The organism is Flavobacterium sp. (assembly GCF_024305175.1).
Lineage (GTDB): Bacteria > Bacteroidota > Bacteroidia > Flavobacteriales > Flavobacteriaceae > Flavobacterium.
Genome location: NZ_JAMWYY010000021.1, coordinates 1 through 49,973 on the forward strand (window position 1 = coordinate 1; position 49,973 = coordinate 49,973).

Annotated in this window: 52 protein-coding genes; 28 read left to right on the forward strand and 24 right to left on the reverse strand. The window is 42.0% G+C overall.

The annotated features are described in order from the left end of the window. Nucleotides 1-89 precede the first annotated feature (89 nt). The 6 genes from Q0K96_RS06980 (at nt 90) to Q0K96_RS07005 (ending at nt 4,714) form a co-directional block, all read left to right on the forward strand. Entirely contained in the window at nt 90-1,232 is a 1,143-nt protein-coding gene (locus tag Q0K96_RS06980) for a lycopene cyclase family protein (RefSeq protein ID WP_297333287.1), read from the forward strand. A 66-nt stretch (nt 1,233-1,298) separates the two neighbouring features. After that, nucleotides 1,299-1,709, forward strand: coding sequence for a BrxA/BrxB family bacilliredoxin (locus Q0K96_RS06985; RefSeq protein WP_223054650.1), 411 nt, complete (start codon nt 1,299-1,301; stop codon nt 1,707-1,709). A gap of 128 nt (nt 1,710-1,837) precedes the next feature. Beyond that, on the forward strand, nt 1,838-2,575 hold the full coding sequence (locus tag Q0K96_RS06990; protein ID WP_297333288.1) for a lysophospholipid acyltransferase family protein: 738 nt from the start codon (nt 1,838-1,840) through the stop codon (nt 2,573-2,575). Nucleotides 2,576-2,577: 2 nt separating this feature from the next. After that, nucleotides 2,578-3,573 carry an acyl-ACP desaturase gene (locus tag Q0K96_RS06995; protein WP_297333289.1) on the forward strand — a complete coding sequence of 332 codons (996 nt, stop codon included), beginning with the start codon at nt 2,578-2,580 and terminating at the stop codon, nt 3,571-3,573. A gap of 75 nt (nt 3,574-3,648) precedes the next feature. Continuing rightward, on the forward strand, nt 3,649-4,086 hold the full coding sequence (locus Q0K96_RS07000; RefSeq protein WP_297333290.1) for a hypothetical protein: 438 nt from the start codon (nt 3,649-3,651) through the stop codon (nt 4,084-4,086). Further along, the gene (locus Q0K96_RS07005; protein ID WP_297333291.1) at nt 4,061-4,714 is read left to right on the forward strand and encodes an HD domain-containing protein; all 654 of its coding nucleotides are present in this window, start codon (nt 4,061-4,063) and stop codon (nt 4,712-4,714) included. Before Q0K96_RS07000 ends, Q0K96_RS07005 begins: the two co-directional genes overlap by 26 nt. Here Q0K96_RS07005 and Q0K96_RS07010 read toward each other — a convergent pair. Further along, nucleotides 4,711-6,198 carry a hypothetical protein gene (locus Q0K96_RS07010; protein ID WP_297333292.1) on the reverse strand — a complete coding sequence of 496 codons (1,488 nt, stop codon included), beginning with the start codon at nt 6,196-6,198 and terminating at the stop codon, nt 4,711-4,713. The two genes, Q0K96_RS07005 and Q0K96_RS07010, sit on opposite strands and share 4 nt — an antisense overlap. A gap of 128 nt (nt 6,199-6,326) precedes the next feature. Between Q0K96_RS07010 and yiaA the strand changes: the two genes are divergently transcribed. Beyond that, on the forward strand, nt 6,327-6,794 hold the full coding sequence (gene yiaA, locus Q0K96_RS07015; protein WP_297333293.1) for an inner membrane protein YiaA: 468 nt from the start codon (nt 6,327-6,329) through the stop codon (nt 6,792-6,794). A gap of 73 nt (nt 6,795-6,867) precedes the next feature. Then, nucleotides 6,868-7,587 carry a sterol desaturase family protein gene (locus Q0K96_RS07020; protein WP_297333294.1) on the forward strand — a complete coding sequence of 240 codons (720 nt, stop codon included), beginning with the start codon at nt 6,868-6,870 and terminating at the stop codon, nt 7,585-7,587. A 59-nt stretch (nt 7,588-7,646) separates the two neighbouring features. Here the strand turns inward: Q0K96_RS07020 and Q0K96_RS07025 are convergent, their stop codons facing one another. The 4 genes from Q0K96_RS07025 to Q0K96_RS07040 all read right to left on the reverse strand — a co-directional run bounded on the left by Q0K96_RS07025 (nt 7,647) and on the right by Q0K96_RS07040 (nt 10,689). After that, nucleotides 7,647-8,360 (reverse strand): 3'-5' exonuclease, encoded by a 714-nt coding sequence (locus tag Q0K96_RS07025; RefSeq protein ID WP_297333295.1) that lies wholly within the window; start codon nt 8,358-8,360, stop codon nt 7,647-7,649. Nucleotides 8,361-8,362: 2 nt separating this feature from the next. Beyond that, nucleotides 8,363-9,577 (reverse strand): serine hydrolase, encoded by a 1,215-nt coding sequence (locus tag Q0K96_RS07030; protein ID WP_297333296.1) that lies wholly within the window; start codon nt 9,575-9,577, stop codon nt 8,363-8,365. A gap of 56 nt (nt 9,578-9,633) precedes the next feature. Beyond that, nucleotides 9,634-10,113, reverse strand: coding sequence for a methylated-DNA--[protein]-cysteine S-methyltransferase (locus Q0K96_RS07035; protein WP_297333297.1), 480 nt, complete (start codon nt 10,111-10,113; stop codon nt 9,634-9,636). An 81-nt stretch (nt 10,114-10,194) separates the two neighbouring features. Further along, nucleotides 10,195-10,689, reverse strand: a complete 495-nt coding sequence (locus Q0K96_RS07040; protein ID WP_223053711.1) for a DUF1573 domain-containing protein — start codon at nt 10,687-10,689, stop codon at nt 10,195-10,197. Nucleotides 10,690-10,876: 187 nt separating this feature from the next. Between Q0K96_RS07040 and Q0K96_RS07045 the strand changes: the two genes are divergently transcribed. Together Q0K96_RS07045 and Q0K96_RS07050 are read left to right on the forward strand one after the other, a co-directional pair. Further along, the gene (locus Q0K96_RS07045) at nt 10,877-12,154 is read left to right on the forward strand and encodes a HAMP domain-containing sensor histidine kinase (protein ID WP_297333298.1); all 1,278 of its coding nucleotides are present in this window, start codon (nt 10,877-10,879) and stop codon (nt 12,152-12,154) included. Then, complete coding sequence (locus Q0K96_RS07050) at nt 12,151-12,831, forward strand: response regulator transcription factor (RefSeq protein ID WP_297333299.1); 681 nt, start codon at nt 12,151-12,153, stop codon at nt 12,829-12,831. Before Q0K96_RS07045 ends, Q0K96_RS07050 begins: the two co-directional genes overlap by 4 nt. A gap of 64 nt (nt 12,832-12,895) precedes the next feature. Here Q0K96_RS07050 and Q0K96_RS07055 read toward each other — a convergent pair whose 3' ends face one another. Genes Q0K96_RS07055 through hemA form a run of 11 tightly spaced genes read right to left on the reverse strand, consistent with a single transcriptional unit; the run spans nt 12,896 to nt 22,732 of the window. After that, nucleotides 12,896-13,294 (reverse strand): c-type cytochrome, encoded by a 399-nt coding sequence (locus Q0K96_RS07055; protein ID WP_297333300.1) that lies wholly within the window; start codon nt 13,292-13,294, stop codon nt 12,896-12,898. 10 nt (nt 13,295-13,304) lie between these two features. Then, entirely contained in the window at nt 13,305-14,300 is a 996-nt protein-coding gene (gene hemB / locus Q0K96_RS07060) for a porphobilinogen synthase (protein WP_297333301.1), read from the reverse strand. Nucleotides 14,301-14,324: 24 nt separating this feature from the next. After that, the gene (locus tag Q0K96_RS07065; protein WP_297333302.1) at nt 14,325-14,690 is read right to left on the reverse strand and encodes a four helix bundle protein; all 366 of its coding nucleotides are present in this window, start codon (nt 14,688-14,690) and stop codon (nt 14,325-14,327) included. Between the two features lie 21 nt (nt 14,691-14,711). After that, nucleotides 14,712-15,629: an oxygen-dependent coproporphyrinogen oxidase gene (gene hemF, locus Q0K96_RS07070; protein ID WP_297333303.1), complete on the reverse strand. Its 918-nt coding sequence runs from the start codon at nt 15,627-15,629 to the stop codon at nt 14,712-14,714. Between the two features lie 40 nt (nt 15,630-15,669). Next, complete coding sequence (gene hemE / locus Q0K96_RS07075) at nt 15,670-16,695, reverse strand: uroporphyrinogen decarboxylase (RefSeq protein ID WP_297333304.1); 1,026 nt, start codon at nt 16,693-16,695, stop codon at nt 15,670-15,672. A 14-nt stretch (nt 16,696-16,709) separates the two neighbouring features. Beyond that, nucleotides 16,710-17,411, reverse strand: a complete 702-nt coding sequence (locus tag Q0K96_RS07080) for a hypothetical protein (protein ID WP_297333305.1) — start codon at nt 17,409-17,411, stop codon at nt 16,710-16,712. Nucleotides 17,412-17,414: 3 nt separating this feature from the next. Then, nucleotides 17,415-18,077: a uroporphyrinogen-III synthase gene (locus Q0K96_RS07085; protein ID WP_297333306.1), complete on the reverse strand. Its 663-nt coding sequence runs from the start codon at nt 18,075-18,077 to the stop codon at nt 17,415-17,417. Beyond that, nucleotides 18,077-18,769 carry a TrkA family potassium uptake protein gene (locus Q0K96_RS07090; protein WP_297333307.1) on the reverse strand — a complete coding sequence of 231 codons (693 nt, stop codon included), beginning with the start codon at nt 18,767-18,769 and terminating at the stop codon, nt 18,077-18,079. The genes Q0K96_RS07085 and Q0K96_RS07090 overlap by 1 nt, the downstream gene beginning before the upstream one ends. A 12-nt stretch (nt 18,770-18,781) precedes the next feature. Continuing rightward, nucleotides 18,782-20,518 carry a potassium transporter TrkG gene (locus Q0K96_RS07095; RefSeq protein ID WP_297333308.1) on the reverse strand — a complete coding sequence of 579 codons (1,737 nt, stop codon included), beginning with the start codon at nt 20,516-20,518 and terminating at the stop codon, nt 18,782-18,784. Continuing rightward, nucleotides 20,511-21,479: a hydroxymethylbilane synthase gene (hemC, locus tag Q0K96_RS07100; RefSeq protein WP_297333309.1), complete on the reverse strand. Its 969-nt coding sequence runs from the start codon at nt 21,477-21,479 to the stop codon at nt 20,511-20,513. The genes Q0K96_RS07095 and hemC overlap by 8 nt, the downstream gene beginning before the upstream one ends. Continuing rightward, the gene (hemA, locus tag Q0K96_RS07105; protein ID WP_297333310.1) at nt 21,476-22,732 is read right to left on the reverse strand and encodes a glutamyl-tRNA reductase; all 1,257 of its coding nucleotides are present in this window, start codon (nt 22,730-22,732) and stop codon (nt 21,476-21,478) included. Before hemA ends, hemC begins: the two co-directional genes overlap by 4 nt. A 228-nt stretch (nt 22,733-22,960) precedes the next feature. Between hemA and Q0K96_RS07110 the strand changes: the two genes are divergently transcribed. The 9 genes from Q0K96_RS07110 to Q0K96_RS07150 all read left to right on the forward strand — a co-directional run bounded on the left by Q0K96_RS07110 (nt 22,961) and on the right by Q0K96_RS07150 (nt 32,009). Continuing rightward, nucleotides 22,961-23,833, forward strand: coding sequence for an AraC family transcriptional regulator (locus tag Q0K96_RS07110; RefSeq protein WP_297333311.1), 873 nt, complete (start codon nt 22,961-22,963; stop codon nt 23,831-23,833). A gap of 115 nt (nt 23,834-23,948) precedes the next feature. Then, on the forward strand, nt 23,949-24,980 hold the full coding sequence (gene hemH, locus Q0K96_RS07115; protein ID WP_297333312.1) for a ferrochelatase: 1,032 nt from the start codon (nt 23,949-23,951) through the stop codon (nt 24,978-24,980). After that, complete coding sequence (locus Q0K96_RS07120; RefSeq protein ID WP_297333313.1) at nt 24,980-26,326, forward strand: MATE family efflux transporter; 1,347 nt, start codon at nt 24,980-24,982, stop codon at nt 26,324-26,326. Before hemH ends, Q0K96_RS07120 begins: the two co-directional genes overlap by 1 nt. A 16-nt stretch (nt 26,327-26,342) precedes the next feature. Then, a complete protein-coding gene (locus Q0K96_RS07125) occupies nt 26,343-26,705 on the forward strand; it encodes a hypothetical protein (RefSeq protein ID WP_297333314.1) in 363 nt (120 codons plus the stop codon). Between the two features lie 52 nt (nt 26,706-26,757). Continuing rightward, nucleotides 26,758-27,450, forward strand: coding sequence for a hypothetical protein (locus Q0K96_RS07130; RefSeq protein WP_297333315.1), 693 nt, complete (start codon nt 26,758-26,760; stop codon nt 27,448-27,450). A 4-nt stretch (nt 27,451-27,454) separates the two neighbouring features. Beyond that, a complete protein-coding gene (locus Q0K96_RS07135) occupies nt 27,455-28,012 on the forward strand; it encodes a CopD family protein (RefSeq protein WP_297333316.1) in 558 nt (185 codons plus the stop codon). Between the two features lie 61 nt (nt 28,013-28,073). Then, nucleotides 28,074-29,519 (forward strand): ATP-binding protein, encoded by a 1,446-nt coding sequence (locus Q0K96_RS07140; RefSeq protein ID WP_297333335.1) that lies wholly within the window; start codon nt 28,074-28,076, stop codon nt 29,517-29,519. A gap of 16 nt (nt 29,520-29,535) precedes the next feature. After that, entirely contained in the window at nt 29,536-30,318 is a 783-nt protein-coding gene (locus Q0K96_RS07145; protein ID WP_297333317.1) for an enoyl-CoA hydratase-related protein, read from the forward strand. A 5-nt stretch (nt 30,319-30,323) separates the two neighbouring features. Beyond that, nucleotides 30,324-32,009: an ABC transporter ATP-binding protein gene (locus Q0K96_RS07150; RefSeq protein ID WP_297333318.1), complete on the forward strand. Its 1,686-nt coding sequence runs from the start codon at nt 30,324-30,326 to the stop codon at nt 32,007-32,009. 255 nt (nt 32,010-32,264) lie between these two features. Here Q0K96_RS07150 and Q0K96_RS07155 read toward each other — a convergent pair whose 3' ends face one another. The 3 genes from Q0K96_RS07155 to Q0K96_RS07165 form a co-directional block, all read right to left on the reverse strand. After that, entirely contained in the window at nt 32,265-32,807 is a 543-nt protein-coding gene (locus Q0K96_RS07155; RefSeq protein ID WP_297333319.1) for a hypothetical protein, read from the reverse strand. A gap of 79 nt (nt 32,808-32,886) precedes the next feature. Beyond that, complete coding sequence (locus tag Q0K96_RS07160; protein ID WP_297333320.1) at nt 32,887-34,299, reverse strand: PcfJ domain-containing protein; 1,413 nt, start codon at nt 34,297-34,299, stop codon at nt 32,887-32,889. 533 nt (nt 34,300-34,832) lie between these two features. Continuing rightward, nucleotides 34,833-35,207, reverse strand: a complete 375-nt coding sequence (locus Q0K96_RS07165; protein ID WP_297333321.1) for a carboxypeptidase-like regulatory domain-containing protein — start codon at nt 35,205-35,207, stop codon at nt 34,833-34,835. 143 nt (nt 35,208-35,350) lie between these two features. Here Q0K96_RS07165 and egtB point away from each other — a divergent pair, with 143 nt between their 5' ends. From egtB to Q0K96_RS07185, 4 genes are all read left to right on the forward strand, one after another. Then, on the forward strand, nt 35,351-36,496 hold the full coding sequence (gene egtB / locus Q0K96_RS07170; RefSeq protein ID WP_297333322.1) for an ergothioneine biosynthesis protein EgtB: 1,146 nt from the start codon (nt 35,351-35,353) through the stop codon (nt 36,494-36,496). A gap of 6 nt (nt 36,497-36,502) precedes the next feature. After that, nucleotides 36,503-37,465 (forward strand): L-histidine N(alpha)-methyltransferase, encoded by a 963-nt coding sequence (locus Q0K96_RS07175; RefSeq protein WP_297333323.1) that lies wholly within the window; start codon nt 36,503-36,505, stop codon nt 37,463-37,465. Between the two features lie 81 nt (nt 37,466-37,546). Next, nucleotides 37,547-38,188, forward strand: a complete 642-nt coding sequence (locus Q0K96_RS07180) for a KilA-N domain-containing protein (protein ID WP_297333324.1) — start codon at nt 37,547-37,549, stop codon at nt 38,186-38,188. A 30-nt stretch (nt 38,189-38,218) separates the two neighbouring features. Next, complete coding sequence (locus Q0K96_RS07185) at nt 38,219-38,488, forward strand: hypothetical protein (RefSeq protein WP_297333325.1); 270 nt, start codon at nt 38,219-38,221, stop codon at nt 38,486-38,488. Nucleotides 38,489-38,570: 82 nt separating this feature from the next. Here the strand turns inward: Q0K96_RS07185 and Q0K96_RS07190 are convergent, their stop codons facing one another. The 3 genes from Q0K96_RS07190 to Q0K96_RS07200 form a co-directional block, all read right to left on the reverse strand. Continuing rightward, a complete protein-coding gene (locus Q0K96_RS07190; RefSeq protein WP_297333326.1) occupies nt 38,571-40,118 on the reverse strand; it encodes an aldehyde dehydrogenase family protein in 1,548 nt (515 codons plus the stop codon). A gap of 127 nt (nt 40,119-40,245) precedes the next feature. Beyond that, the gene (locus tag Q0K96_RS07195; RefSeq protein ID WP_297333336.1) at nt 40,246-40,779 is read right to left on the reverse strand and encodes a 3-hydroxyanthranilate 3,4-dioxygenase; all 534 of its coding nucleotides are present in this window, start codon (nt 40,777-40,779) and stop codon (nt 40,246-40,248) included. 84 nt (nt 40,780-40,863) lie between these two features. Continuing rightward, nucleotides 40,864-41,958 (reverse strand): endonuclease/exonuclease/phosphatase family protein, encoded by a 1,095-nt coding sequence (locus Q0K96_RS07200; protein WP_297333327.1) that lies wholly within the window; start codon nt 41,956-41,958, stop codon nt 40,864-40,866. Between the two features lie 139 nt (nt 41,959-42,097). Between Q0K96_RS07200 and Q0K96_RS07205 the strand changes: the two genes are divergently transcribed. Together Q0K96_RS07205 and Q0K96_RS07210 are read left to right on the forward strand one after the other, a co-directional pair. After that, a complete protein-coding gene (locus tag Q0K96_RS07205; RefSeq protein WP_297333328.1) occupies nt 42,098-44,926 on the forward strand; it encodes a TonB-dependent receptor in 2,829 nt (942 codons plus the stop codon). Nucleotides 44,927-44,943: 17 nt separating this feature from the next. Next, a complete protein-coding gene (locus tag Q0K96_RS07210) occupies nt 44,944-46,359 on the forward strand; it encodes a DUF5689 domain-containing protein (RefSeq protein WP_297333329.1) in 1,416 nt (471 codons plus the stop codon). 62 nt (nt 46,360-46,421) lie between these two features. On the opposite strand, the gene Q0K96_RS07215 is transcribed toward Q0K96_RS07210, so the two are convergent. Beyond that, nucleotides 46,422-46,796 carry a helix-turn-helix domain-containing protein gene (locus Q0K96_RS07215; protein ID WP_297333330.1) on the reverse strand — a complete coding sequence of 125 codons (375 nt, stop codon included), beginning with the start codon at nt 46,794-46,796 and terminating at the stop codon, nt 46,422-46,424. Nucleotides 46,797-46,887: 91 nt separating this feature from the next. Here Q0K96_RS07215 and Q0K96_RS07220 point away from each other — a divergent pair, with 91 nt between their 5' ends. From Q0K96_RS07220 to Q0K96_RS07230, 3 genes are read left to right on the forward strand one after another with little or no spacing between them, the layout of a single operon-like run. Beyond that, nucleotides 46,888-47,604 (forward strand): SDR family oxidoreductase, encoded by a 717-nt coding sequence (locus Q0K96_RS07220; RefSeq protein ID WP_297333331.1) that lies wholly within the window; start codon nt 46,888-46,890, stop codon nt 47,602-47,604. A gap of 17 nt (nt 47,605-47,621) precedes the next feature. Then, on the forward strand, nt 47,622-48,215 hold the full coding sequence (locus Q0K96_RS07225; protein WP_297333332.1) for a peroxiredoxin family protein: 594 nt from the start codon (nt 47,622-47,624) through the stop codon (nt 48,213-48,215). 17 nt (nt 48,216-48,232) lie between these two features. Beyond that, nucleotides 48,233-48,583 (forward strand): SnoaL-like domain-containing protein, encoded by a 351-nt coding sequence (locus tag Q0K96_RS07230; protein ID WP_297333333.1) that lies wholly within the window; start codon nt 48,233-48,235, stop codon nt 48,581-48,583. A gap of 64 nt (nt 48,584-48,647) precedes the next feature. On the opposite strand, the gene hflX is transcribed toward Q0K96_RS07230, so the two are convergent. Continuing rightward, nucleotides 48,648-49,877 carry a GTPase HflX gene (hflX, locus tag Q0K96_RS07235; protein ID WP_297333334.1) on the reverse strand — a complete coding sequence of 410 codons (1,230 nt, stop codon included), beginning with the start codon at nt 49,875-49,877 and terminating at the stop codon, nt 48,648-48,650. Nucleotides 49,878-49,973: the final 96 nt, after the last annotated feature.

Sequence of the window (49,973 nt, forward strand, 5' to 3'; positions counted from 1 at the left end):
ACAAATATAACTATAATTTGATTTATTTAAAAACATTTTTAGATAAGCCTAAATATTCTGCTTTGGTTTTTTGACTAAATTTGGTGCTTATGGCACAAAATCACTTCGATTTTATTTTTGCAGGTGGCGGCTTAGCTTCTTTAATGACGCTGCAGCGCATGGTGCAGTCGGGCAGCTTTACAGGCAAAAGTATTTTAGTTATAGAGCCTGACAGCAACAAAGGTAACGACCGCACTTGGTGCTTTTGGGAGCAAGGCAGCGGCGAATGGGATGGCTTACTCAAGAGGCAGTGGGATCATGCCCTGTTTGCAGATGCAGGCTTCAGCAGCAGGATGCAACTTGAGCCTTACCGTTACAAAATGCTGCGAAGCTCTGGTTTTTACAGCAGCATATACAAGCTTGCCAGACAAAATGCAGGCATAACATTTACTCGTAATACCGTTACAGCATTTACGGATAACGGCAGTACCGTAACGGTTACAACAGCCACAAATACTTATACCTGCGCTAAATTCTTCAACAGTATCTATAATCCAGAAGCGGCTAAAAAAAGCAAATACCCGCTGCTGCAACAGCATTTTATCGGCTGGTTCGTTAAAACGGATAAGCCTGTTTTTGACAGCGGCTGCGTTACCTTTATGGATTTTAGTATACCGCAACGCGGCAATACCCGCTTTATGTATGTGCTGCCATTATCTGAAACTGAAGCGCTCGTTGAATATACGCTATTCTCTAAAGACCTGCTGCCGTTAGCAGAATATGAAGATGCCATTAAAGATTATCTTGCTGAGAGGGGCGTGAGCCATTATACCATAACGGAAACAGAAAGAGGCAACATACCTATGACCTGCTATCCATTTTGGGAAGAGAACACAAAAAATATAGTAAATATAGGTTCTGCAGGGGGGTGGACAAAGGCAAGCACCGGATATACTTTTAAAAATACCACAAAAAAAAGCAGGGAGCTTGTCAGCTTTATGCAAAAGCATGATGATTTCAGGAAGCTGGGAAGCAAAAACCGTTTTTGGTTTTACGATTTGCTCCTGTTGGATGTGCTGTATAAAACAAACGAAAAAGGCAGTACTATTTTTAGTGCCATGTTCCGCAAGGTGCACCCGCAGCTCATATTTAAATTCCTTGATGAAGAAACAACATTTGCCGAAGAGCTAAAGGTAATATGGGCCTGCCCTAAAATGCCTTTTATAAAAGCGCTTTTGCGCAACCTGTTTTAACTGTAGTATTTTTTAGAACAGTATTTCTTTGTAACTTTACAGCCTAAAACTTTAATTATAAAAGATATGTATCCTGAAGAACTGGTAAAACCAATGCGCGCTGAACTTTCAGAAGCAGGTTTTGAAGAATTATATACAGCCGACGCGGTAAAAAATGCAATTTCTAAGCAAGGCACTACGCTGGTAGTGGTAAACTCTGTGTGCGGATGTGCGGCGCGTAACGCCCGCCCCGGGGCAAGGATGAGCCTTGACAATGGCAAAACGCCAAGCAGCCTGATAACGGTATTTGCCGGGGTAGATAAAGATGCTGTAGATGCAGCCCGCGAACTGATGTTCCCGTTCCCGCCGTCATCGCCTGCTATGGCACTGTTTAAGGATGGCGAGCTGGTGCACATGCTGGAGCGCCATCACATTGAAGGCCGCCCTGCCGAAATGATTGCAGAGAATTTAAAAGACGCTTATAACGAATTCTGCTAATAATCAGACAATTATTATTTACAACCACGCTAATTGGCGTGGTTGTTGCTTTTATATATGCAGGCATATTAAAAATTTTTAGTATGTTAATAAAAGGTAGTACTTTTACGCGAATTTCTAAATGCTAAATGGAGAAGGTGCTTTCATACCCGCTTTCTGCGGTATTTTACATTGTATTCCTGCTGATATTGGTTATTTTTCATCCTGTACAGTGGTTTTGCCTTAACGTTTTTGGTTATAAGGCTCACAAAAAAAGTGTTGATATCCTTAACTGGTTCCTTATGCACTGCACCAATTTACTGGGCACTACGTATAAGTTTCGGGGTATTGAAAAAATACCACATGGTGTTCCGCTCATTATTGTATCCAACCACCAGAGCATGTATGATATCCCGCCAATAATCTGGTTTATGAGGAAGTTTCACCCAAAGTTCATCAGCAAAAAAGAATTGGGCAAAGGCATACCAAGTGTATCGTATAACCTGAGGCACGGCGGCTCGGCACTTATAGACAGGAAAGACCCTAAACAGGCGCTGCCTGCCATTAAAGAACTTGCAGAGTATATAGAAAAACACAACCGCTCGGCAGTAATATTCCCTGAAGGGACCCGCAGCAAAACAGGAGTGCCGAAACGGTTTTCAGAAAACGGCCTTAAAATACTTTGCAAATATGCACCGTCTGCCTACATTGTACCGGTAAGCATAAACAACTCTTGGAAACTGTTCAAATTCGGGCAGTACCCGTTGGGGCTTGGCAGCCACATTACCTTTAATGTGCACGAGCCTTTTGCCGTAAAGAGTATTCCTTTTGCTGAGTTGATGGAACGTACAGAGAGAGAAGTAACACAAGGAGTAAAAATTAAATAATTATGTCAATAAAAAACATCCGGATAGAAGTAATGCAGTTCCTTGAAAAGAACATCGATACTTTTGTCGACAATTATCTTGTACCGGTAGAAAAAATATGGCAGCCGAGCGATTTATTGCCGGACAGCCGGAATGAAAATTTTCCTGAAGACCTAAAAGAACTCAGGGAAATTGCCAAAGACCTGCCCTATGATTTTTGGGTAGTGCTGGTGGGCGATACCATTACTGAGGAAGCCCTGCCAACCTATGAATCTTGGCTAATGGATGTAGAAGGCATTAACCAGGTAGAAAACGGCGGTAACGGCTGGAGCAAGTGGGTGCGCCACTGGACCGGCGAAGAGAACCGCCACGGCGATACGCTTAACAAATACCTTTACCTTAGCGGGCGCGTTAACATGCGCGAAGTGGAAATGACAACACACCACCTTATAAACGACGGTTTTGATATTGGTACCGACCGCGACCCGTATAAAAACTTTGTTTATACCAGTTTTCAGGAGCTTGCTACCTATGTATCGCATAACCGTGTATCGCAGATAGCCAAGAAATTCGGTGACAATAAGCTGTCTAAAATGTGCAGGCTTATTGCGGGCGATGAGATGCGCCACCACCTGGCTTACAGCGAATTTGTTGACCGCATTTTTAAAGTTGACCCAAGCGAAATGATGCTGGCCTTTCAGCACATGATGAAGCTGAAGATAACCATGCCCGCCCACTTTTTAAGGGAATCAGGAGAAAAGATAAGCAGCGCATTTGAGCAGTTCTCTGATTCGGCACAGCGCATAGGTGTTTACACAGCACATGACTATGTTGATATACTGCGCAAGCTGATTGAAAAATGGCAGATAGATAAGATAACAGGGCTTACAGCCGAAGCCGAAAAAGCAAGGGACTTCCTGATGAAGCTCCCGGACAGGATGGCAAGGATAAGCGAAAGGATAGTAATACCCGAAGAACCACACGTGTTTAAATGGGTACAGCCAGCCCTGATAAAATAATACTGAAAAGCCGCACATGTTGCGGCTTTTAATTTGGCTTAATCTGAGTATATTTGTTATACCAACAGGCCGCAAATGAAGTATCTTTTAAAATTATGGCTCACAACATTGTTAGTATCACCTTTTTTGGTGTGCTGCCTTCTTGCTGTAAGCGGTAATAAAGAATGGATAAACAGTGGCACAGCTATACTTTTGCTTTCCCTGATGGTACTAACAGGGCTTACCCTATCTGTCCCTGCAATGGCTTTAATTTTTATACTGAAAGCCTATCTTCAAAAAAAGAATACTACTGCATTAAAGCTGAAAACACTTATAAGCCTTTATGCCATAGCCGCAATATACATAACCTTTGTTATTGCAGATTATACTTTTGTATTCAGCCTGCGCAATAACCTGTGGTGGCCTGTAGTATATTGCATAACAGCATTATTTTCCATCTTTTATTTCAGAATAAAAACCGATACTATTCAGTCCCAAATAAACCGCAATGAGCAACCCCGCACTGATACATAAAACAATACTTTTCGTAAAAGAACAATTAAAAAATGCCGAAGGCGGCCACGACTGGTTCCACATCCAGCGGGTATATAATAATGCGCTGAAAATAGCAGAATCTGAAGAATGTGATTTACTCACAGTGCAGCTTGGTGCATTATTGCATGATATAGCCGACAGCAAATTTCACGATGGTGATGAAACCGTAGGCCCCGCGTTAGCAAGGCAGTTCTTGGAAAGTGAAGGTGCGCCCGAAGGTGTTATCAGCCATGTTGAAAACATAATAAAGAACATTTCTTTTAAGGGCGGCAACTTTGAGCGCGCTTTTAATTCGGCTGAATTGCAAATTGTTCAGGATGCCGACAGGCTTGATGCACTGGGCGCTATAGGTATAGCGCGTACTTTTAACTATGGCGGATTTAAAAACCGTACGCTCTATAATCCGGAAATAGCACCGCAACTAAACATGACAAAAGAGGAGTATAAAAATAATAACGCTCCTACCCTTAACCATTTTTATGAAAAGCTGCTGTTGCTTAAAGACCGCATGAACACCAGAACCGGTAAGGAAATGGCAGAAGCGCGCCACAGGTACATGGAAGGTTTCCTGTCTCAGTTTTATGCCGAATGGGAAGGTGAGCGTTAATGCTTATTGTTTACCATTTCTATGATGGTATCATAAACAGGTTTTCTGTTGACCTTAGCTGTAAGCCAGCCTACAAAGCTTACAACAAAAATATCGCCTTTTTTTGCCATTGTGCTAAATGCTTCTATACGCTCTAAATATTTTTTATCGTGTATGCTTTCTGGTTTTAAAAGTAACTGTTCTAAAAGCTGAGCATAGGTTAACACCCTATCTTCATTAACCTGCATAAGATACTTTTTATAGCGTTTCTTAAAGCTTTTAATACGCGATAGGGCAAGTTCCTCTTTATCAAATTCTGCATGAAGCAATATCTCTACTAATACTTTTTTTATTGCCCAGTCCATGCCCATACGCTTTTCATACCAACTGTCAGAGTGGGTAAAGCGCAATATATATTTTATAGCTTCCCTGTCAGCATTTTGCAGATGTATTACAGCAAGGCACAGCCAGAGATCATTTATATCTGTAGGGTCGCCATTTTTTTGTTTCAACAGGGCTTTTTGTGCAGTGGCTACTGCCTCTTCTGCCCTGCCGGAATAATTTAATGCAAGTGCTTTCAGTAATTGATGACGCAGGAAAAAGCGATTAAAGTATTTTTTCTGTTTTAGCTCCATTTGCTCACCCATCTGCTCCAGGTAATACAGCGACTTGTTAAACTGCCTGTTGCGTAAATAGCCATTGGCAATAAAATAAAGTACATATATGTGATAATATAAATGGCGGCTTCCCTCTTTTTCATCAATAAACTTCAGGCTGCGCTCTATAAAAGGTTCAATAATACTAAAATCGCTGTTTATAGAGGAAAATTCGTTGGCGATATACAATATCTGGTACAGTGATTTGTATGATAGTATTTCTTCCAGCGACACCCCCAGTGTCTCAATAGTATTACGCACAAGTGCACGGAAGTCGGTTATCTTGCCCTTATGATAAATGTCGGCAAGTTCGCGGCGCAACAAAGCATAACCAATGTTTAACTGCTGTTCATGATACAGTTTTTCGCTGTTAGTTTTAAACTTTGCTATTGTTTCATCGAGTTGAGGGCTTCCTGATAAGTGGGCAAATTGTATCTGCGTTAGATATATTTCATTCAATAAACTGAATTGCTCTAATGGTAGCGCTTTATTTTCGGCTTTAACAAGGCATTTAAATGCAGTTTTGTACAATTTATGTTCTAAGAAAACGCGGCTTACTACCAGCAGTTTCAACACTTCATGTTCGGCGGAAGTATCTACTTCAAATGCGCGGTTTCCCATAAATTCTACCATGCAATCATATACCCTTTTACGCAAAGCATGATAAGCATCTGCATTTTTTCCTGATATAAATTCATTTTTTAAAATATTTATATCGTCAGTTTTAAGCAAGTTAAAAAAGCGGATGTTTTTTACATTATGCCTTTTGTTCCGTTTAGACATAAAGCTTTTGAAAGCTTTTTTATCTTCATTAGACATAATTGAAACTATCTCATTAATAGCATTCATAAAGCAGATTTTTAAGATACCATAAATATATATAATTAAAAGTATATCGTCAGTTTATAAATGAAATTAACTTTAGCAGGTTGCAGATTAAACGGAGATTTGCCTCATAATCTTAAAACAAAGAAATTATGGGTCCGCTAACATCTAATGAAGTAAATGAGAATTTTAAAGCTGCTAAAAAGCAGCATAGCAAGAGTGTTTCACTTTTAAAACCGAGCCCTGCCTTTGTAGGCGCCTCATGGGTAGCGTTATTGACCGGAATGGTATCGTTTTGCATTGGCCTGATTAATGCCGACATGGAACTGAATGAGAAAGGATATTACTTTACCATATTACTCTTTGGTTTGTTCTCGGTAATATCAGTTCAGAAAAGCGTGCGCGACAGGCAGGAAGGGCTGCCTGTTACCGATATGTATTATGGCATAAGCTGGTTTACCACAATAGCATCTTTACTGCTGCTGGTAATAGGGCTTTGGAAAGCCGACCTGTACCTGAGCGAAAAAGGATTTTACGGCATGTCTTTCGCACTTAGCCTTTTTGCTGCTATAGCCGTACAAAAAAATACCCGCGACATTAAACATTTTGACGAACTATAACGTTTAGCGGATGCCCCGTAGCTATGTGCCAACTACAGGCTGCGGGGCTATTTTTAACTAAAAAATATCATTTATGCTAACCATTATATTTATCTCTTTCGCAGTATGCTTTCTTATCGAGCGTTTAAACCTCGGCTGGAAGCTGCCGGAAGTCCCAACCTGGACAATCAGGGTACTGGGTGTTAATTTTATTCAGCTTGGCGTAGTGCTTTTAGCGGGTATAACCTGGGAAAAGTGGCTTTCTGCCATATCACTTTTCCGTTTGTCTGATCATGTTTCTCCGGTTACAGGCGGGCTGATTGCCTACTTTATTGCAACATTTATATTTTACTGGTGGCACAGGTGGCGCCATAGGATTGATTTCTTATGGACACATTTCCACCAGATACACCACAGCCCGCAAAGGATAGAAGTAATTACATCATTTTACAAACATCCGTTAGAAATGATTGTGAACTCCATTATAGGTAGCCTGCTGGTGTACACGCTATTAGGATTAAGCCTTGAAGCGGCGGGTATCTATACCGTTTGCACCGCACTTGGAGAATTTTTTTATCATACCAATATTAAAACCCCGCGCTGGATTGGTTACATTTTTCAACGCCCCGAAATGCACCGCATTCATCATGAATATAACAAGCATAATAATAATTATGGTGATATTGTTTGGTGGGATATGCTGTTTGGTACTTATGAAAACCCAAAGGAGTTTAAAACCTCATGCGGCTTTGATAACGAAAAAGAACAGCGGCTTTTTGATATGATTAAGTTTAAAGATGTACACAAAGAATAGAAAGAAGCTGTCTTAAAAGTGCATTCCCTTCAGAATGACACTTATGAGACAGCCTCATTTTATACATGAATTATCTCATCTTCTATTAATAAATCTTCACGGCGCATGCGCAATAACACCTGTGCAACGGCTACCACATCTTTTTCGCAATAGGTTACAATACGATCTATGTCTTTTTCATTATAAAACACGTGGCTAACCTGGCTGCCGTCTATATCACCTTTAGAAGATGGTATTCCCAATATCTTGCACAGCAGCTTTAGCGATGTAAAACTTTTATAATCGCCGAATTTCCATAATTCCATAGTATCGAGGTGGGGCACCTCCCACGGCTTTTTGCCGAAAAGGTTAAGCTTGGGCGGCAACGGCATCCCATTGATAATCATGCGGCGGGCTATAAAGGGAAAATCAAACTCTTTGGCATTATGTCCGCACAATATGTGCTGCGGCCCGTTAAAATGATTGATAAGCAGGTTGCTGAAATCCTTCAGTATCTGTTTTTCTTCTCCGCAGAAAGAGGTAACTCGAAAGTGGCGTATATCTCCCCTAAAGGTGAAAAATCCGGCTGAAAGACATATTATTTTACCAAACTCTGCCCAGATACCCGCACGTTCGTAAAATTCTTCGGGCGACTGGCCGTCTTTGCGCTGGTATTGGGTTTTAAGGTCATATAAAAGCTGCGTTTCCTCATCCAGATGTCCGAAATGGGGCTGTTCGGGAACGGTTTCTATATCCAGGAAAAGTATATTTTCAAGGTTTACTTTTTCAATCATGCTTATTCTTGTAGTAAAACATCTGCTTCGGTAAGGGCTTTGCTGTTGCCTGCACCCTCATTTGGCTGCATCATACCCATCATTTTATAGGCTTCATCCACATACACATAGAAGTCGTTACTGTGCGGGTCGGTATCGGTTTGTAGCCCTTTTAAATGACCCAGGCGGGTAATTATAATATTATCCTGCGGAATTACAATAACAAACTGCCCTAAGTGCCCGCGCATATAGTACATTTTTTTTCCGAGGTAATTGTGTATCCACCACCCATAGCCATATTGCGGTGACTCACCAAAACGGGGTGTTACCATTTTTTGTACTGATTCTTCAGATAAAATCTGCCTACCGTTCCAATTGCCGTTGTGCAGGAACAGCCTGCCAAAGCGCGAAAAATCGCGGGCATTGCTTGCAATACAGCAGTATGCTTTTTCTATGCCATCGGGGTTATCTACCTGCCATAAGGCATCATTGGCTGCACCCATAGGTTTCCAGAATTTATCTGAAACATATTCTGAAAGCGTTTGCCCGGTAGCTTTTGTTATTACCATACCTAAAAGCTCTGTTGCGCCACTAAGATATTTAAACTCTTTGCCGGGTTGCTCGGTAACATCAAGGCCTAATATTACATCTTCAAGGTTATCATCAAAATAAGCGCGTGTAACGATAGAAAAAGGGCTGTAGTAACGCTCATCCCAACTAAGCCCTGATGCCATAGATGAAAGGTCGCCTACTGTCATATCAGCACCCATGCCTGTGCCGAACTTTGAGTAAAAATCACTTACCTTTTGGTCAAGGCTTTTAATCTTTCCCTCTTCAATGGCTTTAAACAAGGCTGCCGAGACAATACTTTTTGCCATAGAGAATGAATTGGAGCGGCTGTCTTTGCCGTAACCGTCATAATAGCTTTCGTGCCAAATACTGTCGTTCTTTATAATAAGGTAGGCAACGGTTTCAAGGTCTTTATGTGCTTCGGTAAGTCTTTGGGTAGGCTTTACTTTATTGTAGTCTTTATGCAATGCCCAGGGCTGCACTGTGCCTTTTTCTATTGTCCTGTTAGGAAACTCACGGTAATCATCTAAAAAAGCGGTGGTTTCACCACGGAAATAAATCGTGCGGACAGCACGCAGCAGGTAATCTACATCAAAAATATACATGAGTATAATGATGAAGCCAAAAACAACAATCAGCCAGAAAAGGAAATTTTTAATGAAACGCATAACTACTGCATAATGGTTATGCAACGAATTTAATTAAAAATGTAATGCAAACGCGATTAAAATAAGCTTTGCTGTACGGGTGGGCATTCATGCTCCAGCAGCCATTTTTTACGCCATAGCCCTCCTGCATATCCGGTTAGTGAACCGTCAGAACCTATTACCCTGTGACAAGGCACCACAATCCAAAGCGGGTTTTTACCGTTGGCAGCGGCTACGGCACGTATGGCTTTTACATCTCCCAGCTTTACGGCAAGTTCCTGGTAGGAGGTTGTTTTGCCAAAGGGTATCTCTAACAATGCCTGCCATACTTTTTTCTGGAAATCAGTTCCCAGTGGGTTGAGCTTAAATGTAAATGCAGTGCGGTTACCATTAAAATATTCGATAAGCTGGTTTACCGCGTCATGTAGTGCTTCCGGAACCATATCTGCCTTTGTAGATTCAGCTTTGTCATTGAGCACCGTTATTCTGGCAATGCCTGCTGCATCGCCTTCTATGGCGGTGGTTCCCAAAGGAGTATTTATATAGGCTGTTTCCATAAGGGTAAAAGTAATAACTCTTTAATAAATAAAAAAACCACCCGCAAGGGGTGGTATGCTTATATATCACAATGTTATAACTTATGATTTTGTTCCTGTTGCAGGTGCCTCTTCATTTTCAGGAGTAAGTACTTTACCTTTAATAATAAGCACTTTTTTTACATCACTATCACTTGTGGTTACCGTAACAGTTTTGTTAAAGCTTCCAACGCTATGTGCATTGTAAGTTGCAGTTACATTACCTGTTTCACCCGGCTTGATAGGTGTTTTAGTATAGTTGGTAGCCGTACATCCGCAAGATGCCTTTACATTTGTGATCAGGATTGTCTGGTCTGTAGTGTTTTTAAAAGTAAACTCATGAGAAACAGGCTTTCCTTTCTCTATATCTCCAAAGTTATAAGAGTCTTCTTTCCAGCTAATCTTGCTTGGCTGAGTGTTCTTTTCTTCGGTAGAAGCAGCTGCTGCAACCGATGTACCGGTTTTAATTGTTGGTTTGGCAACACTTTGTGCCTGGGCAGCTACAGTAAGCATAAATGCACCTGCGGCAGCAAATAAACTAAGTTTTAATGATTTCATAATTTTTAAAATTAATTATAGGGTTAATATCAAATTTGTTGTTTTAGCATTACAAATATATTTACTATTGTAAAGAAATATGTTAACCGGCTTCAAAGTCTTGTTAATGACATGTTAATGGCTTGCTGCACATCCTTTTTTATAGTAATATCGGGCAATATATTGTGCAAAGAGCGTTCCAAAGCAAATGAAAGTCAGTAAACTTAACATAATTGTTTTTATAGGCCTTATAGCCATAACAGGGGTTTTAACCATGCAACTCGTTATGCTAAAGGAAGCTTTTATGTTTGAGCGCAAAGAGTTTGCCGAGAAAATCCACTTTGCATTGCAGGATGTGGTAGATAAAATTTACAGTGATAATAAAAGCGAACTGCCTGCTACCAGCCCCATAAAAAAGGTTTCGGACGATTATTATGTAGTCAATGTGGATGATGTTTTTGAAGCTGATATCCTGGAGTACTACCTGAAAAGCGAGTTTGAAAAGGTAAAGCTTGAGCTTGATTATGAATATGCCATTTATGACTGTGCCAGTGATGAGATGGTATATGGTAATTACATAAATGCCGGAGGTGAAAGTAAAGATGAGAATGCCCGCTGCGAAAAATGCTTTACCAAAAAAGAAGGGCTTATTTATTATTTTGCAGTAAGGTTTCCGCAACTGCGGTATAACTATATAGCATCTTTACAGCAATACTGGATATATACCGGGGTTTTGTTCCTCGTACTGGTAATTTATGTTTATTCTGTTTTTATGCTGCTGAAACAGAAAAAATACAGCGAACTGCAAAAGGATTTTATCAATAACATGACGCATGAGTTTAAAACGCCTTTGTCGTCTATACTGATAGCTTCTAACTATGCGGTTAAGCAGGAAGAGATAGAGAACAACCCAAAGCTGAACAAATACCTGAAAATTATTATTGAGCAAAGCAATAAGCTGAACCAGCACATAGAGCGCATACTGAACGTGGCTAAAGCCGATACCCGCCTAATGCAGCTTGATAAGCAAGAAATTAACCTAACAGAAACGCTGGAGCTGGTAAAAGAAAATGCAGCAATGAAATATCCGCATGCTGCAATAAGCCTGAACACTCCCGACAACAACATTCCTATTCTTGCAGATGCTTTCCATCTGTATAATATCACCTATAACATTGTAGAAAATGCCGTGAAATATGGCAGCAATTCCCCACAGGTGGCCATAGCGGTTATTAAAAAAGAAAAAGGGCTGGAAGTGCTTTTCACCGATAACGGTCCCGGTATACCCCCTGCCCATATCGATTATGTGTTTGACCGGTTTTACCGTGTGCCGCGCGAAAATAAAAAAGAAGTGGAAGGTTTTGGGATAGGGCTATTCTATGTAAAAAAGATATGCGAGCTGCACGGGTGGAAAATAAGCATTAAGAACAACCCCGATGCAGGTATAACGATAAGCATTACCATACCTAAAAGCAGTTTAGCATGAAAAAGAAAATACTGTATGCCGAAGATGATAACACACTTGCATTTTTAACTGCCGATAACCTTGAGCAGCATTATGATGTAGTGCATTTTGATAATGGCAAAGCAGCGTTTGACGCTTTTAAGCAGGATGATTTTGACCTGTGCATACTTGATGTTATGCTGCCGCAGATGGATGGTTTTGAGCTGGCTGCCGCCATTCGCAAGCGTGATGTGGAGGTGCCGATAATTTTCCTTTCGGCAAAAACGCTTAAAGAAGACCGTATTAAAGGCCTTCGCCTGGGCGCCGATGATTACCTGGTTAAGCCCTACAGCATGGAAGAGCTTATCCTAAAAATTGAGGTATTCCTGCAACGCAGCCAAAAGCAAACCCCGCAGAAAAACAGCATTTTTACATTGTGCGACTTTACGTTTGATGCCGTAAACTATACCATTTCTAAAAATGGCGAAGAAACACAGCTTACCGAGCGTGAAGCGGCACTCTTGCAGCTTTTTATAGAGAACAAAAACACCATATTAAAGCGCGAAAAGATACTTACCTCTATCTGGGGGACAGACGATTACTTTATGGGCCGTAGCATGGATGTGTTTATATCGCGCCTGCGAAAGATATTTAAAGATGATAACCGCATCCGAATAGAAAACATACCGCGCGTAGGCTTCAAGCTTGTTGCCCCATAAAGCCCTAATCCCAAGAGGAGGGAACTTTTCAGTTGGTAGCTAAGAGCTAATTGCTGATAGCTGACTACTGAAAACTCATTACATAGTCTACCACTGCCTGCATTTCCTCATCGGTAAAATGCTTGGTTATATAAAAATTGGTTTTCATGGTAGCATATTGAGAGGGGTCAACTATAGGCTCAGCTTTTTCCCTTAAAAATGCAGCCATGTCGCCGCCTTTTGCTTTATATGCCTTTGCGATTACCTGTAACGAAGGGCCTATTGCCTTTTGCTCCGGCTTGTGGCAGGTATAGCAGTTACCCTTACCGTTAAATATTTCCAGCCCCAGCTTTTGCGAGGCAGTCATGTTAGCAGCAGCACCCTCCGATACTTCGGCTTCCCCAGTAGAGAAATCTTCTTTTTGCTTATCATCTTTACATGACAAGAACGCAAAAACCGCGATTATAACAAGTAACTTTTTCATTTGCTCCCGATTATTTATTTAAAAGTAGTGCAGCTTCTTTAGCAAAATAAGTAGAAATAAGGTCGGCTCCGGCACGCTTAATACAGTGCAACTGCTCCAGCATAATCTTGTCATGATCCAGCCAGCCCTTTTCAGCGGCGGCTTTTACCATGGCATATTCGCCAGAAACGTGGAAAACACTAACCGGTACATTTACTGCATTCTTAACTTCACGTACTATATCAAGATAGGCCAGCCCCGGTTTTACCATTACCATATCGGCACCCTCTTCTACATCCTGTAGCGCTTCTTTTACAGCCTCTGTGCGGTTGGCATAGTCCATCTGGTAGGTTTTTTTATCCTTTGGCACCGGCACTCCTGATTCTTTCGGGGCACTGTCCAGCGCATCGCGGAACGGCCCGTAAAATGACGATGCATACTTGGCACTATAGCTCATAATACCCACATTGTGATGGCCTGTTTCCTCAAGCGCCTTGCGGATGGCATACACACGCCCGTCCATCATATCGCTGGGTGCTACAAAGTCGGCGCCTGCATCGGCATGGCTCACGCTCATGCGGGTAAGGGCATCTACAGTAGCATCGTTAACCACATAACCGTTTTCTATAATGCCGTCGTGCCCGTATATGCTGTAAGGGTCAAGTGCAACATCGGGCATTACTATCATGCCGGGTACGGCATCTTTTATGGCTTTAATAGATTGCTGCATCAGCCCGTCAGGGTTCCATGCCTCTTTCCCTGTATTGTCTTTAAGGTCGTCGCTGACTTTTACATAAATGTTTACAGCCTTAATGCCCAAATTCCAAAGCTCCTTAACCTCCTCTACGGTAAGGTCAAGCGAACGGCGGAATATGCCCGGCATACTTGGTATTTCAACCTTTACATCTTTCCCCTCTGCAATAAACATAGGGAACATAAAATCGTCAGTACTTATGGTTGTTTCGCGAACCAAAGCACGAATGCTGTCATTGGTTCTTAGTCTTCTGTTTCTTTGTATAGGGAACATTTTCTTTAAGTTTTAAGTTGACAGTTAACGGTTAACCGTTTCTGCTATCTTTCTTATTAATGATGCAAGCATCTTTTTAATCTCATTAACTTCTGAATTCAATTTATTGTATAGGTCTTTTTCTATAAAACCTAAATCTTTAGACACAAGTAAAAGATATTCCGTTTCGTGGGCAGAACCGGATGAAATATAAAGAAACCTTATGAGTTCCTTTTGCGATTCCCTGCCACAACCTTCAGCTATATTAGTCGGTATAGATAGACTTGCCCTGTTTATCTGCGATATCAGGTTGAATTGTTCTGATTTCGGAAAGGAAGCGGTAAGCTTATATACATCTAATACAAACTGGTGCGACTTTTGCCAAACAATATAATTTCTGTAATCAACCATCTTGCTGTAAACTGTGTACCGTTAACTGTAAACTGTGGGGATCCATTCCCCCGGCTTCTTCAAAACCTTCAATAGCCTCTCTTCCTCGCTGCCGGCCTCCGGGTGGTGGTTATATACCCACTGCACGTGTGGCGGTAAGCTCATCAGTATACTCTCTATACGCCCGTTGGTTTTTAAACCGAACAGCGTGCCTTTATCGTGCACCAGGTTAAACTCTACATACCTGCCACGGCGTATTTCCTGCCAGTTACGGTTAGCTTCGGTATACTCAATATTTTTTCTTTTCTCCACTATCGGCACATACGCTTCAAGAAAGCTGTTACCGACCTCTGTTACAAAGTTGTACCACTGCTCCATACTGAAACTGTCTGAAGCTTTACAATGGTCAAAGAACAGGCCGCCAATACCCCTTGCTTCATCGCGGTGGGTGTTGCGGAAGTATTCATCGCACTGTTTTTTATATTTCGGGTAAAATTCAGGGTTGTGCTTATCGCAGGCCGTTTTACAGGTTTGGTGAAAATGCACCGCATCCTCATCAAACAGGTAGTACGGCGTTAAATCCTGGCCGCCGCCAAACCAGCTGTCAACCACATTACCCTCTTTATCATACATTTCAAAATAGCGCCAGTTGGCATGTACTGTAGGCACAAATGGGTTTTTAGGATGAATTACCAAACTAAGCCCACACGCAAAAAAATCGACATCGCCTACATTAAAATAAGCCTGCATGGCTTTAGGCAACGGCCCGTGTACCGCCGAAATATTTACCCCGCCTTTTTCAAAAACATTACCATCCTCTATAACACGGGTACGGCCACCGCCACCTTCAGGGCGCTCCCAAAGGTCTTCGCGGAATTTTGCCTTGCCGTCAACTGCTTCAAGCCGGGCTGTTATAGAATCCTGTAATTGCTGTATGTATGCGTAAAATTTATCCTTCATTGCTGACTGTCAACTGTAAAACGTTAACCGTTAACTGATTTTATTTATACTCCTTTACTGCATCAATAAATGCCTTGGCATGATCTACCGGAATGTTTGGCAGTATGCCATGCCCTAAATTCACTATGTAATTATCCTTACCAAACTCATCTATCATTTGGTGCACCATTTTTTTAATGGTTGGGATAGGTGATAATAAACGGCTTGGGTCAAAATTACCCTGCAGGGTTATATTTCCACCACTTAGGTAGCGTGCATTGCGTGCCGAGCACGTCCAGTCTACGCCAAGTGCCGAAGCCTTACTCTGCGCCATATAGCCCAATGCAAACCAGCAGCCTTTACCAAATACTATCACGTGGGTTTCGGGCGCAAGCGCCTCAACGATCTGGTTGATGTATTTCCAAGAAAATTCCTGGTAGTCAACCGGGCTGAGCATACCACCCCAACTGTCGAAAACCTGTACCGCATTTACGCCTGCTTTTACCTTTTCTTTTAGGTAGGCTATGGTAGTATCGGTTATTTTTTGCAGCAATGCATGCGCCGCTTCGGGCTGGGAAAAGCAGAAACCTTTTGCCGTATCAAAACTCTTAGACCCTTTGCCTTCTACCGCATAGCAGAATATCGTCCACGGGCTGCCGGCAAAACCAATCAGCGGCACCTCATCATTCAGCATTTCTTTGGTTAGCTTTATGGCATCCATTACATAGCGAAGCTCTTCATTTACATCCGGCACGCGCACCTGCTCTACATCCTGTACAGAGCGTATAGGGTTAGGCAGGAAAGGCCCGACATTCTCTTTCATCAGTACCTCTATGCCCATTGCCTGCGGCACCACCAGTATATCACTGAATAAAATAGCGGCATCCGGCTTTACTATGCGTATCGGCTGTACGGTTATCTCGGCAGCAAGCTCCGGTGTTTGGCAACGGGTGAAAAAATCATATTTATCACGAAGCGCACGAAACTCAGGCAGGTATCGCCCGGCCTGGCGCATCATCCACACAGGTGGTCGCTCAACGGTTTCGTTACGTAATGCTTTTAAAAAAAGGTCGTTCTTTATGCTCATATCGTTATATTAGGTTAAAAACCTGTATTCATTACTCTTTCTTTATACTTTTTATCTTTTATCACAAACACAAGGCAATACCCGCCGGCGCCATCACTATTTAAAGTAGTTATGTATAAAGCATCGGCTGCCTCATCATAATAAGCACGTGTATGTGTAAAATTGGGCTGGTACAGGTTATGCAGCGCTTCTTTAGGTAAGGTAACTGTATCTCCATTAAAACTTACTGTAACAGACTTATACTCGGTTGTGGGCATACCACCGTCAGTCCCCCAAACCCATTTATCGTCTATAGCAATTATATATTTACCCGTTTCATCATATTTGTAGGTGTGCTGTTTTTCATCAAAAGGGCCTGTGCTAATTATAATCTCTATTCCCTGCCCTTGTAAAACAAGCTGATTCTCTTTCGTATCGGTTGGCTTTAATTCTGTAAATGCATATATCGGGGTTGCAAAATTTTTATAGATATATCCTCCTTTTATTTCATTGCCTGTCATGGCCTCAACACTTGCCCAGTTACCCCTGCTCCCAAAACAAAACAATAAAGTACCATTAGGAACTGTACTGATAATACTGCTTTGTGCAGTATAGCTTTCCCTTATATTAACAATAGTATCGGTTGGGTCTTTAATTACCACAAACTCCATAATATCCTGAGCCCAAAGTACCTGGGCAGATAACACTAAAAATACTATGGATAAAATTCTTTTCAAAAGCTATTTATAATAATTAATACACTGTATTACAACATTCTCTACGCTTGGCTTATTGGCAATAACGATATTATCTGTTATATCCTTTAAGACCTGTGCCGTAGTAGTACCTATGCAAAAACATACGGCATTGCCTATGGCATTTTCTTTTAAAAAACCTTCTACCCCGCTTGGGCTGAAGAACAAAATGCCATCGGGCACCGCATTAATTTCATGAGGTGTTATAATTGTTTCATAAACCTCAGTTTCATTCAGCGCAACCCCGGCTTCTTTAAGCATTTCGGGCAGGGTGTCACGCCTCAGGTTACCCGAAAAAAAGGTAAACGCTTCATGGCGGTACTTCTTTGTTATTATTGCTGCAAGCACTTCGGCATAATCGGCTGCGGCCTCTACCCTGCAGCCAGCACGTTCAAGCAGTGCCTTTGTTTTGCTGCCTACGCAAAACAGTTTTTTATCAGCTAACAACTCCATTCCGCACTTTTCTGTAACCGATTTAACGGCATTCTGACTGGTAAATATCAGGTTTTCTGCAATATCCCGGGCAGCAAAGTCTTTATGCTTAATCCCGATAAAATCGGCCTCTGTAACAGCAAAGCCTGCATTAAGCAGGTACTGCCGCTGGTTGGGCTGCAGCTTTTTTGCCGAGAGTATCCTGATATGCTGCATTATCGGTTGGCACGGTTACAAAACTTACCAATATCTTTATTAAGCCCGAACACCACCAGTATATCATCTGCTGTGATAACACTGTCTTTGGTTATAAAACCCTCCGACTGGTTTACCACATTAGTAGTACCCAAAATGGTTTTGCGATCTTTTTTACGGATAATGGTTACTACCTGCAAATGGTACTTTTCCCGAAACTCCAGATCCTCCAGGGTTTTACCGTCAAATTCAGGCAGTGCTTTTATTTCTGATATGCTGTAATTTTTATCTATGGTAAAGTTATCTACTATACCCTTCATGTTTATTTTACGGGCAAGCCTTTCGGCAAAATCCTGCTCAGGGTGTATAATTGTTTCTATACCCATGGCGTGTAATACCGTATCGTGTATGGGCGAAAGCGACCTGCCGATAATTTTGGCCTTTGTAAGTTTTTTTACTACCGCAGTGGCAATAATGGCGGCACCCTCGTTCTCGCCAATGGCAATAACGGCAAGGTCGGCATCTTTAACAGGCAGCGCCTGGTAAGCCAGCTCGTTGGTAGCATCCATGCAAATGGCATGCGATATCTGGTTCTTAACAATATTTACCTTGTTCATGTTGTTATCGATACCGATAACCTCATTTCCGGACTCTGTAAGGTTAACTGCCAGCGACATCCCGAAATTCCCTAAACCGAATATGATAATCTTCATAAAATTCTTTTTTTAGTTAATCAAAATGTTCTCTTCAGGATATTCATAACTATGGGCCTCCATTGTTTTAAGCATACCTATAAGCAGGTTTAAAAGCCCTATCCTGCCCAGGAACATTACAATTATTATTACATATTTGCTGCCAAGGCTAAGGCTTGCGGTTATACCCAGGCTAAGCCCTACGGTGCTGAAAGCCGAGAACACCTCGAAAGCAATTTGTATGAGCGAAAAATCTTTTTCAAAGAAGAGCAGCATTAAAATACCCATGCCAATTACCATGAGTGATATGCACACAATGGCAAATGCCCGCTTAACCGACTGGTTGTTAATTTTCCTGCCGCGCATTTCTATATTTTCCTTACCACGTGCTATCGAAAAAATATTCATGGTGGCAAGTGCAAAAGTGCTTGTTTTGATACCGCCCCCTGTTGAACCGGGCGAGGCCCCAATCCACATAAGAAGGATGGCAAAAAGTATGGCAGGCATAGACAGCGCTGCGAAATCGAATGTGTTAAAACCGGCTGTACGTGTGGTTACTGATGTAAAAGCGGCAGCGGTTATTTTACCGAATGCCGTTTCCTTCGAAAATGTACCGTCAGATTCTGTACAATAAAAGAAAATAGTTCCTGCGGTAAGCAGTATGGCTGTTGTACTGATAACAATGCGCGAATTGAGCGTTAGCACCCTTACCGGTGTGTGCAGCCTGCGGTTTACAATGCTGTTTACCACAAAATCGCGCACATAGCGTATAAAGTTGAATACTATGTTATAACCAAGCCCGCCCAGTATGATAAGGTGCATTATTACCCACTGAAAAGCATAAGCCTGATTAATGGATGGGTCGCTAAGCCCTGCCGAAAACGTTGAAAAGCCTGCATTACAAAATGCCGACACCGAGTGGAAAATAGAAAAGAATATCTTATTTTGAACAGCGGGTATATCGGCAACAAAAGAATAAATCAGTATTGCGCCCACTAACTCTATACCGAGTGTAAAAGCCACAACACGCATGGCAAACCGCATTACATTCTGCAGGTTTTCGCTGTCCATAAAACTCCCTACGTTCATACCTTCACGAAAGGTAGAGCCCTGCTTAAAGAAGAATGAAAAGAAAGAGGTAAACGTTAGCATACCAATACCGCCAAGCTGTATAAGGCACAGTATAACGGTTTTACCCATAAAGGTAAAATCGTTAGCAGTATCAAGCACTACAAGGCCTGTTACACAAACTGCGCTTGTAGAGGTAAAAAGTGCATCTGCAAAGTCTATCCCTTTTGTGGTGGCATTGGGCAGCATTAATAAAAAAGCACCTATAAAGCCTGTAATGGCAAAACTGCCTACAAACAGAATTGTGGGGTTATAGTACAGCGCATACAGTTTCCGGATAAGGCTTGTAAGCCTTAGGAAAAAGTAAAGTATAAGCCCGGTATCTATAACAAGGTTAGTATTGTAAAGCCTGTCGAGCTCATCGGCGGAAAGGTAAACAATTGAAGCGCTTATAAGCGTGAGTGCCAGTATAAGCACATTAGCCTTAAGCATTTTTTTCATGGGGGGCTTGTGGGTGTATATATAGCGCGCCACATTAAAACCTATCAGGGCTATAATCAGCAACCCGAATATTACGGTTTTATTATCGAACCAGGTTGAGAGGGTATCTTCAAATCCAAAGTCAAAAATCAGGAATACAATGAGGAGCACATCCACAAAGCCGTAAATTTTTGACAATACATTTGAAATATTCTTAAACATCTCCCTGTTCTTTTTTGTTAAGCACTGCACGTATCTGCTGCATAACTTCAGCACCTCCGTTATCAAGTACTTCCTGTGCGCACTGCAAGCCAAAGCTGCTGTAATCAGCATCTGCAGGCAATGTGCGCTCTATATGTATCTTCTGTTTTCCGTCTACAGATAGCAGTGCGCCTTCAAACCGTATCTCTCCGTCTAAAAAGGTAGCAAGCGCACCTATTGGCGCGGTGCATCCACCTTCCAGCTTTTTAAGGAACTGTCTTTCTATATGTGTGGCTGTTTGTGTAGGCTCATGGTTGAGCTGCGCCAGCGCTTCGCGGCAGTAGCTGTCGTTTTCCATTGCCACGGCAACCATAGCGCCCTGTGCCGGTGCGGGTATCATCCAGTCCAGCGGTTCTGCAAACCCGTTAAAAGTCGGGCTGTTTACTGTTTCCCCGTTCAGGAACTCCAGCCTTTCAAGGCCTGCTGCTGCAAATATGGCCCCGCCCCAGTTGCTGTCATGCAGTTTTTGCAGGCGTGTGTTAACATTGCCCCTAAGGTCGGTTACATTATGGTGCGGATATCGGTTTAGCCATTGCGCCTGCCTGCGAAGGCTGCCTGTGGCTATAGTAGTCTCGGTAGTATAAAAAGAAGTGTCGCCTTTGTGCACGAGCACGTCCAGCGTGTTGGCACGTTGCAGTACGGCCGCCTGCACTATGCCCTTTGGCAGGGCGGTTGGCACATCTTTCATAGAGTGTACCGCTATATCTACCTCGCCTTTAATCATGGCAACATCAAGCGTTTTGGTAAAAATGCCCGTAATACCGAATTCGTAAAGCGGTACATCAAGAACCACATCCCCGGCAGATTTAACAGCTACAATTTCGGTACTATATCCCAGTTGCTCCAGCTTTGCCTGTACGGTATGGGCCTGCCATAACGCCAGTTGGCTGTCGCGCGTGCCTATTCTTATGGCTTTGTTCATTTTGCAGTATTTTCGATACGGAAGACTTTTTCTATCCATTCGATACTTTCGTCTACCAGTGTATCCCTTTCTTTGAGGTGATTGGCAAAGTGCGTTGTAATTTTATGGATTATCCTCTGGCTGATAATTTCGGCCTGTTCCTCATCAAAATTACTGATTTTTTTGCGCTGGAAGTTTAATTCGGTTTCTTTTATTGTGTTAAGCTTTTCTTTAAGCGCGTTAATTGTAGGGGCAAATTTCCTGGCATTTATCCACTGTATGAAATCTTCCTCAATTTCAGCGATGATAGCTTCGGCAGCCGGTATGTGTTTTTTCCTGCTTTCAAGGGTGTCATCTGTTATCTTAGAAAGATCATCCAGGTGCACCACGGTAACGCCTTCAAGCTGCTTTACATCGTCATCTACATTTTTGGGTATAGAAAGGTCCAGTATCAGCAACGGTTTTTTCAACATCATGATATCCCTGTCAATGGTTGGGGTTTGTGCGCCTGTTGCCACTATAAGCACATCTGCTTTAGGTATTTCAAGCGGCAGCACATCATAGTCTTTCACCAGCAGGTTAAACTTACCGGCAATTTTCTCTGCCTTGTCTTTAGTGCGGTTTATAAGGGTTATATGGTCGTTCTTGGTGTGTTTTACCAGATTCTCGCAGGTGTTGCGCCCAATCTTCCCGGTACCGAAAAGCAATATGTTCTTGTTCTGCACATCGGGCACATTATTCATAATGTACTGAACCGATGCAAACGATACCGATGTTGCACCCGAGCTAAGCCCGGTTTCGTTCTTTATACGCTTGCTGGCCTGTATAACACAGTTTACCAGACGCTCTAAAAAAGCATTGGCAAGCCCAAGGCCTTTAGATTCTGTAAAACCCGATTTTATCTGGCTTATAATTTCAAAGTCGCCCAGTATCTGGCTGTCCAGCCCGGTACCTACCCTGAAAACGTGGTTGATGGCCTCATTATTTTTATAGACAAAAGCCACCCTTTGAAATTCTTCTACCGTGCCCTGGCTGTTATCTGTAAGTAATTTAATAAGCTGGAAAGGGTGCTGGGCAAAGCCATATATCTCTGTACGGTTACAGGTGCTAACCACCACAAGGCTTTCTATACCCTCGCGCTGTGCCTGCAACAGCACATTGTGCCTGCCCTCTGTACTTAAACTGAATTTACCCCTCATCGCTGCATCAGCCTTCCTGTAACTTATACCAACAGCATAAAAGTACTGGTGCCGCGACCCGTTATGATTCTCCATATTACTCACTTTCCTAAAAGTATCACAAAATTATTATTAACATTTTTTTAAAAATAACGCTACAGGTTCTTTTTGTGTCGCTCACGGATATTTTGGCATGAAATTGCCATGATATTATCAAATACATTAAATTTGCAATAAAATCAGCACTTTGCAATAAATTAGTTTAGAACTATTCTAAATAAAAATTACATCGTGAGATTAAACTGCTTCTAAAAAAATACCGCTATGGGTACCCGTGAGGAAATACAAATTGAGGATAATTTTTTTGTAATGCGCTTTCAGAATGATACTGACGACACGCAGCATTTTGAGCGTGAAGTTGGGGTTGACCTTATACAATTCCACTTTGGGGTTAAGGGGCGCGCCAAGTTTATTTTTAACCAGGGTCGCTATGCGCTGGACCTGCGTGAAGAAGTATCTTTATTCCTCTATAACCCGCAAAAAGAACTGCCTGTACACCTCGAAATTGCGCCGCACTCGTGGGTGCTGAGTGTGCTTATTTCCATTAAGAAGTTCCATAGTTTTTTCTCTGAAGAGGCCGATTACATACCTTTCCTGAGTGAAGGCAACAAGGACAGGAAATATTATAAAGACGACAAGATAAACCCTAGTATGGCCATTGTGCTAAGCCAGCTTTTTCATTTTAACCTGCACCCTTCTATAAAAAAATTATATTTTAAAGGAAAAGTATACGAATTGCTCAGCCTTTACTTTAACCGTGCAGAAGACCCGAATGCCGAGCAATGCCCTTTTTTGATAGACGAAGAGAACGTAATTAAAATACGTAAGGCAAAAGATATAGTAATTGCCAACATGGCAGAACCGCCCGGGTTGCAGGAACTGGCCGACCAGGTGGGCATTAACCTGAAAAAGCTGAAGATGGGCTTTCGCCAGATATATGGCGACAGTGTGTACAGCTTTTTATTTGACTATAAAATGGAGTATGCCCGCAAGTTGTTAGACAGCGGGTCGTATAATGTGAATGAAGTGGGACTTAAAATTGGCTACAGCACGGCGAGCCATTTTATAGCTGCCTTTAAAAAGAAATTTGGCACCACGCCCAAGAAATATTTAATGAGTATAAATGAGCGTGTGTAAGCTCTAGTGATTAAGTTAAACTAAACAACTCATAAAAAAGCAAGAAGCACAGTATCTCGCATGGTTTTTGAGCAGTAGCTGTGTCACCAATAACAAACATTACCTTTAAGAAAATATGAAAGGAGTACTACTTGTAAACCTTGGCTCCCCGGACAGCCCGGACCCTAAAGATGTAAAGCCATACCTCGACGAGTTCCTGATGGACAAATATGTTATAGACGTACCATTCCTGCTAAGGGCATTGCTGGTTCGCGGCATTATATTGCGCAAAAGGCCTAAAGCCTCGGCACATGCTTACAAGCAGATATGGTGGGACGAGGGCTCTCCGCTTATTGTGCTTTCGCAGCGCATGCACAAAAAAGTGGAGCAGAAAACAGATGTACCTGTTGTACTTGCCATGCGCTACGGCAAACCCTCTATAGAAACGGGGCTGCAGGAACTGCACGACAAGGGTGTTACCGAGGTATTGCTTTTCCCGCTGTACCCACAGTATGCCATGGCTTCTACCCTTACTATTTTAGTACTGGCGGAAGAAATACGCAAAAAGAAATTCCCGCACATGACCTTTACCGATGTGCCTGCTTTTTACAATAAGCCCGATTATATTAAAGTCTTGGCTAAAACCATAAAATCATCTTTAGAAGGTTTTGACTATGACCACCTGTTGTTTAGCTACCACGGCATACCGGAGCGCCACATCCGTAAAACAGACGTAACCAAATCGCACTGTAAAATAAACGATACCTGTTGCGTAACGCCATCTGCAGCGCACAAGTTTTGCTACCGCCACCAATGCTATGAAACCACAAGGCTGGTTGTGGAAGAGCTTGGCATACCCGAAGACAAATACTCATTAACTTTTCAGAGCCGCCTTTCGGGCGATAAATGGCTTGAGCCTTATACCGATGTTGAAATAAACAAAATGCCTGAAAAGGGCATTAAAAACCTTGCGGTGGTAACCCCTGCCTTTGTGGCAGACTGCCTTGAAACTCTGGAAGAAATTGCCATGCGTGCCAACGAAGATTTTAAGGAACATGGCGGCGAAAAATTTTTAGCAGTGCCCTGCCTTAACGATAACGACGAATGGGCAGATGTGGTAGCCAACTGGATAAAAGATTGGGTAACGGCTGAAACACCGGTAATGTAATGTCAGTCTCCTCTGCCGACCTGGCTACTAAAAGCATCAAAAGCCTGCTGATAAAACAGGCTGTTCCGGCATCGGTAGGGATACTGTTCATGACGATAAATATACTGATAGATACCATATTTGTGGGCCGTTGGATTGGCCCGCTTGCTATAGCGGCATTAACAGTAGTTATGCCGCTTACTTTTTTGATATCATCGCTTGGCATGGCTATAGGCATAGGCGGCAGCTCGGTGCTGTCGCGGGCTTTGGGTGCCGATAATAAGGAAAAAGCGCTTGCTACCTTTGCCCACCAGATTATCATGGCTTTCGGGCTGGCATCGGTTTTTGTAATCACAGGCCTGTTTTTCAGCAACGAAATGCTGTACGCTTTTGGCGCCAACGGCGATATTGCAGAACCCGCACGTATATTTTTTATACCTGTACTGCTTGCTGTGCCGTTTCAGGCACTTGCCATGATGGGTAATAATGTGGTGCGTGCCGAAGATAAGGCGCGCCATGCCATGACAGCCATGATACTATCGGCGTTAGGCAACCTCATCATGGATGTACTGTTTATCCAAGTGCTTGACATGGGCATTTTTGGCGCGGCGCTTGCCACGGCAACATCTTTCTTTATAGCTTTTGCCTACCTTGTGTGGTTCTTTATTTACAAAAGCGAGCTGCGGCTTCAGCTAAAGCATTTTAAATGGCATAACAAGCTTGCGGGAGAAATAACCTCCCTAAGCTTTGTAACCTTTGCCCGGCAGGGTGTAATAGGTGTCTTAGCCATAATACTTAACCATACCCTCTTTGAACAGGGCGGTGAACATGCCGTAACGGTTTATGGCATTATAAGCCGTATGCTTATGTTCATGCTCTTTCCGGTTTTGGGGGTAACACAGGGTTTCCTGCCCATTTCGGGCTATAACTATGGCGCGGGTAATTACGGCAGGGTGCGCGAGTCTATATTCACAGCCATAAAGTATGCGGGTGCACTTGCAATAGTGATATTCGCCGTTATTTTAATATTTGCCAAACCAATAGTAGCCGTATTTACAAAAGACCCTTCTGTAATAGAAGATACGCCCGGAGCACTGCGCTGGGTTTTTGCCGCTTCGCCCATTATAGCGGTGCAGCTTATCGGTTCGGCTTATTTTCAGGCGGCAGGCAAGGCAACCAAAGCATTATTGCTTACCCTGAGCAAGCAGGGCTTTTTCCTGATACCGCTCGTACTAATTCTGCCGCATTTTATCGGTATTTTTGGCGTGTGGGTATCGTTCCCTATTGCTGACATTTTATCTACACTGATAACAGGATTATTCCTTAAAAAAGAGATGAGTACGCAATTAAAACCTGAAAATATTTAGGTAAAAAATAAAGCTGATGAGAAATATTATACTATTGGATTTAGAAAAGCACAAAAACCAGTCGCAATATAAACTTGTAGAAAAGGGAATTTATCAAGACTTAACTGATGAGGATGAGACTAATTATCGTGTTGCATTTTCATTTGAGTTAGAAGACAATGAGGACTCACAATATCCATTAGAAGATATATTAGATAAGTATTGCCTCTATGTTTCAGATTTTCCTGACAGCGAAGATAATTCCGGAAATATCTTAAAAATTGAATTTGGAGGAGAATATAGGGATATTAAGAAAGTTACAGAAATCGTAGGCAAGCATGTTTATAATAAAGAATATGAGGAAGGTGGAGAAACCTATGTTAAACTTATAATCGAATGAGCTTGTTTATCGAAATCTCCCAACATGCATAAAATTATTAATAAGTATAGCTATGAAATGCAAACTGCTCCTTTCAATTCTGATGCTTACAGCCTTTAGCAAGGTTAAGGGGCAGGATACATTACAGCACGAAAACCTAAAATCTGTAGTTACGCTAAGCCTTTTATCGCCAACAATAACGTATGCCCCAAGGTATAATGCAGGCTATATGCACCGCTTTGCCAACAGGTGGTGGGCAGGCATAGAAGCAGGATATGGTAATGATGCCACTGCTATAAACATGACACAGGAAAGCGGCAATGAATTCTTTTTCGACCGTTACAGGCTTATTGAAATAAGACCTGAAATTTTTTACAGCCTCCGCAATAATGCAAAAATCAAGCACCTTGTTTCGGCAGAATACTTTTATATTCACCATACAGATACACAAATAAGAAACCGCTATAATACCGGTAATTTTGAATACAGTTTTGACAGCGCTGACTATAAACGTATTAAAACAGGAGTAAATATTAATTACACCCTTTTGTTTTACTTTACCGAAAAGTTTGGCCTGCTCACTAAAACAGGCTTTGGTATGAAGCGTCGTGAGGTTACTTATACTAATGTTAAAAATCCTGTTTCTATAGGTACGGGCTATAATGATGACGAATCATGGTTCGGGATTTATAATTATCTTGAAGATGCCGGTACAAAAACAAATGCAAATTTTAACTTTGACATGAAACTTTTTTATAGATTTTAATTTGATGGAACCCTATTACGACTATATAAAATCTTTGCACCTCATCTTTGTTATAACATGGTTTGCCGGATTGTTTTATATTGTGCGCCTGTTTGTATATCATATTGAGGCCTATGCAAAGCCATCTCCCGAAAAAGAGATACTAACCAAACAATACAAGCTGATGAGCTACCGGCTGTGGTATATTATTACATGGCCTTCGGCGGTGCTGGCAAGCCTTTTTGCTTTCCTTATGCTGTTTGGCACCCAGCGTGGCGCAGTTTGGCTTAATTTTTCTTGGATGCACGTTAAGCTGGCTTTTGTTTTCCTGTTGTACCTGTACCACCTTAAGTGCCATCAGATATTTAAGCAATTGCAACAGGATGAAATAAAGTACTCTACCAATTTTATGCGCATCTGGAACGAAGGCGCTACGCTTATTTTGTTTGCGGTAGTATTTTTGGTAATTTTAAAAAATGCGATAAACTGGGTATATGGCGTTATAGGTATAATGGCATTTGCCATATTGCTTATGCTCGGTTTTAGGTTCTATAAGCGCATAAGGGATAAGAACAACTCCTGAAAGGATGAAACAGCGGTTAAAGATAAAAAGGTGGTCTTTGCGGGTAAGGATATTCATGTCGATGATATTCATTACGCTCGTTGCCTCTTTGCTTATTGCCGCCGTTTCTATTTACCAGTTTAAAGAAGAGGCAAAAGACTACCACCAGGACAGGGTAGACCGCAAAGAAAAAGCCATAAAAGAACACATAAACTACATCCTGAGTACTACCACCTATCCGCTAAATACAGAAAACCTTCCGCTTATATTCCGCGAGCGCATTCACGAACTGGCTAACATCCACGGTATAGAAATTAATATTTATGACCTAAACGGCCACCTGCTGAAATCATCTAAAGCCGCTTTTTCTGTAGATACCATCAGCCAGAAGATACCGGACAGGATATTGCGCATCGTTCGTTCTACAGCAGAAAAAAGGTTTGTGGAACTGCACACTTCCGAAAAAGGGAAAAAGTACCGATCATCCTATAGTTACATAAAAGACACCAAATTTAAGCCCCTGGGCATATTAAGCATGCCCTATATAGAAGACGACGGCTACCTGCAAAGGGAAATAGACAATTTTAAAATGCGTTTTTTGCAGGTGTATTCGTTTATGCTGCTCATATCAATTATAATAGCCTATTTCTTATCCAGCTATATTACCAAATCCCTTAAAACGATAAGTGACCGCATTACAGAAATTCGCCTTAGCAGCGTTAACGAAAAGATAAACCAGAAAGACTTGCCACAGGAAATAAACCAGCTCGTAAAGGCTTACAACATAATGGTGGACGACCTTGAAGAAAGTGCGGCAAAACTGGCACAAAGCGAGCGGGAGCAGGCATGGCGCGAAATGGCAAAGCAGGTAGCACACGAAATTAAGAATCCGCTAACCCCGATGCGCCTTACCGTGCAGAGCTTTCAGCGCAGGTTTAACCCTGAAGACCCCGATATCCATAAAAAAATGGATGAGTTTGCCTCTACCTTAATCCAGCAAATAGATACCATGACGTCGGTGGCTTCGGCGTTTTCGAGCTTTGCCTCTATGCCTGCACAGCAAAATGAAACCATTAACATGGTAAAGATTGTGCAGCTTGCGCTGGAAATATTTAATGAAAGCTACATTGCATTTATTGCCGATGAACCGGAAATAATTACCCGTATGGACCGCACACAGCTAATACGGATTATTACCAACCTTGTTAAAAATGCCATACAGGCAATGCCGGAAGATAAGCCCGACCCGCTTGTGGAGGTAAGGGTGTACCGTGAGGGCAGCAATGCACGGATTTGCGTAAAAGATAACGGTAAAGGTATAAGCATGGAAAACAAGAACCGTATATTTGAACCCAAGTTTACCACCAAGACCAGCGGAATGGGGCTTGGGCTTGGCATTATAAAAAATATAGTAGAAAATTATAACGGCAGCATCACTTTTGAAAGTGAGCGCGGCAAGGGCACAATGTTTACCGTTACTTTCCCGATAACAGAGGAAGACAGCACCGAAACAACAAACAATATATAACAATAAACCGAAAAAAATGAACTACGAAAACATACTGGCTGAAGCTGAAGGGGGCATAGGTGTAATAACCATAAACAGGCCAACCAAGCTAAATGCGCTTAACAAAGCCACAATAGAAGAATTGCACAATGCCTTTAAAAACTTTAATGAAGATGCTGCTGTAAAAGTTATTATTGTTACCGGAAGCGGCGAAAAAGCCTTTGTAGCCGGGGCAGATATAGCCGAGTTTGCCAACTTTTCTGTAGAGGAAGGCGAAAGGCTTGCCGCAAAAGGGCAGGAAATGCTTTTTGATTTTGTGCAGAATCTTAATACACCTGTTATTGCGGCAGTAAACGGCTTTGCACTTGGCGGGGGGCTGGAGCTGGCTATGGCGGCACATTTCCGTATAGCATCAGATAATGCCAAGATGGGCTTGCCCGAAGTATCACTTGGCGTAATACCCGGCTATGGCGGCACGCAGCGTTTGCCGCAGCTTATAGGTAAAGGCCGCGCTATGGAAATGATAATGACTGCCGGAATGATTGGTGCTGAAGAGGCAAAGGCATGGGGGCTTGTAAACCATGTAGTACCGCAACCGGAACTTGTGGAATACTGCAAGGGCTTAGCGGGTAAAATCCTTAAAAATTCATCTGTTGCCATTGCAAAAGCCATTAAGGCGGTAAATGCCAATTATGAAGATGGCGTAAACGGCTATGAAGCAGAAATAAAAGCATTTGGCGAATCATTCGGTACAGAAGATTTTAAAGAGGGCACAACAGCATTCCTTGAGAAAAGGAAAGCAGCATTCCCGGGAAAATAATATAAATGGAGCAACCCCTGCTGCAAATAAACCATGTAACCATATCGGCCCGGAAAGAAGGCCAGTGGCTGCCCATTGTTAAGGACAGCGACTTTGTGCTGCACCAAAACGAAATACTGGGCATAGTAGGCGAATCTGGTTCTGGTAAGTCGGTGACCTCGCTGGCGGTAATGGGGCTGTTGCCCAAAGGGGTTTTACAGGTTACAAACGGAGCCATACTGTTTGAAGGAAAAGATATTGCCGCGCTTCCGCAGAAGGAACTGCAAAAAATGCGCGGCAATGCTATCGGCATGATATTCCAGGAGCCTATGAGCTCGCTTAACCCATCGCTTAAATGCGGTTACCAGGTTGCCGAAATACTAAAGCAGCACACAAAACTTTCTGCCGCGCAAATAAAGGCACAAGTGCTCTCGCTTTTTGAAAAGGTAAAGCTACCCGAGCCGGAAAAAATATACAACCGCTACCCGCACGAAATTTCAGGCGGGCAAAAGCAAAGGGTAATGATAGCCATGGCTATTGCCTGCAAACCCAAAATACTTATTGCCGATGAGCCTACCACGGCACTTGATGTTACCGTTCAGAAAGAAATAATACTGCTGCTAAAAGAGCTGCAACGGGAAACGGGAATGAGCATCATTTTCATTTCGCACGACCTTTCGCTGGTATCTGAAATTGCTGACAGGGTGCTGGTAATGTACCGGGGAGAAATAGTGGAACAGGGCAACGCTGAAAGCATTTTCAACAACCCGCAACACCTTTACACAAAAGCGCTTATTAACTCGCGACCTTCACTGGATGTAAGGCTTAAACGCCTGCCCACAATTCAGGATTATCTTGCGGGCACTGTTACTAAAACAGAAGTCACACCACAACAAAGGCAGGCCGCACATGAAAAGCTTTGTGCGCAAACACCATTACTGGAAGTTATTAATGTAGAGAAAGAATATGTTTCCTCTGCAGGGCTTTTTGGCAAAGATGTAAAGTTTAAAGCGGTAAATGATGTAAGCTTTACCATTTATGAAGGCGAAACTTTAGGGCTGGTAGGCGAAAGCGGCTGCGGCAAATCTACCCTTGGCAATGCAATACTGCAACTGGACAAGCCTACGGCGGGCACTATAAAATATCGGGGTACCGACCTTTCGCTACTTTCAGCAAAACAAATACGCGAACTGCGTAAAGAAATACAAATTATATTCCAGGATCCGTATTCATCGCTCAACCCGAGGCTAACGGTGGGCCGTGCCATTATGGAGCCTATGCAGGTGCACAAACTCTATAAAAACGACAGGGAGCGCAAAGCAAAAACACTCGAAATACTAAACCGGGTTGGACTTGGCTCCGAACATTTTAACCGCTACCCGCACGAGTTTAGCGGAGGGCAGCGACAGCGTATTGGCATTGCACGCACTATTGCCCTGCAACCAAAACTTATAGTGTGCGACGAATCGGTTTCCGCTTTGGATATTTCTGTACAGGCGCAGGTGCTTAACCTGCTTAACGAATTAAAGGAGAACTTCGGCTTTACCTATATTTTCATTTCGCATGACCTTGCTGTTGTTAAATATATGAGCGACCAGGTCGTGGTTATGAACAAGGGCCGTATAGAAGAAATGAACGAAGCCGATGCGCTTTACGAACATCCGCAAAAAGAATACACTAAAAAACTGATAGCCGCTATACCGGGGAGGTAACTGCGCGTTGCAAGTTGCGGGTTGCGGGTTAATGGTCAATCGTTGCGAGTTGAGCGTTGCGAGTTGTTGGTTTTTAGGTTACTGGTTATTCGTAACTTAGTTGTTTTTCCAAATCTGAAATCTGAAATCTGAAATCTGAAAGCTGAAAGCTGAAAGCTGAAAGCTGAAAGCTGAAAGCTGAAAGCTGATAGCTGATAGCTGATAGCTGATAGCTAATAGCTAGAAGTAAAAAAGCCGCCCGGAGGCGGCTGGTTCTTAGTTGGAAGAATCCTTTTTCCTGGACTTTTTGCCTTCCTTTTTTACTGACTTCTTCAGCAGTGCTTTTTTGTCTTTAACCCTTTTAAGCTGCTCGTCAAGCTGGCTCATGAAATAGTTGTTCATACAGTGCTTTTTAGCTTCGGTATAATATTCTGTCGCCGACCTGTACATCTCATATTTTTCATATAAGAGCCCTTTGTAGTAATACATAGTGGCAACATCTATACCCTGCACAGTAAGTCCTATATCAATTACTCTTAATGCTTCATCGAGCCTGTTGTGGTTAATAAGCAGGTTTATGTAATAGTAGTATGTAGTGGTATATTCCTTATCAAGGTATAATGCCATACGGTAATAGTACTCTGCCTGTTTATAATCGTTAAGCTGCTCATCATAAATTTGCCCCATAAGGCAGTGTGCGCCGGCATGCTCATCATCCGCCGCTATTACATATTGTAATTTCTCAATGCATTCATCCACGTTATACGGGTAATTATCCCTCGCCTGGATGTACATCACTTCATAGGTGTTAATGCCCATATCTGATATTATTTTGCCTTTCGGCGATTTATATTTTTATAATAATAATAAAAGGGGCAGGCAATCTGCCCCTTGCAAACTATCGGTCAAACTGCTCCAGCCTGACTGAGCCATCCGGCATTTTTTCGAACCTGTATACAGATTCCTGCCTGTTGCTGCTGCACATTTTCATTGATATTAATACTATGAAGAAAGCCAGTTTCAGCCATATCCATGCCGGCTCAGCTTCTGCCTGTGGTCGCTGCACAACTACTGGTGCAGGCTCATAAAATCCATCTTCATAGTCATACACTAAAGCCAAGTGTTCCTGTTCAGCCCACATTACAAGTAAAGCCTGTACATCATCCGTAACGTAGGCATTATACTTACCTTTAGCTTCAACGATTTCTCTTTCCCTCAGGGAAACATCAACTGTGGCCAAACGGGTAAAATCTTCCTCACCTTTTGTGTAGCGGCGCAATGAGAATATTGCTATATGCCCCTCATAGCAATCATAATCATAACTGGCTACACAGTGGCTCATCTCTGCACCCTCTTCATGCAACATCTCAGAATCGGTAAGTTCAACTGTTGTAAAAACTGCCTCGTCCTTTTCTACACGCAAACCTCTTATACCCGACTTTGGCCAGTAAAGGCGGTCTTCTTCCGCACGCCTTTTTGCCTGTTCCGCATGCCATTCTTCAGCCTGCCGCAACAAAGCTGCCCATGTACGGCCCTGCATACTCATCTGGGGTTGAAACGCCCTTAGGCTCTCTATATACTGCAATACAACCTGCAACTTGTCCAAGGTTATAACATCCTCTGCATTGCTTATAAATTGTATAACCCCACTCCAAAAAGCTTCATGCTCAAAACCATCTGCCAGCATGCTCCATGCCATCAATTCGGCACGCTCTATGCCAGCGCCATAACCAAGCGCCTGCGCACGCCTTATTGCCTGGTTTATGGTATAACCCGAAGGTGTAAGCCTGAAAAAGTGGCTCATCCTGTTGGTAAACTTTACCGGGAAGGCACTTAATGCCAACACACTATCGCCCCTGCCAAGCTGAACATACCAAAGCATATGTATCTTGTTGCCGGTAGCAAATACATGCTCTATAAACTGCGGTACAGGATATTTTGCAAAGCAGTGGCGTATTAATGAAGCCATTTGTTCTTCGGGGGTACAGTCTGTTTTTTGCCAAGCTGTTACTTCGCGCACCAGTTTGTTGCCAAAGCTACTCATAGCGGCTAAGACCTCTATATAATCGGGCATACGCACTACACTAAAACAACGCTGTTCATACAGGTGCAGCAATAATGCCCTGAAGGTATCACGCTTCCACAAATTGCCGGTTGCACTCATTTGTGCAAAATGCGCAGCTATAATACTTTGCAGCGTGCCTTTATTGCCTGTAAGCACCTGTTGCTGGCTGTATGCCCTGTTTACCATATCGGTAAAACCTGTGGCCGCTGCGCCCGGCAGCATTGTTTTAAGTGTTGTTGTTTCCATAACATTTAGCATTTACAGATTCAACTGAATCCTGCTGTTAATCTATCATGCGTTTATAATTTTGTTTTAATCTTTTTAAAATAAAAAGCCCGGTTCCTGTAACAGAACCGGGCTTTGCTTATGCAAAAGCATTTCTCTCCTTTCAAGAGGAAATATCCGGTTCAGTGCATAGATAGTCCAGCCCGCTCATTGGCAAGTTGCACCCTATGGGGTTAAATACTGTATGTTGTGCAATGTTTAAAATCATAGCATAAAAAAAGCCCGGAGCTTATCGGTTCCGGGCTTATATATTTGTAAGTTATAAATATCTATTTAAAACTAAACTGCGCTACAAAACCCGGCGCCAACGCAAGAAAGCTTTCTCCTGCATCGTTAAGCTGATATGTAAGTTTTGTAAAACGCATTTTTATTTCTTTTTTATTTGTGTGCAAATGTACAGTAAAATCTTAATAATGCAAGAACTGTCGATTATTTATACTAAATCTAATTCTTTGAATAGTAAGGCTGTACTAAAATAATTGAGAAATATCCGGTTAGTCTGCAGGCTGTAGCTGCACCGTTATTATTTCGCTGATAACATGGCACTCATCTTCTCCCACGGCTATCGGTTGCGATGTAAAGGTTTCATAACCTTCTGCGGTAACAGTAAGGGTATAAGTACCTGCACGCTCCCAAGCCCCTACAAACTGAGCCGGCGCATCAAGAAACTGGAGTGTTTCGGTATATAAGCCATCCTTGGCAACAACAGTTATGCCCTCACCCAGTAATGCTGAGGTTTCGGCGTCTTTAACCGTTACGTTCAATCCGGCACGCGCCTCTTCAGTACAAACAACATCATTGTTATCATCATCGCCGCTGCATGAAACGACAAGAGAAAACATCATTGCAAAAAGAACTATTTTTTTCATAAGTACGTGTTTATGGATATAGATGCAGTAATTGTATAAAGGTTGCGCTTCTTGTACTACAACTGTTATTTTTTGGTTAAAATAAGTAGGAAAAAACCAGTCGCAATGCATTATTTGTAAATTAGTAATAATAACTAGTATAAATGAGCCTGTTACAAAACTACTTATCTGTAAGGCAGCGCACTGAAGAAATATGCCGCGTGCTGCATACAGAAGATTATATACCCCAGCCTGCCGTATTTGTGAGTCCGCCCAAATGGCACCTTGCACACAGCACCTGGTTTTTTGAAGAGTTTATTTTGACTAAGCACCTGCCGGGTTATAAGGTTTTTGATGAGGATTTCTGTTTCCTGTTTAACAGCTACTATAACAATATAGGCGACAGGACATTCAGGGCCGACAGGGGTGCCATAACAAGGCCGGGAGTTGATGCTGTTTACGAATATCGTAAGTATGTGGACAACCATATGGAGGCCGCGTTAAAAAACGAAGGCATAAACGAACTTGTAATGCTGGGCATTAACCACGAGCAGCAGCACCAGGAGCTTTTATTGACAGACATAAAATATATACTGGGCTGTAATCCCACATTCCCCATATATAATAAAGATATTAACTGGGAAAGCCAGGCAAATGATAGTAGCGGATTTATTACTATTGAAGAAGGGATTTATGAGACAGGCTACAACGGTAACAGATTTTGTTATGATAACGAGCTCGGCAGGCACAAGGTGTATCTGAACCGTTTTGAGATAGCAAATCAACTGGTTACAAATGCCGAATATATAGCTTTTATGGAAGCCGGCGGTTATACCGATTTTAATTACTGGCTGGATGAAGGCTGGGCCTGGCTCAACGAAAACAGCATTGATGCCCCAATGTACTGGCACAAAATAAAGGGGCAATGGAAACATTATACTATGTGTGGGCTAAACGATGTAGACCCCGATGCTATGGTTACGCACATTAGCTTTTATGAAGCGGCAGCCTATGCTGAATGGAAAGGCATGCGCCTGCCAACAGAGTTTGAATGGGAAGCTGCCTCAGAAAAATTAAACTGGGGCAAACGCTGGGAGTGGACACACAGCGCATACCTGCCCTACCCCGGTTTTGCCAAGGCAGACGGAGCAGTTGGCGAGTATAACGGCAAATTCATGATAAACCAGATGGTGCTTCGCGGGGCATCATGTGCAACCAGCCCCGGACACAGCCGGGCTACTTACCGCAACTTTTTTCACCCGCAGGAACGGTGGCAGTTTAACGGCATCCGGCTTGTAAAAAAACAGTAAAGAACCATGAACACAGCAACAACAATAACCACCACCCCGTTCGCCGAAGACGTACTTGATGGGCTTTCAGCAAAAGAGAAGCACCTGTCGTCTAAATATTTTTATGACGATAACGGCAGCCGTATTTTTATGCAGATCATGAAAATGGCTGAGTACTACCCTACCGGGTGCGAGTTTGAAATACTTTCGCAGCAATCTGACAAAATATTGCAGCAACTGCCTTTTGCCGGTACAGAATTTAATATTGTAGAGTTTGGCAGTGGCGACGGCATGAAAACGCGCCACCTGCTGGGTACTTTTATGGCTAAAGGTGCAAGTTTTACCTATATACCCATTGATATTTCTCAGGAAGCTATAGATACGCTCGAAAAAAATGTAAGGGCGGTTTTACCCGATATAGATATGCAGCCGCAAACCGGCGACTATTTTGAGATACTGGACAGTATTTCACAAAACAATAAACCTAACCTCTTCCTGTTTTTAGGCGGCAACATTGGCAATTACAAGCATGAAGACGCGGTAAACCTGCTTAAGAAATTTAATGACGGTATGCACAAAGGAGATATGCTGCTGATGGGCATGGATTTAAAAAAGAATCCGCGTACCATACAAAAGGCTTATGACGACCCGCATGGTATTACTAAGGCGTTTAACATGAACCTGCTTAAGCGTATTAATAACGAGCTAGATTCTGACATTAAGCTTGACCAGTTTGATTTTTACTGTGACTACAACCCAAAAAGCGGTGAGGTTAACAGTTACCTGGTGAGCCTTAAAAAACAGCACTTTCATAGCACTGTACTTAACACTACTTTTTATTTTGAAAAGGATGAAATGATATGGACGGAGCTGTCACAAAAATACAATCCTGATGACATTAAACAACTGGCTAAAGAAACCGGGCTGTCTGTAACCCATAACTTTATGGATTGCCGCCACTATTTTACCGATAGTTTGTGGATGAAGTAGAGAATTAAATTCGGGATAGAAAATTTTCATCAAATAGAATTTAATTTATTACTTTAGACTACTAAATTAAACAATTCTAAAATGGTAAGGCAAACAATTAATGTGAAAGATGTTGCTATATCTGTAGACGATGAATATATCTGTATTACAGATATGATTAAAGCTAAAGAAGGTGATTTTGCTATAAGTGATTGGTTAAGAAATAGAAACACTTTAGAATACATATCTGCATGGGAAAGTATGAATAATCCTAATTTTAATTATGGCGAATTCGCCATAATTACAAGCGGTGCAGGGTTAAACGGCTACAAGGTTAGCGTCAAAGATTTAGTAGAAAAAGCTAACATAACTTGTATCAAAGCAAAAACGGGGAGATACGGAGGCACTTATGCTCATAAAGATATCGCATTTAATTTCGGTATGTGGATAAGCCCAATGTTTCAACTATATATAGTAAAAGAATATCAACGATTAAAAGAAGTTGAACAAAATACGTATAATCTAGAATGGGATGTAAAAAGAGTATTAACAAAAGTAAATTATAATATACATACTGATGCGATTCAAAAACATATAATACCTCATAGTACTTTACCCATCGAAAAGAGAGGTATTGAATACGCTAAGGAAGCCGATTTACTAAACTTAGCGCTTTTCGGGTGTACTGCCAAAGAGTGGAAAGACGCCAACCCACATCATGCATTGAACAAGAAAAACATATGAGACTTTGCAAGCATCAATGAACTAACTGTTATGTCTAATCTTGAATCACTCAATGCTGAGATGATAAAACTTAATGCTACAAAACAAAATCGATATAATATCTTGTTAAAAACTGCTAAAGATCAACTAGAACAACTTAAAAAAGTAGATATAATAAAAGCAATAAGAAAACAAAATAATAGCACTTACCTTGAAGCTAAAGACAAAACTGGTGAGCAATTAGAAAATGAATCATCTAAAAATATTTTAGAAAAAAACCAACAAGCACTTTCAGAGTTTACTAAACAAAAGAAAATTTAAAAAGAGGCATGTAATATATAACAAAAGGCAGCCCCAACGGGCTGCCTTTTGCATTAAATACTTTATAATATAAGATGATGAATTACAAATCAAAACGGATACCCTGTGCCAATGGCAGTTCAGAACCGTAGTTAATGGTGTTTGTTTGCCTTCTCATGTAAGCTTTCCATGCATCAGAACCACTTTCGCGGCCACCGCCTGTTTCTTTTTCACCACCAAAAGCTCCGCCAATTTCAGCGCCGGATGTTCCTATGTTTACGTTTGCAATACCACAGTCAGAACCCGCCTGGCTAAGGAAAAGTTCCATCTCCCTCATATTCTGGGTAAAGATAGAAGAAGATAATCCCTGCGGAACGTCATTCTGCATAGCAATAGCATCTTCAAGCTTGCTGTATTTCATTACATACAGTATCGGGGCAAACGTTTCGTGCTGTACTATCTCAAAATTATTTTGGGCTTCTATAATGCATGGCTTTACATAGCAGCCGCTTTCGTAGCCGTCGCCCTGCATAACACCACCTTCTACAATTACTTTACCGCCTTCGGCTTTAGCCTTTTCTATGGCGTTAAGATAGTTGCTTACAGAGTCTTTATCAATAAGCGGGCCAACGTGGTTATTGCTGTCCAACGGGTTGCCTATTTTAAGTTGTGCGTAAGCACTCTTAAGCACCTCTATAGTCTTATCATACATACTTTCGTGTATAATAAGCCTCCTTGTGGTGGTGCATCGCTGCCCTGCTGTACCCACAGCACCGAACACAGCACCCACAAGCACCATGTTTATATCGGCGTGCTCAGATACTATTATGGCATTGTTACCGCCAAGCTCCAGTATAGTATTACCAAAACGCTCGGCAACGGTTTTAGACACATGGCGGCCCACACGTGTAGAGCCTGTAAACGACACAAGCGGAATACGCTTATCGTTATTAATGCGCTCGGCTATTTCCCTGCCGTTGATAAGGCAGCTAACGCCTTCCGGCACGTTATTTCTTTCCAGTACGGTTTTAATAATATTCTGGCAGGCTATACCGCAAAGTGGTGTTTTTTCACTTGGCTTCCATATACACACATCGCCGCATATCCAGGCAATCATAGAGTTCCAGCTCCACACTGCCACAGGAAAGTTAAATGCAGAAATGATACCTACTACACCAACCGGGTGCCACTGCTCATACATGCGGTGCATTGGCCTTTCGCTGTGCATGGTAAGCCCGTATAACTGGCGCGATAAGCCCACTGCAAAATCACAGATATCAATCATTTCCTGTACTTCGCCAAGGCCTTCCTGCAGGCTCTTACCCATTTCATAAGAAACAAGCTGCCCCAGTGGCTCTTTATACTTGCGAAGCTCATCACCCATTTGGCGCACAATTTCGCCACGCTTGGGTGCAGGCACAAGCCTCCAGCTTTTAAAGGCTTCGGTTGCTTTTGCCATGGCAGTTTCATAATCTTCTTCTGTAGATGCTTTTACTTTTGCTATAAGTGTACCATCTACCGGCGAATAAGATTCTATGATATCGCCATTGGCAAAGCTGTTGCTGCCTGTAGAAGTACCGTCGTTAATTTCTTTTATACCCAGCTTGGCAAGGGCTTCCTGTATGCCGAAGTTATCGGTTAGTGTTGCCATATTTAACTTTTATGTTGTTTATTGTTATTAATTCACAAATATAGCCCTTTTTTATAATTCTGATAATTTTAACCTGTTTAGCGGGTTAATAAATAATTATCTTTCATTTAAAGAGCTGTTTTGTTTACTACTTCACAAATTTAGGGTCGGTTGCCATTAAAGTACCGCATTTATCGCAGGTGCGCAGCTCTTCGGAATTATAGTAATGTTCGAAATGCGGCAAAAAATCTTTTTCGATATCATTCAGCTCAAAATATACCTCATGCAGTTTGTTGTTACAGTTCTCGCAAAACCATAGCAAACCATCGGTATAGCCTTTGCCTGCTCTTTTGCGTTCTATAACCAAACCTATGCTCCCCTCACTCCTGCTTGGCGAATGTGGTACACCGCCGGGGTGCAGGTACATGTCGCCGGCATTAAGTTCCATTTCCTTTCGCTCGCCGTCTTCCTGTATTACTACTTTAATACTGCCTTCAAGCTGGTAAAAAAGCTCTTCGGTTTCATTATAATGATAGTCCTTGCGGGCATTTGGGCCGGCTACTACCATAACAATATAATCTTCAGAAAGCGGGTAAATGTTTTTGTTGCCAACGGGCGGTTTAAGCAGGTGACGGTTATCTTCTATCCATTTAGTAAGGTTAAAGGGCTTCATTACTGCCATAATTGTTGTCATTAAAATTATGTACTAAAAGTACTAAATAAAAAAGGTTAGCCGAAGCTAACCTTATATATATTGTAATGGAAATTACATCTGTTTTATCAGGTACAGGTAAACCGGGAAGTGGTCGCTGTAGCCCGGAACACCGTTCCAGTTACGGGCAGGGTAGCCTTTGTACTGGCCTGACGTTTGCATCAGGTAGCCTTTATTGAATACTCCCGCTTTCCAAAAGGTAAAGTTAGAGTAATCTTTACGGATTAGCGGTTCAGAAACGATCATCTGGTCAAAAAGGTCCCATGCATCGCGGTAGGCAAGTGTACCAATACCCCTGTCGCTCATTTCTTCCATTGGGTTAAACATGCCCTGCTTTTGCACATCTTCTTTTTTAGCCTGTGCGCCAAGCACTTTTTTCACACTTTTATTATATGGGCCATCGTTAAGGTCGCCCATTGTGATGATTTTAGCATTAGGGTTTATCTGGTAAAGCGAGTCAATTATTTTTTTGTTTAGCGCTGCTGCTGCCTCACGAAAGGGGCTGCTGCGCTTTTCTCCGCCCGAGCGTGAAGGCCAGTGGTTTACTATAAAGTGTATTTCCTCGCCATCAAGCAGTCCCGAAACTAATAACTGGTCACGGGTATATACCCTGCCCAGGTTATCGGCTTCTGTTTTATCATCTGTTTTTTCTTCTTCGTCTTTCTTAGCCTTAGCATTTTCGGCATTACGGTAAATGATAAGCGGTATATTTTTATAGCTGGTCGGCTTAAAGTGCTTCTTCTGGTAAAGCAGGCCAACATCTATACCCCTTTTATCTGGAGAGTCAAAATGGATTATACCATAATCTTTATTAACCAGCAAGGGCTGTTTAACCAGGTCTTCCAGAACCTTGCGGTTTTCAATTTCCGCCACACCTAAAACAGTTGGCGAGTTAGGGTTTTCTCCCACGCCTATTTCAGATATTACCTTACTAAGGTTGTCAAGTTTTTTTTGGTATTTTTCGGGTGTCCAGCTTTGCGAACCACTTGGCAGCCATTCCTCGTCATTAATCTTCGGGTCGTTAGTCGTGTCGAACAGGTTCTCGCAGTTATAAAACGCAATTGTATGCACTTTATACTGTTTTTGCTGTGCAAATGCAGCAAAATATGAGAATAACACAAAAAACAGGACATTTGATTTTCTAATCATTATTTAACATATATTAATTTAACATCAAGTTTTATAACAAAACAGGTGCCAAAAGTAGTTAATTATTTTAATTGGTGTACATTTGCGCCCGTTAAGAAATATTTAACTTGACAAAAAAGGAAATAATTTAATTTTATCTATGAAAAAACTAGTATTCAGCCTTTTACTCACAGTGCAGGCTGTTGTGGCATGGTCGCAGCAAACGGCATTGATAACGGGTAAAGTAGTCGATTCAAAAACGCAGCAGCCTATCCAGAATGTTGTGGCAACTCTTGAAGGAACAAACCAGACTGCACTTACTAACGTGCAGGGTGTATTTACCTTTGAAAAAGCTGCTACAGGCAACCTTACCCTTACTGTAGGGAGCACGGGCTATGTTACCCAGACATTTACACTGCAGGTAACAGAGGGCCAGACACTTGATATTGGTATTGTTGCGCTTGAACAGGACATTACCTCTGAACAACAGCTAAGCCTTATAACGCTGACAGAGAGTGATTTGGGAGATGATAACGGGAACTCTGAAAGTACAGCGGGATTATTGCAGGCATCGAGGGATATTTTTATGCAGGCTGCCGCTTTTGATTTTGGACAGGCAAGGTTCCGCGTTAGGGGACTTGACAACGAATATGGTAAAACCATGATAAATGGTGTGCCAATGGATAAACTTTATGACGGAAGGCCGCAATGGAGTAACTGGGGTGGCCTTAACGATGTAACACGTAACCAAGAGTTTACCATAGGTTCTGATGCATCTGATTATACTTTTGGCGGTATATTGGGTACACAGGAAATAAACATAAGGGCATCTACTTTCAGGCCCGGAAGCAGGATATCATTTTCCGGCACCAACACCAACTACAGCTGGAGGGCAATGGCAACCCATGCTTCCGGTATGGATGAGAACGGCTGGGCTTATGTAATTTCAGCTTCAAGAAGGTGGGCTCAGGAAGGCTACTTTGAAGGTACCGATTATGATGCAAACTCTTTCTTTGCGAGCGTAGAGAAGAAGATAAACGACCACCACAGCATTAACTTTACCAGTATATATGCACAAAACAGCCGCGGCAAAAACTCTCCTAACACTCAGGAAGTTATAGACCTTGCAGGCGAAAAGTACAATTCATACTGGGGATGGCAGAACGGCGAAAAAAGGAACTCTCGCGATAAAGACGTAGAGGAGCCTATTTTTATGCTGGGCCACTACTGGAAAATAAACGAGAAGAACACGCTTAATACTAACATTGCCTACCAGTTTGGTAAAATTGGTAACAGCAGGCTCGATTTTAACTATACCAGGAACCCTGATCCTACTTATTACAGGAACCTGCCAAGTTTTTATACTACACAATTTGAATTTCCTGCACCAGATGCCCAAGCGCCTGTATATGTAGGCGACAGCCCTGAAAACCAACTGTATGCAAACCTTGCAAGAGAAAGGTTTCTTAACAACAGGCAAATTGACTGGGATAAGCTTTACAGGGATAATATTGAGAACGGAGAAAGCCTTGCAGTATTGTATGAAGACAGAACGGATGACCGTATGTTTACTGCAAACTCTATCTTAAACTCTCAGCTTACAGACCATATCGTGCTAAATGCAGGTATCACATACAGGAAACTGAAGTCGCACAACTTCCAGAACCTGTTAGACCTTTTAGGCGGTAGCGGTTACCTTGATATAGACCCTTTCCTTATTGGTAATGCAAGGCAAAGCGACCTTAACAACCCTAACAGGGTAGTGGGTGTAGGCGATGAGTTTGGTTACAACTACAACCTGTTTGCCGATATTATAGATGCCTTTACACAGTTCAGGTTCAACTATGGCAAAACAGAGTTCTACCTTGCCCAGAACTATTCATGGACAGAATACCAGAGAGAAGGTATTTACCAAAATGGTAACTATTCTACCAACTCGTTTGGTAAAAGCGAAGAGCGTACATTCAACAACTTTGGCTTTAAAGGAGGCTTTACTTATAAATTTACAGGCCGCCACATGTTCGACTTTAACGGTATCTTTATGACAAAGGCACCAACACTAAGGAACACCTTTAGCAATGCCAGGTTAAATAACAATATTGTTGAAGGCCTTGAAAGCGAAACAATTTATGGTGGAGATATCAGCTATATTATAAGGGCTCCTAAATTAAAGGCACGTATAACAGGTTACTTCTCGAGGATTACAGATGTAACCGACATCAGTTTTTACTATGCAGAAGGTCTAGCTCTTGTTATTCCTGAAGGAGACGGAGCTAACGGACAGGCAGGCCAAAGGCTTAACAATGCTTTTGCAGCAGAAATTGTTACCGGCTTAGACAAGCAAAATATTGGTGGTGAGCTTGGTATAGAATACCAGATTACTTCTACCATTAAGGCTACTGCGGTTGCAGCTTACGGGCAATATACCTTTAACAGCGACCCTAACGTAAAGCTTAATGTTGATAACTTCCGCTCTACTATAGATTTCGGACGCTCTACAATGAAAGATTATAAGCAGCCGGGCATGCCGCAGCAGGCTTACTCGTTTGACCTTGAGTACAGGGATCCGCATTACTGGTGGATAGGTGCAAGCGTTAACTACCTTGCCGACAATTATATAGATATTTCGCCGTTATTAAGGACAGATAACTTCTTTATAAACAATGAAGATGTTAATGGGTATCCTTTCCCTGAAGCTACAGAAGCCGGTGCAAGGCAATTGCTGAAGCAGGAAAAATTAGACCCTGCCACCATCATTAACCTTACAGGCGGTAAGTCTTGGAGGATTGGTGATAAGACCCTTGGTATATTTGCAAGCATAAACAACGTGTTTGATTTCTCATATAAAACAGGTGGTTTTGAGCAGGCAAGGAATGCCAACTACAGGCAGCTTAGCCAAGATATGGCAGGCCCTGCACGTTCTTTTGGCCCTAAATACTTTTTCGGTTACGGAAGGAACTATTTCGTAAACCTTTATCTCAACTTTTAATTAAACAAAAATTAGATATGAAAACTAAATTTTTAAAATCAATTTTATTCATGGCGCTTGCAGCAGGTACCCTTACCAGCTGTGTTAATGATGACGATTACAACATTCCTGCACTGGAGTGTACAGAACCTTCTATTACTGCAACTAAAACTGTTGAACAACTATATAGCCAGGCTACAAGTGTTGCTACCCTTTACCAGGCTGCAGATGAAAATGCTGATGATTATATAGAGGCTGTAGTAGTATCGAGCGATAAAGGCGGTAACTTTTACAAGACCATTTACCTTAACAACATTGTTACTGATGGAAATGGTGAACTGCGTGCCGGTAACATTGGTTTCTCTATACAGGTAAACCAGACAGACCTGTTTACTGACTATGGTGTGGGAAGAAAAGTTTATATTAAGCTTGATGGCCTTTATACACAAATAAGGAGCAACACCCTTCAGATAGGGGCTCTTTTTGGCAACAACGTTGGCCAGATACCTGCTGAGCTTTATGCAAACCATATTTTCAGGGCTTGTACAGTTATTGAGGAATCTAAACTTGTAAATGTAATAACAGACCTTAGCCAGATCAACGATAGCTACATAGGCAGGCTTATCCGTTTTGAGGGCGTTCAGTTTACTGATGGTTCACTTAACCAGACGTACTACAATGCTGCAAACGTTGATGCAGGCGGGCAAACCCTAACTTACATAACCAACTCTGAAGAGGAGACATATACACTGCCTTTCAGGACAGGTTCTTTTGCAGACTACGCCGGTACACAGGTTGCAACAGGTAATGGCAGCATTACAGGTATCCTTACCAAGTTTAACACTACCTACCAGTTTGTATCCCGTTATGCAACTGATATTAACCTTGACGGCGAGAGAATTGGCGAGCTGCCGGTTGAAGTGGGCGACCCGTTCTTTACTGAAGATTTCCAGTCTGCAGAAAACAACACTAACTTTAACTTTGACGGTTGGTATAACATTGCTGAATCAGGTGTTTGGTTATGGAGAGAAAAAGTATTCCAGGAAAATGGCTATGCCGAATTCAGCCCGTTTGGTTCAGGAAGCACTCTTAACGAGGTTTGGATGATAACTCCTGCTATTAACCTTGATGACTACAGCAATGTTACCTTTACATTTGAAACAGCACAGCACCACCTTGATGTTGACGCAGACGGTAATAAGCTTGAAATATTCATCATCAGTAACTTTAACGGTACTGATATTGCTAGCGCAACTAAAGTAAACGTTACTGACCAGGCTACTTTACCAACAAGCGCTACAGCTTGGTATGAGTTTGTAAACTCTGGTGTTATAGACCTTTCAGGCTTCTCAGGCCAGGTACACATTGGCTTTAAAGTTACAGGCTCAGGTACTGATACAACTCTTGACGGTGCTTTCCAGATAGATAACCTTACAGTTAGCGGTGTAAACTAATACTGCTTACAGCATATAAATAAAGGGTGGCCGTTGAGCCACCCTTTTTATTTTAGGATTAGTCATTCTGCATATTTTGTATTGACCAAATCTACAATATTGTTTGAGATACCCCAATCATAAATATGCTGCAATATCGGAATAAATGATGTTCCTAATTCCGAAAGGCTATACTCCGTACGAGGGGGTATTTCACCATAATCTTTTTTTATTACCCAGCCGTCATCTGCCAGTACACTTAACTGTTGGGTAAGCATTTTTTCAGAAATATTCGGTATAGCCCGGTGCAATTCCTTATACCTTAGGGATTTGTTTTTCAAATTCCACAGTATCATCAGTTTCCACCTGCCACCCACTACTTTAAGGGTAGAGGCTATTGGGCAGTCAAAAGTTATAGACTGCTCATTTATAAAATTAGTCGAGGTTTCTTTTCTCATTTACACGCACTTTATTGTATGTACCATATTATTTGTGTGCAAATATAATTAACTTAAACTTTGTGCTATTATTAATTCAACTTTATTTGAAATGAATGTAACAAACAAAAAAATTATTGTTATCGGCGGCAGTTCGGGAATTGGCAGGGCTGTTGCCGAAATGGCTTTTAATTTAGGGAATAACGTTATTCTAACCAGCCGTGATAAGGCAAAAGCCGAAACTGTTGCCAAAAACATTGGCAGTACCGTAACAGGTTTTGAGTTGGAGGTTAATGATGAGCATCAGGTAAATGCTTTTTTTGAAAGTTTATCAGGTATCGAACACATTTACATTGCAGCAGGCAGCACCGCACTGGGAGCACTTACTGATGGTGTGCTGGAAGAGAAGCTTCAAGGCTTTAATACCCGATTGCTGGGAAGCCTGAGGGTAGTTAAGGCTGCCATCGCAAAAATGAATGCTGGAGGTTCAATTATTTTTACAGGAGGAGTATCTACCGACAGGCCTATTGCCGGAGCGTGGGTTTCGGGCTTAGGTACAGCCTCGGCAGAGCAGTTAGCCCGCGTATTAGTGATGGAGTTCCCGCACATCCGCTTTAATGCGGTTTCGCCCGGTTATACCGACACCCCTATGTGGGACGAAATTATGGGTGATAACAAAACTACTGTTTTGGCAGGCATTGCGAAAACGCTTCCCGTTAAAAAAATAGCGTCTCCGGAAGAGGTAGCCTCTGCAGTTATCTTTTTAATGTCGAATGCCTCTGTAACGGGTGAGGTAATCCATATTGACGGTGGTTCACGATTAGTTTAATAATTCAAAAATAAAAAATGAAAAGATTAATTTTTGTAGTGCTAATAGTAATGATCTCGGCTTTTGCTTTTGCACAAAGCGGTTTGAAGGTTGGCGAAAAAGCACCTGATTTTAAAGCAAAAGATCAGAATGGCAATGTAGTTACGCTGAAAGATGCTTTAAAAAAAGGTAAGGTGGTAATATTATTTTATCGTGGCTACTGGTGCCCGAATTGTAGTAGGGCAGTAAAAAGTTTGCAGGACTCCTTACAATTATTAACAGACAGAAATGTATCGGTCATCGCCATTTCTCCAGAAGGTGCCGATGGGATTAAGAAGACCGTTAGTAAATCGAAGGCAACTTTTACTGTTTTAAGTGATGAAGGTTTGAAAATATCAAAAGCATTCAAGGTGGCATTTAAAGTAACCAAAGATATGGATGCCATACATAATCAGTATAACATTGATGTAGTGGGTAATAACGTCAGCAACGGCAATTATTTACCCAGACCTTCGGCATTTATAATTGATACTGATGGTACAATTATATACCGCTATTTCAATACTTTGCCTTATTCGCATCCTAACAGTAACAACCGGGTAACGGTTAAAGAACTTTTACAGAATTTATAAATTTAAAAATCCAAAAAATGTCAGAGCAACATATTTCAGTTTGGATTGATGAGCTGGTATCATTAGCTGTTGGAGGTCAATGGGAAGTGGCCTTTGAAAAATTTTATCATCAGGATATCGAAAAAACAGATCTTGATGGAGTACCCGTTACAGGAATGTCTCAAAATATTGAGAACGGGCGCAGTTTTTCTTCAAAAATCTCAAACGTAAGAGATTTCTCGTGTGCAGGTAAAATTGTAAAAGGGAACAGGAGTTTTATTGTTTGGTCGTTCGATTTTGATGTTGAGTGTAAACCGTTTAAGGTTACAGAGGTGGCTATACAGGATTGGGAAGACGGTAAAATTATCAAAGAAAGGTTCTTTGCTTAAATGTACAGCATAATAAAAAGCGGTTAGGGCAAAACCTAGCCGCTTTTTTAATGTATATTTATGTCTATTCCTCTTCCGTTGCACTGTTCTCGTTATAATCCGGATACAAAAAGTTATTATAGGGGAAACGGGTAATATGTATTTGCCTTACAGCCTCATAAACCTTTTGACGGAACTCCTCCATATTCTCTTTATTTATTGCAGAAATAAACAGGGCATTGTTTTCACCCACATTGGCCATCCATGTAGCTTTCCATTCCTCTAAAGAGTAATGCCTTGTCGTCCTCTCAGTTACAAGGTCATCTTCATCAATGGTAAGCGGCATATAAGCATCAATCTTATTGAATACCATTATAGTTGGCTTGTCGTCAGATTTTATTTCTTTAAGGATACTATTAACCGATTGTATATGGTCTTCAAATTCCGGATGCGAAATATCCACAACATGCAGCAGTAAATCGGCTTCCCTAACTTCGTCAAGCGTACTCTTGAATGACTCGATAAGCTGGGTAGGCAGCTTCCTGATAAACCCAACAGTATCGCTAAGCAGGAACGGCAGGTTCTTTATCACTACTTTCCTGACAGTTGTATCAAGCGTAGCAAAAAGCTTGTTCTCTACAAAAACCTCGCTTTTGCTAATAACATTCATGAGTGTAGATTTACCTACGTTGGTGTAACCCACAAGGGCCACCCTTACCAAAGCACCCCTGTTGCTGCGCTGCACCGACATTTGCCTGTCAATAGTTTTAATTTTGTCTTTCAGCAGGGCAATCCTGTCGCGCACAATACGCCTGTCGGTTTCAATCTCTGTTTCACCGGGGCCACGCATACCAATACCACCCCTTTGGCGCTCAAGGTGCGTCCACATACCGCTAAGGCGTGGCAGCAAATACTGGCACTGTGCCAGCTCAACCTGTGTGCGGGCATAGCTGGTTTCGGCACGCTGTGCAAAAATATCAAGGATAAGGTTAGTACGGTCAAGCACTTTGCAGTCCAGTATCTTATTCAGGTTTTTTTGCTGTGCCGGCGAGAGTTCGTCATCAAAAATTACAGTTTTTACATCATGTTCTTTAACATAGGTGTGTATCTCCTCTATTTTTCCTGTCCCTAAAAAGGTTTTAGGATTGGGTTTATCCATTTTTTGTGAAAACCTTTTTACCACTTCGCCACCTGCGGTAAAGGTTAAAAATTCAAGTTCATCAAGATATTCGGTAAGCTTATCCTCACTCTGCTCCTGCGTTACAACGCCTGCAATAACCGTTTTCTCAAAATTAATAGTTTCTTTCTCCAGCATAATTTTTTACATAAATAACAAAAATACAAAAAACAACACTCACATTTTTATATTATTGTTTATAAACAAACTGTTTACTTCAGTAATGTTAAATTT

Bases quoted from the DNA above. Each gene is read 5' to 3' on its own strand.
- Q0K96_RS06980 (WP_297333287.1), top strand. From the start codon at position 90: ATGGCACAAAATCACTTCGATTTTATTTTTGCAGGTGGCGGCTTAGCT.
- Q0K96_RS06985 (WP_223054650.1), top strand. From the start codon at position 1,299: ATGTATCCTGAAGAACTGGTAAAACCAATGCGCGCTGAACTTTCAGAA.
- Q0K96_RS06990 (WP_297333288.1), top strand. From the start codon at position 1,838: ATGGAGAAGGTGCTTTCATACCCGCTTTCTGCGGTATTTTACATTGTA.
- Q0K96_RS06995 (WP_297333289.1), top strand. From the start codon at position 2,578: ATGTCAATAAAAAACATCCGGATAGAAGTAATGCAGTTCCTTGAAAAG.
- Q0K96_RS07000 (WP_297333290.1), top strand. From the start codon at position 3,649: ATGAAGTATCTTTTAAAATTATGGCTCACAACATTGTTAGTATCACCT.
- Q0K96_RS07005 (WP_297333291.1), top strand. From the start codon at position 4,061: ATGAGCAACCCCGCACTGATACATAAAACAATACTTTTCGTAAAAGAA.
- Q0K96_RS07010 (WP_297333292.1), bottom strand. From the start codon at position 6,198: ATGAATGCTATTAATGAGATAGTTTCAATTATGTCTAATGAAGATAAA.
- yiaA (WP_297333293.1), top strand. From the start codon at position 6,327: ATGGGTCCGCTAACATCTAATGAAGTAAATGAGAATTTTAAAGCTGCT.
- Q0K96_RS07020 (WP_297333294.1), top strand. From the start codon at position 6,868: ATGCTAACCATTATATTTATCTCTTTCGCAGTATGCTTTCTTATCGAG.
- Q0K96_RS07025 (WP_297333295.1), bottom strand. From the start codon at position 8,360: ATGATTGAAAAAGTAAACCTTGAAAATATACTTTTCCTGGATATAGAA.
- Q0K96_RS07030 (WP_297333296.1), bottom strand. From the start codon at position 9,577: ATGCGTTTCATTAAAAATTTCCTTTTCTGGCTGATTGTTGTTTTTGGC.
- Q0K96_RS07035 (WP_297333297.1), bottom strand. From the start codon at position 10,113: ATGGAAACAGCCTATATAAATACTCCTTTGGGAACCACCGCCATAGAA.
- Q0K96_RS07040 (WP_223053711.1), bottom strand. From the start codon at position 10,689: ATGAAATCATTAAAACTTAGTTTATTTGCTGCCGCAGGTGCATTTATG.
- Q0K96_RS07045 (WP_297333298.1), top strand. From the start codon at position 10,877: ATGAAAGTCAGTAAACTTAACATAATTGTTTTTATAGGCCTTATAGCC.
- Q0K96_RS07050 (WP_297333299.1), top strand. From the start codon at position 12,151: ATGAAAAAGAAAATACTGTATGCCGAAGATGATAACACACTTGCATTT.
- Q0K96_RS07055 (WP_297333300.1), bottom strand. From the start codon at position 13,294: ATGAAAAAGTTACTTGTTATAATCGCGGTTTTTGCGTTCTTGTCATGT.
- hemB (WP_297333301.1), bottom strand. From the start codon at position 14,300: ATGTTCCCTATACAAAGAAACAGAAGACTAAGAACCAATGACAGCATT.
- Q0K96_RS07065 (WP_297333302.1), bottom strand. From the start codon at position 14,690: ATGGTTGATTACAGAAATTATATTGTTTGGCAAAAGTCGCACCAGTTT.
- hemF (WP_297333303.1), bottom strand. From the start codon at position 15,629: ATGAAGGATAAATTTTACGCATACATACAGCAATTACAGGATTCTATA.
- hemE (WP_297333304.1), bottom strand. From the start codon at position 16,695: ATGAGCATAAAGAACGACCTTTTTTTAAAAGCATTACGTAACGAAACC.
- Q0K96_RS07085 (WP_297333306.1), bottom strand. From the start codon at position 18,077: ATGCAGCATATCAGGATACTCTCGGCAAAAAAGCTGCAGCCCAACCAG.
- Q0K96_RS07090 (WP_297333307.1), bottom strand. From the start codon at position 18,769: ATGAAGATTATCATATTCGGTTTAGGGAATTTCGGGATGTCGCTGGCA.
- Q0K96_RS07095 (WP_297333308.1), bottom strand. From the start codon at position 20,518: ATGTTTAAGAATATTTCAAATGTATTGTCAAAAATTTACGGCTTTGTG.
- hemC (WP_297333309.1), bottom strand. From the start codon at position 21,479: ATGAACAAAGCCATAAGAATAGGCACGCGCGACAGCCAACTGGCGTTA.
- hemA (WP_297333310.1), bottom strand. From the start codon at position 22,732: ATGGAGAATCATAACGGGTCGCGGCACCAGTACTTTTATGCTGTTGGT.
- Q0K96_RS07110 (WP_297333311.1), top strand. From the start codon at position 22,961: ATGGGTACCCGTGAGGAAATACAAATTGAGGATAATTTTTTTGTAATG.
- hemH (WP_297333312.1), top strand. From the start codon at position 23,949: ATGAAAGGAGTACTACTTGTAAACCTTGGCTCCCCGGACAGCCCGGAC.
- Q0K96_RS07120 (WP_297333313.1), top strand. From the start codon at position 24,980: ATGTCAGTCTCCTCTGCCGACCTGGCTACTAAAAGCATCAAAAGCCTG.
- Q0K96_RS07125 (WP_297333314.1), top strand. From the start codon at position 26,343: ATGAGAAATATTATACTATTGGATTTAGAAAAGCACAAAAACCAGTCG.
- Q0K96_RS07130 (WP_297333315.1), top strand. From the start codon at position 26,758: ATGAAATGCAAACTGCTCCTTTCAATTCTGATGCTTACAGCCTTTAGC.
- Q0K96_RS07135 (WP_297333316.1), top strand. From the start codon at position 27,455: ATGGAACCCTATTACGACTATATAAAATCTTTGCACCTCATCTTTGTT.
- Q0K96_RS07140 (WP_297333335.1), top strand. From the start codon at position 28,074: ATGATATTCATTACGCTCGTTGCCTCTTTGCTTATTGCCGCCGTTTCT.
- Q0K96_RS07145 (WP_297333317.1), top strand. From the start codon at position 29,536: ATGAACTACGAAAACATACTGGCTGAAGCTGAAGGGGGCATAGGTGTA.
- Q0K96_RS07150 (WP_297333318.1), top strand. From the start codon at position 30,324: ATGGAGCAACCCCTGCTGCAAATAAACCATGTAACCATATCGGCCCGG.
- Q0K96_RS07155 (WP_297333319.1), bottom strand. From the start codon at position 32,807: ATGGGCATTAACACCTATGAAGTGATGTACATCCAGGCGAGGGATAAT.
- Q0K96_RS07160 (WP_297333320.1), bottom strand. From the start codon at position 34,299: ATGGAAACAACAACACTTAAAACAATGCTGCCGGGCGCAGCGGCCACA.
- Q0K96_RS07165 (WP_297333321.1), bottom strand. From the start codon at position 35,207: ATGAAAAAAATAGTTCTTTTTGCAATGATGTTTTCTCTTGTCGTTTCA.
- egtB (WP_297333322.1), top strand. From the start codon at position 35,351: ATGAGCCTGTTACAAAACTACTTATCTGTAAGGCAGCGCACTGAAGAA.
- Q0K96_RS07175 (WP_297333323.1), top strand. From the start codon at position 36,503: ATGAACACAGCAACAACAATAACCACCACCCCGTTCGCCGAAGACGTA.
- Q0K96_RS07180 (WP_297333324.1), top strand. From the start codon at position 37,547: ATGGTAAGGCAAACAATTAATGTGAAAGATGTTGCTATATCTGTAGAC.
- Q0K96_RS07185 (WP_297333325.1), top strand. From the start codon at position 38,219: ATGTCTAATCTTGAATCACTCAATGCTGAGATGATAAAACTTAATGCT.
- Q0K96_RS07190 (WP_297333326.1), bottom strand. From the start codon at position 40,118: ATGGCAACACTAACCGATAACTTCGGCATACAGGAAGCCCTTGCCAAG.
- Q0K96_RS07195 (WP_297333336.1), bottom strand. From the start codon at position 40,779: ATGGCAGTAATGAAGCCCTTTAACCTTACTAAATGGATAGAAGATAAC.
- Q0K96_RS07200 (WP_297333327.1), bottom strand. From the start codon at position 41,958: ATGATTAGAAAATCAAATGTCCTGTTTTTTGTGTTATTCTCATATTTT.
- Q0K96_RS07205 (WP_297333328.1), top strand. From the start codon at position 42,098: ATGAAAAAACTAGTATTCAGCCTTTTACTCACAGTGCAGGCTGTTGTG.
- Q0K96_RS07210 (WP_297333329.1), top strand. From the start codon at position 44,944: ATGAAAACTAAATTTTTAAAATCAATTTTATTCATGGCGCTTGCAGCA.
- Q0K96_RS07215 (WP_297333330.1), bottom strand. From the start codon at position 46,796: ATGAGAAAAGAAACCTCGACTAATTTTATAAATGAGCAGTCTATAACT.
- Q0K96_RS07220 (WP_297333331.1), top strand. From the start codon at position 46,888: ATGAATGTAACAAACAAAAAAATTATTGTTATCGGCGGCAGTTCGGGA.
- Q0K96_RS07225 (WP_297333332.1), top strand. From the start codon at position 47,622: ATGAAAAGATTAATTTTTGTAGTGCTAATAGTAATGATCTCGGCTTTT.
- Q0K96_RS07230 (WP_297333333.1), top strand. From the start codon at position 48,233: ATGTCAGAGCAACATATTTCAGTTTGGATTGATGAGCTGGTATCATTA.
- hflX (WP_297333334.1), bottom strand. From the start codon at position 49,877: ATGCTGGAGAAAGAAACTATTAATTTTGAGAAAACGGTTATTGCAGGC.